At 70.4% G+C, this 50,397-nt stretch carries 46 protein-coding genes, 1 tRNA gene and 3 pseudogenes; 24 read left to right on the forward strand and 26 right to left on the reverse strand.

From position 1 onward, the window contains the following. Positions 1–574 precede the first annotated feature (574 nt). From ACWCRJ_RS33625 to ACWCRJ_RS33635, 3 genes are all read right to left on the reverse strand, one after another. Entirely contained in the window at positions 575–760 is a 186-nt protein-coding gene (locus ACWCRJ_RS33625; protein WP_450942840.1) for a hypothetical protein, read from the reverse strand. A 204-nt stretch (positions 761–964) separates the two neighbouring features. Beyond that, entirely contained in the window at positions 965–1,315 is a 351-nt protein-coding gene (locus tag ACWCRJ_RS33630) for a hypothetical protein (protein ID WP_450942841.1), read from the reverse strand. Then, positions 1,312–3,102, reverse strand: coding sequence for a recombinase family protein (locus ACWCRJ_RS33635; RefSeq protein WP_450942842.1), 1,791 nt, complete (start codon positions 3,100–3,102; stop codon positions 1,312–1,314). Before ACWCRJ_RS33635 ends, ACWCRJ_RS33630 begins: the two co-directional genes overlap by 4 nt. A gap of 139 nt (positions 3,103–3,241) precedes the next feature. Between ACWCRJ_RS33635 and ACWCRJ_RS33640 the strand changes: the two are divergent. The 4 genes and pseudogenes from ACWCRJ_RS33640 to ACWCRJ_RS33655 all read left to right on the forward strand — a co-directional run. After that, positions 3,242–4,264 (forward strand): annotated as a pseudogene (locus tag ACWCRJ_RS33640) (low temperature requirement protein A); the annotation flags it as partial. Further along, the gene (locus ACWCRJ_RS33645; RefSeq protein ID WP_450942843.1) at positions 4,254–5,285 is read left to right on the forward strand and encodes a P1 family peptidase; all 1,032 of its coding nucleotides are present in this window, start codon (positions 4,254–4,256) and stop codon (positions 5,283–5,285) included. The pseudogene ACWCRJ_RS33640 and the gene ACWCRJ_RS33645, both read left to right, overlap by 11 nt. Before the next feature lie 274 nt (positions 5,286–5,559). Beyond that, complete coding sequence (locus tag ACWCRJ_RS33650) at positions 5,560–6,777, forward strand: L,D-transpeptidase (protein ID WP_450942844.1); 1,218 nt, start codon at positions 5,560–5,562, stop codon at positions 6,775–6,777. A gap of 157 nt (positions 6,778–6,934) precedes the next feature. Next, positions 6,935–7,693, forward strand: a complete 759-nt coding sequence (locus tag ACWCRJ_RS33655; RefSeq protein ID WP_450942845.1) for a DUF6227 family protein — start codon at positions 6,935–6,937, stop codon at positions 7,691–7,693. A 104-nt stretch (positions 7,694–7,797) separates the two neighbouring features. Here the strand turns inward: ACWCRJ_RS33655 and ACWCRJ_RS33660 are convergent, their stop codons facing one another. The 5 genes from ACWCRJ_RS33660 to ACWCRJ_RS33680 all read right to left on the reverse strand — a co-directional run bounded on the left by ACWCRJ_RS33660 (position 7,798) and on the right by ACWCRJ_RS33680 (position 14,287). After that, complete coding sequence (locus tag ACWCRJ_RS33660; protein ID WP_450942846.1) at positions 7,798–8,076, reverse strand: hypothetical protein; 279 nt, start codon at positions 8,074–8,076, stop codon at positions 7,798–7,800. Positions 8,077–8,364: 288 nt separating this feature from the next. Further along, positions 8,365–10,458 (reverse strand): PTS fructose transporter subunit IIABC, encoded by a 2,094-nt coding sequence (locus ACWCRJ_RS33665; RefSeq protein WP_450942847.1) that lies wholly within the window; start codon positions 10,456–10,458, stop codon positions 8,365–8,367. Between the two features lie 301 nt (positions 10,459–10,759). Continuing rightward, positions 10,760–11,707, reverse strand: a complete 948-nt coding sequence (pfkB, locus tag ACWCRJ_RS33670; protein WP_450942848.1) for a 1-phosphofructokinase — start codon at positions 11,705–11,707, stop codon at positions 10,760–10,762. Then, positions 11,704–12,522: a DeoR/GlpR family DNA-binding transcription regulator gene (locus ACWCRJ_RS33675; protein WP_450942849.1), complete on the reverse strand. Its 819-nt coding sequence runs from the start codon at positions 12,520–12,522 to the stop codon at positions 11,704–11,706. Before ACWCRJ_RS33675 ends, pfkB begins: the two co-directional genes overlap by 4 nt. A gap of 241 nt (positions 12,523–12,763) precedes the next feature. Beyond that, a complete protein-coding gene (locus tag ACWCRJ_RS33680) occupies positions 12,764–14,287 on the reverse strand; it encodes an MFS transporter (protein WP_450942850.1) in 1,524 nt (507 codons plus the stop codon). A gap of 133 nt (positions 14,288–14,420) precedes the next feature. Between ACWCRJ_RS33680 and ACWCRJ_RS33685 the strand changes: the two genes are divergently transcribed. Then, positions 14,421–15,395 (forward strand): helix-turn-helix transcriptional regulator, encoded by a 975-nt coding sequence (locus ACWCRJ_RS33685; RefSeq protein WP_450942851.1) that lies wholly within the window; start codon positions 14,421–14,423, stop codon positions 15,393–15,395. 579 nt (positions 15,396–15,974) lie between these two features. On the opposite strand, the gene ACWCRJ_RS33690 is transcribed toward ACWCRJ_RS33685, so the two are convergent. Further along, positions 15,975–16,973, reverse strand: coding sequence for a sigma-70 family RNA polymerase sigma factor (locus tag ACWCRJ_RS33690; protein WP_319367286.1), 999 nt, complete (start codon positions 16,971–16,973; stop codon positions 15,975–15,977). Positions 16,974–17,164: 191 nt separating this feature from the next. Between ACWCRJ_RS33690 and ACWCRJ_RS33695 the strand changes: the two genes are divergently transcribed. After that, positions 17,165–17,722, forward strand: a complete 558-nt coding sequence (locus tag ACWCRJ_RS33695) for an N-acetyltransferase family protein (RefSeq protein WP_450942852.1) — start codon at positions 17,165–17,167, stop codon at positions 17,720–17,722. 125 nt (positions 17,723–17,847) lie between these two features. Here the strand turns inward: ACWCRJ_RS33695 and ACWCRJ_RS33700 are convergent. Both ACWCRJ_RS33700 and ACWCRJ_RS33705 read right to left on the reverse strand, forming a co-directional pair. Continuing rightward, positions 17,848–18,189 (reverse strand): annotated as a pseudogene (locus ACWCRJ_RS33700) (DUF1330 domain-containing protein); the annotation flags it as partial. Positions 18,190–18,381: 192 nt separating this feature from the next. Continuing rightward, positions 18,382–19,167, reverse strand: coding sequence for a dioxygenase family protein (locus ACWCRJ_RS33705; protein ID WP_450942853.1), 786 nt, complete (start codon positions 19,165–19,167; stop codon positions 18,382–18,384). A 207-nt stretch (positions 19,168–19,374) separates the two neighbouring features. On the opposite strand from ACWCRJ_RS33705, the gene ACWCRJ_RS33710 reads away from it, so the two are divergent. Further along, positions 19,375–19,881: a MarR family winged helix-turn-helix transcriptional regulator gene (locus tag ACWCRJ_RS33710; RefSeq protein ID WP_450942854.1), complete on the forward strand. Its 507-nt coding sequence runs from the start codon at positions 19,375–19,377 to the stop codon at positions 19,879–19,881. A gap of 413 nt (positions 19,882–20,294) precedes the next feature. On the opposite strand, the gene ACWCRJ_RS33715 is transcribed toward ACWCRJ_RS33710, so the two are convergent. Next, positions 20,295–21,854, reverse strand: a complete 1,560-nt coding sequence (locus ACWCRJ_RS33715) for an MFS transporter (protein ID WP_450942855.1) — start codon at positions 21,852–21,854, stop codon at positions 20,295–20,297. A 117-nt stretch (positions 21,855–21,971) separates the two neighbouring features. Continuing rightward, entirely contained in the window at positions 21,972–22,631 is a 660-nt protein-coding gene (locus tag ACWCRJ_RS33720) for a TetR/AcrR family transcriptional regulator (protein ID WP_450942856.1), read from the reverse strand. A gap of 335 nt (positions 22,632–22,966) precedes the next feature. Between ACWCRJ_RS33720 and ACWCRJ_RS33725 the strand changes: the two genes are divergently transcribed. Beyond that, a complete protein-coding gene (locus tag ACWCRJ_RS33725; protein WP_450942857.1) occupies positions 22,967–24,268 on the forward strand; it encodes a M6 family metalloprotease domain-containing protein in 1,302 nt (433 codons plus the stop codon). A gap of 319 nt (positions 24,269–24,587) precedes the next feature. Next, complete coding sequence (locus tag ACWCRJ_RS33730; RefSeq protein WP_450942858.1) at positions 24,588–26,318, forward strand: IclR family transcriptional regulator domain-containing protein; 1,731 nt, start codon at positions 24,588–24,590, stop codon at positions 26,316–26,318. 130 nt (positions 26,319–26,448) lie between these two features. Here the strand turns inward: ACWCRJ_RS33730 and ACWCRJ_RS33735 are convergent, their stop codons facing one another. From ACWCRJ_RS33735 to ACWCRJ_RS33745, 3 genes are read right to left on the reverse strand one after another with little or no spacing between them, the layout of a single operon-like run. Next, positions 26,449–27,375, reverse strand: a complete 927-nt coding sequence (locus tag ACWCRJ_RS33735; protein WP_450942859.1) for an ABC transporter permease — start codon at positions 27,373–27,375, stop codon at positions 26,449–26,451. A gap of 2 nt (positions 27,376–27,377) precedes the next feature. Next, the gene (locus ACWCRJ_RS33740; protein ID WP_450942860.1) at positions 27,378–28,190 is read right to left on the reverse strand and encodes an ABC transporter permease; all 813 of its coding nucleotides are present in this window, start codon (positions 28,188–28,190) and stop codon (positions 27,378–27,380) included. A gap of 3 nt (positions 28,191–28,193) precedes the next feature. Further along, entirely contained in the window at positions 28,194–29,345 is a 1,152-nt protein-coding gene (locus ACWCRJ_RS33745; protein ID WP_450942861.1) for an ABC transporter ATP-binding protein, read from the reverse strand. A 311-nt stretch (positions 29,346–29,656) separates the two neighbouring features. On the opposite strand from ACWCRJ_RS33745, the gene ACWCRJ_RS33750 reads away from it, so the two are divergent. Continuing rightward, entirely contained in the window at positions 29,657–30,763 is a 1,107-nt protein-coding gene (locus tag ACWCRJ_RS33750; protein WP_450942862.1) for an ABC transporter permease, read from the forward strand. 192 nt (positions 30,764–30,955) lie between these two features. Further along, positions 30,956–31,031: transfer RNA gene (locus tag ACWCRJ_RS33755), tRNA-Arg, on the forward strand. 55 nt (positions 31,032–31,086) lie between these two features. Here ACWCRJ_RS33755 and ACWCRJ_RS33760 read toward each other — a convergent pair. Further along, positions 31,087–31,210, reverse strand: a pseudogene (locus ACWCRJ_RS33760) (tyrosine-type recombinase/integrase); the annotation flags it as partial. A 225-nt stretch (positions 31,211–31,435) separates the two neighbouring features. Beyond that, a complete protein-coding gene (locus ACWCRJ_RS33765) occupies positions 31,436–32,407 on the reverse strand; it encodes an aldo/keto reductase (RefSeq protein ID WP_450942863.1) in 972 nt (323 codons plus the stop codon). A 148-nt stretch (positions 32,408–32,555) separates the two neighbouring features. Here ACWCRJ_RS33765 and ACWCRJ_RS33770 point away from each other — a divergent pair, with 148 nt between their 5' ends. Together ACWCRJ_RS33770 and ACWCRJ_RS33775 are read left to right on the forward strand one after the other, a co-directional pair. Then, positions 32,556–33,161, forward strand: coding sequence for a TetR/AcrR family transcriptional regulator (locus tag ACWCRJ_RS33770; protein ID WP_450942864.1), 606 nt, complete (start codon positions 32,556–32,558; stop codon positions 33,159–33,161). A 201-nt stretch (positions 33,162–33,362) separates the two neighbouring features. Further along, the gene (locus ACWCRJ_RS33775) at positions 33,363–33,755 is read left to right on the forward strand and encodes an ester cyclase (protein WP_450942865.1); all 393 of its coding nucleotides are present in this window, start codon (positions 33,363–33,365) and stop codon (positions 33,753–33,755) included. 595 nt (positions 33,756–34,350) lie between these two features. On the opposite strand, the gene ACWCRJ_RS33780 is transcribed toward ACWCRJ_RS33775, so the two are convergent. The 6 genes from ACWCRJ_RS33780 to ACWCRJ_RS33805 all read right to left on the reverse strand — a co-directional run bounded on the left by ACWCRJ_RS33780 (position 34,351) and on the right by ACWCRJ_RS33805 (position 37,318). Beyond that, complete coding sequence (locus ACWCRJ_RS33780) at positions 34,351–34,521, reverse strand: hypothetical protein (protein ID WP_450942866.1); 171 nt, start codon at positions 34,519–34,521, stop codon at positions 34,351–34,353. Positions 34,522–34,884: 363 nt separating this feature from the next. After that, complete coding sequence (amaP, locus tag ACWCRJ_RS33785; protein WP_450942867.1) at positions 34,885–35,478, reverse strand: alkaline shock response membrane anchor protein AmaP; 594 nt, start codon at positions 35,476–35,478, stop codon at positions 34,885–34,887. Positions 35,479–35,487: 9 nt separating this feature from the next. After that, complete coding sequence (locus ACWCRJ_RS33790) at positions 35,488–36,183, reverse strand: DUF6286 domain-containing protein (RefSeq protein ID WP_450942868.1); 696 nt, start codon at positions 36,181–36,183, stop codon at positions 35,488–35,490. Next, a complete protein-coding gene (locus ACWCRJ_RS33795) occupies positions 36,180–36,626 on the reverse strand; it encodes an Asp23/Gls24 family envelope stress response protein (protein WP_450942869.1) in 447 nt (148 codons plus the stop codon). The genes ACWCRJ_RS33790 and ACWCRJ_RS33795 overlap by 4 nt, the downstream gene beginning before the upstream one ends. After that, the gene (locus tag ACWCRJ_RS33800; protein ID WP_450942870.1) at positions 36,623–36,850 is read right to left on the reverse strand and encodes a hypothetical protein; all 228 of its coding nucleotides are present in this window, start codon (positions 36,848–36,850) and stop codon (positions 36,623–36,625) included. The genes ACWCRJ_RS33795 and ACWCRJ_RS33800 overlap by 4 nt, the downstream gene beginning before the upstream one ends. Before the next feature lie 36 nt (positions 36,851–36,886). Beyond that, on the reverse strand, positions 36,887–37,318 hold the full coding sequence (locus ACWCRJ_RS33805; protein WP_450942871.1) for an Asp23/Gls24 family envelope stress response protein: 432 nt from the start codon (positions 37,316–37,318) through the stop codon (positions 36,887–36,889). Positions 37,319–37,518: 200 nt separating this feature from the next. Between ACWCRJ_RS33805 and ACWCRJ_RS33810 the strand changes: the two genes are divergently transcribed. The 7 genes from ACWCRJ_RS33810 to ACWCRJ_RS33840 all read left to right on the forward strand — a co-directional run bounded on the left by ACWCRJ_RS33810 (position 37,519) and on the right by ACWCRJ_RS33840 (position 43,028). Next, positions 37,519–38,307 carry a hypothetical protein gene (locus ACWCRJ_RS33810; protein ID WP_450942872.1) on the forward strand — a complete coding sequence of 263 codons (789 nt, stop codon included), beginning with the start codon at positions 37,519–37,521 and terminating at the stop codon, positions 38,305–38,307. A gap of 268 nt (positions 38,308–38,575) precedes the next feature. Then, positions 38,576–39,619 (forward strand): fatty acid desaturase family protein, encoded by a 1,044-nt coding sequence (locus tag ACWCRJ_RS33815; RefSeq protein WP_450942873.1) that lies wholly within the window; start codon positions 38,576–38,578, stop codon positions 39,617–39,619. A 659-nt stretch (positions 39,620–40,278) separates the two neighbouring features. Further along, entirely contained in the window at positions 40,279–40,845 is a 567-nt protein-coding gene (locus ACWCRJ_RS33820; protein WP_450942874.1) for a Uma2 family endonuclease, read from the forward strand. Between the two features lie 79 nt (positions 40,846–40,924). Next, entirely contained in the window at positions 40,925–41,299 is a 375-nt protein-coding gene (locus tag ACWCRJ_RS33825) for a hypothetical protein (RefSeq protein WP_450942875.1), read from the forward strand. A 185-nt stretch (positions 41,300–41,484) separates the two neighbouring features. Next, positions 41,485–41,955 (forward strand): DUF6083 domain-containing protein, encoded by a 471-nt coding sequence (locus ACWCRJ_RS33830; RefSeq protein ID WP_450942876.1) that lies wholly within the window; start codon positions 41,485–41,487, stop codon positions 41,953–41,955. A gap of 45 nt (positions 41,956–42,000) precedes the next feature. Further along, entirely contained in the window at positions 42,001–42,492 is a 492-nt protein-coding gene (locus ACWCRJ_RS33835; protein WP_450942877.1) for an HNH endonuclease, read from the forward strand. Between the two features lie 230 nt (positions 42,493–42,722). After that, entirely contained in the window at positions 42,723–43,028 is a 306-nt protein-coding gene (locus ACWCRJ_RS33840; RefSeq protein ID WP_450942878.1) for a zinc-ribbon domain-containing protein, read from the forward strand. 237 nt (positions 43,029–43,265) lie between these two features. On the opposite strand, the gene ACWCRJ_RS33845 is transcribed toward ACWCRJ_RS33840, so the two are convergent. Then, positions 43,266–44,459: an MFS transporter gene (locus ACWCRJ_RS33845; RefSeq protein WP_450942879.1), complete on the reverse strand. Its 1,194-nt coding sequence runs from the start codon at positions 44,457–44,459 to the stop codon at positions 43,266–43,268. Between the two features lie 122 nt (positions 44,460–44,581). On the opposite strand from ACWCRJ_RS33845, the gene ACWCRJ_RS33850 reads away from it, so the two are divergent. The 4 genes from ACWCRJ_RS33850 (at position 44,582) to ACWCRJ_RS33865 (ending at position 49,172) form a co-directional block, all read left to right on the forward strand. Further along, entirely contained in the window at positions 44,582–45,652 is a 1,071-nt protein-coding gene (locus tag ACWCRJ_RS33850; protein ID WP_450942880.1) for a helix-turn-helix domain-containing protein, read from the forward strand. Then, on the forward strand, positions 45,649–46,155 hold the full coding sequence (locus ACWCRJ_RS33855) for a glutathione peroxidase (RefSeq protein WP_450942881.1): 507 nt from the start codon (positions 45,649–45,651) through the stop codon (positions 46,153–46,155). The genes ACWCRJ_RS33850 and ACWCRJ_RS33855 overlap by 4 nt, the downstream gene beginning before the upstream one ends. A gap of 99 nt (positions 46,156–46,254) precedes the next feature. Then, positions 46,255–47,127 (forward strand): MerR family transcriptional regulator, encoded by an 873-nt coding sequence (locus tag ACWCRJ_RS33860; RefSeq protein ID WP_450942882.1) that lies wholly within the window; start codon positions 46,255–46,257, stop codon positions 47,125–47,127. A 371-nt stretch (positions 47,128–47,498) separates the two neighbouring features. After that, positions 47,499–49,172 (forward strand): hypothetical protein, encoded by a 1,674-nt coding sequence (locus ACWCRJ_RS33865; RefSeq protein ID WP_450942888.1) that lies wholly within the window; start codon positions 47,499–47,501, stop codon positions 49,170–49,172. A 104-nt stretch (positions 49,173–49,276) separates the two neighbouring features. On the opposite strand, the gene ACWCRJ_RS33870 is transcribed toward ACWCRJ_RS33865, so the two are convergent. Then, complete coding sequence (locus tag ACWCRJ_RS33870) at positions 49,277–50,200, reverse strand: hypothetical protein (RefSeq protein WP_450942883.1); 924 nt, start codon at positions 50,198–50,200, stop codon at positions 49,277–49,279. Positions 50,201–50,397 lie beyond the last annotated feature (197 nt).

The following is a 50,397-nucleotide window of genomic DNA, read 5'->3' on the forward strand; positions in this document are numbered from 1 at the left end:
CTAAGCTCTATGGGTTTCCTATAGACCTTGATGCCTACTGTGTTTTCTACACTTAGAAGCATCACACCTAAGAAAAGATAGAAAAACAGAGAACTAGCTCAGCCCTCCCGCTGTACCCGATTGGCTCGGTACGTGCGCTTCTTGCAAGCCTCGCCGCAGTACTTGCGCGGGCGGCCGGTAGAGGACTGCGTCAGCGCATTACCGCAGCTCACGCACACGCCATCGGGGGTTTCCGCTGCCTCGGCGCGTAGGGCTAGAGCAATCCTTTGGTGTGTCTCCTCAGCCCCGTTTACTCCCTTTCCGACGGCTCCCCACAGCGCTGACTCAGCATCGCGGAGCAGAGAAATTAGTTCCTTCTTGGTCATGGTGTTTAGTTCCTTTCATGGACAGGGGGTGTGTCCCTAAAGCTGATTACGGGGACAATCGGGCATTCTTAAGCGCGGTTTCGGGGACAAGGGGAGTTCCCTAAAGGGTGTTGCGGGACATAGCCCGTCCCCGAAAGTCCCTAAACTCTGGGATGAAAAACCCCCGTCAGCGAAAGACGGGGGTTTCTTCGGAAGGGAGGGGGGAACGTCTACGCGGCCTTTTCGGCGTAACCGATCAGCAGCGCGAGGCGGGCCGCCTGTAGGTCCGGGGAATTGCCGTGGTTCTTCCGGAACATCCGAACGAGTCGGCCACGCGTCGACGTATCCGGCTCGCTGGCCCAGGCGTCCATACGAGCGCTGAGCGTTTCCAGGTCGAGCGTGTTCGTGATGGGCACCGCGCTACCTCCCTGCTGTCTCTCCATGGCGGTTTCAACCCCCAGAGAGGCAGCCTGTAAAGCGATGCAAGACTCTGTTTCTGACGGTGCGTCAGATACGCCAGCCGGCCGTTTCTGCCCGGGTCCCCGTGAGCCCGTCTGCGGGCATGGGAAAGCCCCGGCGGGGAAGTCCTCGCCGGGGCTCTCAACGGCTCTCAGTCGGCCCTACAGGGGCTTGCTGGCCTCCCTCTGCCTCTCCCTCTCCACAGCGGCTCTCATGCGCGCCGCCCGCTCCTCCTTGACCTGCCTTACGCGGTCGGCCTCGGCCTGCCTCGCTGCCTGCCTGTCGGCCCGCTGACGCTGCCTCTCGGCCTCTCGCTCCTCGCGCTGGCGCTCCCGCTCCTCAATGAGTGCGTCCCGCTCCCTCTCGGCCTTCCTGCGGGCGGCTGCTGCCTTCCGGCTCCCGCTGGCCGATTGCTCCTGCCGCTCCCGCTCAGCGAGTCGGGCCGGGGTGTTCCGGGCCACGGTCGCCATGAGTTCGGCGGCTATCTCCTCGGGGGTCGGGCGGTGTGTCATGCGGGGATCTCCAACTGTGCTGCGTGGCTCTCTGACGGGACGTTACGGGTCGGCGCTGACATTCCCTCATCCGGTCCCTGTGCGGCCCTCTCAGCGGCCTTACGGCGCTGTCGGGTCACCTCTACGAACTCCACCCCGGCGGCGATGGCGTTACCGGCGGCCAGGTCCTTTGCGTCCCGCCACTCGACTACCAACCGGTCATGAATCGGGGTCCGGTCTCCCCGGCACTTGGCCGGTGTGATCGTGACCGACTTGACGGCCGCTGCGAGGAGGGCGCGCCGCCCCTCGATTCCCTCGCTGTTCCAAATCGACGTCAGCGCCTTGGAGTCCATAAGCACAGACAGGTCCGCTTCCTTGCTGAGTTCGGCCAACTCCGCTTTAAGTTCGGCGATTTGCGCGGCCAACTGTTCCCGCAAGCTCTCGAATCGTTCTTCGCTCATCTTCTGGAGAACAAAGAATTCTTTTTCGAGCTTCATTTCTCGGCCAACGGCGCTTTCGAGCATTGCGGACACGTGGCGCTTACGGTCCTCCTTCGCCGGGTCCTGGTAGCTGAGCCAGCGGCGGGCAATGTTCTGAATGGTTTCCGAGTCGGGGGCGAGCCTCAGAATGTGCCCCTGCCAGAGTTCAGCCATTGCGTCGTCTACGCGCTGCCTCTGAGTGGCTGCACCCGGACAAACTGCCTCACCCATGGTGGCCCGGTTACGGCAGTTGTAATTCCTCCCACCGTTCCCCATGGGGCCCTTGCAGTGCGGGCACTTGAACAGGTCAGTCATGATCGTGACCGGCTGACGTATTCCCCGTCGCTTGTCTCCGATCGCAGAACCCGACGCAGCGCGAGACCGGCCAGAGATCAAGGCGTTGATTTTCAGGAACTCGTCATATGTGACGACACCATCGCCGCAGGAAATCGGAACCCCTTTTGCATCCCTCAGCGGATCGATGCTGCGGAAATACTTGTCGATCGGGTTTCCGTACTCATCCGTCGCGCGCTCGCGGTTCGGAATGAGACCGGCCCAGCTAACCGACTTGGCAAGGTGAATGATGGTCTGCGCCCGCCACATTGCCCCCTTCCGCGTCCGCTTCCCCTCGCTGTTCAGCATGTCCGCGATCTTCGCCGGGACCATCGCAGCGAGCAGGCATTCAGCGATCCGGCGCGCTGTCGGGTACTCGCTGGTGAGGTGCCGCAGCTTTCCCGTCCCTTTGGGACATTCGAGGCCGTACGGGGCTAGACCACCCGGCCAGCGCCCCTCAGCCTTGTGGGCGTCGATTCCAATTTTGGTGAACTCGGCAATGTCCTTTGCCTGATCGCGAGCCTGCTCCGAGACCCAGGCAAACATCCCTCGCGCCTTGCGCGAATCCATGTGCTCCGCAACTACGTAGATGCGCGCCCGCCGTTCCTCAAAGGTGTCGAGCAAGAGGCCGACCTGACCCATTCCCCTGCGGGAAAGTCGGCTCGTCTTGAACACATACAGCGTCTTTGAGAGACCGGCCACGATTGCCGCTGTGGAGCTCTCGAATTCCTCGCGCCGGATGTACGCCTTACTCGCTGACTTCTGTTCAAACCAGACGTGGCGGATCTTGGTTTCGTCCCGGTCGGCCTGCGCGCACATCTGACGCACCTGCGCCCGCAGCGCTGCCAACGTGTCCTTCTTCTTGGACCGCCGGACGTACATCTCTGCCAGCGTCTCCGGGTCGCCGGTCGCCGGTTCCCAGAGACCGAGCGCCCTCAGCTCGTCGTCGTTGTTGAACCCGAGGGCACGCAGCGCGGGGAGGTCTTCCCGTTCCATCTGTCATCCGTTCGCCGAAGTCGTACCGCCCTCGGCTTGGGGTGCTTACTCGCTGCCCGCCGTGCGGCCCTACGGGCTACACAGGGGGAGTTTGTAAAGAACCCCAGGTCAGAGCGGTGTTGCTCCGTTGGCTCACGGGTGGGCCTGGATGAACTTCACCTGGTTCGCCTCGGCGTACGACAACGACGACGTGCCGTACCGACTGGTGACCCTCGTGCAGATCGCCGGCGTGCTGGTGCTCGCCGCCGGGGTCACCCGGGCCTTCGAGGACCACGACTGGCTGCTGGTCGTGCTCGGGTACGTGATCATGCGGCTGGCGATGACCGCGCAGTGGCTGCGCGCCGCGCGGACCGCGACGGGGCCCGAGCGGGGCACGGCACTGCGGTACGCGGCTGGTGTGGCGCTCTGCCAGGTCGGCTGGCTGGGGCTGCTGGTCCTCCCGGAGCCGGCCCGGCCGTGGCTGTTCCTGGTGATGGCGATCGCCGAACTGTCCGTCCCGGTGTTCGCGGAGAGAGGCTTCCAGACGTCCTGGCATCCGCATCACATCGCCGAGCGGTACGGCCTGTTCACCATCATCGTGCTCGGCGAGACGATCCTGGCGGCGACGGTCGCCGTCAAGTCCGCGGTGGACGACGAGGACGCGCTGGGCGAGCTGTTGCCGATCGCGTCGGGCGGGCTGCTGATCGTGTTCTCGGCGTGGTGGGTCTACTTCACCGTCCCCATCCACGGCCATCTGCGCTCCACCAGGGAGAGCTTCCTGTGGGGCTACGGCCACTACCTGATCTTCGCCTCGGCGGCCGCGATCGGCGCCGGGCTGGAGGTCGCGGTCGAGCAGGCGGTGGGCAAGGCGCACATCTCCACACTGGCCGCGTCCGCCGCGGTGACCCTGCCGACGGCGCTGTATCTCCTCTCCGTATGGGCTCTGCACGCCCGCCACTACAAGGTGGGCACGGCCCGCCAGGCCGTACTGCCGCTCTCCGCGCTGGCCGTGGTCGTGTGCACGTTCCTGGGCCACTGGGCGGTCCTGACCGCGGGCGTCGTGGCCGCCGTGACGGTCGCGGCCGGGGTCGCGCTCAGCGCCCGCGACCACCGTGCCGAGGAGACCTACAGGGACCTCGGGACGAGCCCGGCCCACGACACCCGTGACGCCCATGGCAGTTGACGCGCTCACCGACGTCGCCGGCCTGCGGGTCGGTCACGCCACCCGGGTCGGCGGGGGCTGGCTCACCGGGACCACGGTCGTGCTGGCCCCGGCGGGCGGCGCGGTCGCGGCCGTGGACGTGCGCGGGGGCGGCCCTGGCACCAAGGAGACGGACGCGCTCGACCCGCGCAACCTCGTGCAGAAGGTCGAGGCGGTGGTCCTGACCGGCGGCAGCGCGTACGGGCTGGACTCGGCGTCGGGTGTGATGGCCTGGCTGGAGGAGCGGGGGCGGGGCGTGCGGGTCGGCCGCGACCCGGCGCACGTGGTGCCCGTGGTGCCGGCGGCCTGTGTCTTCGACCTGGGCCGGGGCGGGGACTTCAGGGCCAGACCCGATGCGGCCCTCGGCCGGGCCGCGGTCGAGGCGGCCGACGCGAGCGGGCCTGGTGCCCCGGTGGCGGAAGGCTGCGTGGGTGCCGGGACGGGGGCGACGGTCGGGCTCCTCAAGGGTGGCATCGGCACCGCGAGCACCGTGCTGGAGTCGGGCATCACGGTGGCCGCGCTGGTGGTGGCCAACGCGGCGGGCTCGGTGACGGATCCGGAGACGGGGGTGCTGTACGGGGAGCTGTTCCAGGGGCGTAGGGCGTATCCGGCGCCGGAGGTCCATGAGAGCGCGCGGCGCCGGATCGCCGAGGCCGCCGCGGAGAGCCCGCCTCCCCCGATGAACACCACGCTGGCCGTGGTCGCCACCGACGCCGACCTGACCCGCGCCCAGGCCCAGAAGCTGGCCGGGACGGCGCACGACGGCATCGCCCGCGCCGTGCGTCCCGTGCATCTGCTCAACGACGGGGACACGGTGTTCACCCTGGCGACGGGCGCCCGGCCGCTGCCGCCACAGGCCGGCCCCCTCGCGCTGAACGAACTCCTCGCGGCGGGGGCGGACCTCGTGACGCGGGCGATCGTGCGGGCGGTGCGGGCCGCCGAGTCGGTGGACGGGCCGGGTGGTGTGTGGCCGTCGTACGGGGAGTTGTACGGAGAAGCATGAGGAGTGAGGGGCGCGAGGGGGGTCATGGGAGTGGTGGGGGTCATGGGAGTGGTGGGGGTCATGGGAGTGGTGGGGGTCAACGGGATCTGAGAAGTCGGTAGTTCCAGCGTTCTTCGGATGCCGCCGGGGGCGATTGTCCCGGTTCTGTCACGTGATGCCGTCAGGCGGGAGTCAGGGGGAACCCTCTCGGCCGCCGCTCGCTCTCTCTCCTCGTACCGGAGCGGAGCACGTAGATCACGCGGATCACGCGGACGCGAAGAAGCTGGAGCAGATCGTGACAAGGCCGAAGATTGCTGTACGGCAGGCACTGGGGACCTGTGCCGTGCTGGTGGTCGGTGCGCTGACCCTCACCGGCTGTGGCGGAGACGCCCAGGCTGACAACAAGAGTGGTGGCAAGGGGACTTCGGCCGAGGACGCGGTGGCGCGGATCACGATCTCGGCGAAGGACGGATCGACGGGCGCGTCCATCAACGCGACCGGGGTGAAGGTCAGCGGCGGCAAGCTGACCGAGGTGAAGATGACCGCCGTCGAGGGGGGCACGGCCGTGGCGGGCGAGATAGCCGCGGACGGGCGGTCCTGGAAGCCGAAGGAGCAGTTGGAGCGCGGTACGAAGTACCGGATCTCCGCGACCGCGAAGAGCACGGCCGGGAAGACGGCGGCGGCGAACTCCATCTTCACGACCGTGTCGACGGCCAACAGCTTCATCGGGACGTACACCCCGGACAACGGCACCACGGTCGGGGTCGGGATGCCGGTGTCGTTCACCTTCGACAAGGCCATCACGGACAAGAAGGCCGTGCAGTCGCACATCAAGGTGACGTCGAGCAGTGGGCAGGAGGTGGTCGGGCACTGGTTCGGGGCGCAGCGTCTGGACTTCCGGCCCGAGGAGTACTGGAAGGCCGGGTCCAAGGTCACGATGAAGCTGGACCTGGACGGCGTGGAGGGCGCGAACGGCCTCTACGGCGTGCAGGACAAGACGGTCACCTTCACGGTCGGGCGCGCGCAGGTCTCCACGGTCGACGTGAACACGCAGACCATGACGGTCGAGCGGGACGGGAAGACGCTCAAGACCGTGCCGATCTCGGCGGGCGCCGCCGCGAACCCGACGTACAACGGCCAGATGGTGATCTCCGAGAAGTTCCGGCAGACGCGGATGAACGGCTCGACGGTGGGCTTCGGCGGTGAGTACGACATCGCGGACGTGCCGAACGCGATGCGGCTGACCACGTCGGGCACCTTCGTTCACGGCAACTACTGGTACAACCGGGGCAACCCGCCGTTCGGGCGTGAGGGCACGAGCCACGGCTGCATCGGCCTCGCGGACGCCCAGGGGGCGAACGGCGACACGCTCGGCAAGTGGTTCTTCGACAACTCCCTCGTCGGCGACGTGGTGATCGTCAAGAACTCCCCCGACAAGACGGTCGCGCCGGACAACGGCCTCAACGGCTGGAACATGCCGTGGAGCGAGTGGACAGCAGGGGACGGCATCTGACCACCCTGTTCTGCGAGTTCGTGGGGCCGCGCGGGAACAGACCGCGCGGCTCCCTCGTTTTACGGGCGTACGTTTTCTCGGTTCCCGGACATGATGTCCGACCGAGGGGCTACGGTATGCACCCACAAGGTGACATGCAGCAACGCCGGGAGAAACCTTGAGCGTTCCGTACGAGACGGCAGCGTACGAACCACCCGAGTCGCCCGAGTCTCCTGAGGAGCACCTCGCGCGGCTCCTCGGCCGTGCCCTGAACTCCTTCGAGCTGCCCGACGAGACGATTCGACGGCTCGACTGCGCCCTCGCGCACGACAGCTCGCTGCACTCCGCGCACTACAGTTCGGGGTTGCACCGGGCGACGTACCGGCACACGTGGCTGCTGGCCGACGGTTCCGCCGTCACCCTGTGGGAGCTGGTGCACAACACGGCGCTCGGCAGCGAGATCCAGCACGAGGTGTACACGGACGACGAGGAGCTGCGGGCCGCCACCGCGCGCCTGCCGCTGCCGCCGGACGCCACCGACTTCGAACTGCCCGCCGTGGTGGAGCTGGCGGCGTTCCCCGAGCCGCGCCACGAGTACGTGCCGGACGACTCGGCGGACCACGCCCGTCGACTGCTGCGGCGCGCGGAGAACCCGGACCCTCCCGGGGACGAACTCGCCACACTGCTGCTGCGCACCGCGTTCGCGCACGAGATCACCCAGGCCTTCGGACGCCCGCACCGTCCCGCGCGCCACGGCCGGCCCGGCTGGAGTTTCTCGCTCTACGAGCACGCGTTCCTGCTCACGGACGGGCAGGAGATCTCCCTGTGGGAGGTCGAGCACACGGCCACACCGGACGGACGCCACATGTGCGAGGTGTACGCGACGGAGGACGCGGCCCGGGACGCGATGGAGCGGCGGGCGGGGACGCTCGGCTAGGCGCTTCGGCTGGGCGTTGCGACTGGGCGTTGCGACTGGGCGTTGCGACTGGACGCCGCGGCCGGACCGGCTGGACGCCCCGGCCGGACCGGCCGGTGACGGGCTCAGGCGAGGCGGTCGTCGCTGAACTGGCGCGCCAGGAACGCGAAGGCGTCCTGCTCCGCCGGGGTCAGCTCCACGTGCTCCACATGGGGGCCCTTGCGGCGCTGGTGCGGCAGGCCCCGCAGGCGCTGCCCGCGTCGGCCGGTCAGGCCGGCGAAGCGGCCGCGGTGGACCTCGTGGTCCCGGCTCAGTACGCGGACCAGCACGGCGACCCAGATGACCGACGCGAGGGCGAGGGCTGCCAGGCCCAGAGGCTGGAGGATCGACACGTGCTCAGGCATGCCGTCCAGTAGACACCACCGGATGGGACTTTGAGCCCGGACCGTGACGTATCTCGCAGGTACGGCGCACACGTCACACGGGAGGCAAAGCCGCCCAAAGGGACGCACGGCACGGACGGGGCGCAAGGGACGGATTGGGTGCATGGGGCGGACTTGGCACATGGGGCGGGTTTGGCACATGGGGTGGACCGGGCGCACGGGGTGGACCGGGCGCCCACGGGGCGAAGGCGCGCGTCAGGCCGCGATCCCCTGCCGAGCGGGGGCCGCGGCCTGCGTACGGTCACGGGTTCAGGCCGCGACCGGCTCCTTCGTCTCCGCCGCGACCGCCGCGGGCGCGGACTCGGGCGCCGTGCCCGCCGGGGCCCCGCGCACGCCCTTCAGGAGGATGACCAAGCCGGCCGTGACCGCGGTACCGATCGCGATGGCCAGCAGGTAGAGGAGCGGCTTCCCGATCAGCGGGGTGACCCAGATGCCGCCGTGCGGGGCGCGCAGGGTCGAGCCGAAGGCCATGGCCAGCGCGCCGGTGACGGCGCCGCCCGCCATGGACGCCGGGATCACGCGCAGCGGGTCGGCCGCCGCGAAGGGGATCGCGCCCTCGGAGATGAACGAGGCGCCGAGCACCCAGGCCGCCTTGCCGTTCTCGCGCTCGGCGGTGGTGAACAGCTTCTTGCGGATCGTGGTGGCGAGCGCCATGCCCAGCGGCGGGACCATACCGGCCGCCATGACGGCCGCCATGATCTTCATCGCGGCGGGGCTGGGGTCCTGCACGGCGATACCGGCGGTGGCGAAGGCGTACGCGACCTTATTGACCGGGCCGCCGAGGTCGAAGCACATCATCAGGCCGAGGAGGACGCCGAGCATGACGGCATTGCTGCCGGAGAGGCCGCTCAGCCAGTCCGTCATGCCCTTCTGGGCCTCGGCGATGGGTTTGCCGATCACCACCAGCATCAGGAAGCCGACGACGAGCGACGAGACCAGCGGGATCACGACCACCGGCATGATCCCGCGCATCACCGGCGGGATCTTGATCCGCTGGATACCGAGGACGACCGCGCCCGCGAGCAGACCGGCGACCAGACCGCCGAGGAAGCCGGCGTTGATGTTGGCGGCGATCATGCCGCCGACGAAGCCGGGGACCAGACCCGGCCGGTCCGCCATGCCGTACGCGATGTATCCGGCGAGGACCGGGATCAGGAATCCGAAGGCGACGGCGCCGATCTGGAACAGCAGGGCCGCCCAGCTGTCGGCCTGGAGCCAGACGAAGTGCTCGGTGACCGGCTTGGCCTTGTTGATCTCCCAGCCACCGATCGCGAAGCCCAGGGCGATCAGCAGACCGCCCGCCGCGACGAACGGGACCATGTAACTCACGCCGGACATCAGCCACTTGCGCAGCTTGGTGCCGTAGCCGTCGCCGGACTCGCCCGCCCGGTCGACGGGGGTGCCGGGCCGGGGGGCGGCCGTGACCTCGCCGCGCTCGGCCTTCTGACGGACCTCGGCGATGAGTGCGCCGGGGCGACTGATGCCCGCCTTCACGCCGACGTCGACGGTGGGCTTCCCGGCGAACCGGTCCTTCTCCCGTACGGGCACGTCGTGGGCGAAGATCACGCCGTCGGCGGCGGCGATGACGGCCGGGTCGAGGCGGGAGAAACCGGCCGAGCCCTGCGTCTCGACGACGATCTCCACGTCACCGGCGTCCCGGCCCGCGTTCTCCAGCGACTCGGCGGCCATATAGGTGTGCGCGATGCCGGTGGGGCAGGAGGTGACGGCGACGATACGGAACGGGCGGGCCTCGGCGATCTCCTGCGGGGCCGCCTCCCGCGGGGCGGCCTCCTCGGCAGTCGGCGCCGGGGTCGTACTGGCCGGGGTCGTACTGACCGCGGCGGCGTCGAGGGAGGCCGTTCCGCCCGACGCCGCCGCGGAGTCTTCGGTGCCCTCGGTCGCGTCGTCGCCCCGGACGAGCGCGGCGGCACGGGCCGCGTCGTCCACCGCGCGCAGGGCGTCCGTGAACTCGGTGTTCATCAGTTGACGGGCGAGGGAGGAGAGGATCGTGAGGTGGGCGTCGTCCGCGCCCGCCGGGGCGGCGATGAGGAAGATCAGGTCGGCGGGGCCGTCGGGCGCGCCGAAATCGACACCGGCCGCGCTGCGGCCGAAGGCGAGGGTCGGCTCGGTGACGTGCTCGCTGCGGCAGTGCGGGATGCCGATGCCGCCGTCGAGGCCGGTCGGCATCTGCGCCTCACGGGCGGCCACGTCGGCGAGGAAACCGTCCAGGTCGGTGACCCGGCCCTTCGCCACCATGCGCTCGGCGAGGGCACGCGCCGCCGCTTCCTTCGTATCGGCGGACAGGTCGAGGTCGACCAGATCCGCGGTGATCATCTCGCTCATCGCGGGCTCCTTCGCACGCGTATCGCCCGGGGGATGTGGTGGGCGGGGGTGGGGAGGGAAGGGTGGGGGGCCCGGGCCTGCAGGGACGGCCGGGGGTGGTGCCGGTGTGTGGTGGTGGGTAACGCAAAACGAAGGTTCGTTCGCGGGACGCCGGGCGGGACGGCGGGGCGGGGCGCAGGCTCGTTCGCACGGCAGCCGCCAAAACGAACGTTCGTTCGCGAGCGCCCGGGGGCGGCGGGGCACGGCGCAGGCCCGTTCACACAAGAGCAAACAAAACGAACGTTCGCCCCCGATCCCCCCATCACGACACCCCCTCCCTCAGCACCCGGTCCGCCGGCACCTCCGCCGTCACCGTCACCGCCGCCGGGTCCAGGTCGCGCGGGGTCGGCATGACGCTGCCCGGGAGCTGGACGGCGGCGGCGCCGTGGGCGACGGCGGAGGCGAGGGCTTCGGGACCATGGCCGCCGGCGATGAGGAAACCGGCGAGGGAGGAGTCGCCGGCGCCGACGTTGCTGCGGACGGCGTCGACGCGGGCCGTGCCGAACCAGGCGCCCGAGGCGTCGACGAGGAGCTGGCCGTCGGCGCCGAGACTGGCCAGCACCGCGTCGGCGCCCATCTCACGGAGTTCCTCCGCGGCCTTCACGGCGTCGCCGATCGTGGCGAGGGGCCGGCCCACGGCTTCGGCGAGCTCCTCGGCGTTGGGCTTGACGACGTCCGGGCGTTCGCGGAGTGCGGCGAGGAGGGCCGGGCCGGAGGTGTCCAGAGCGATGCGGGCGCCGGCCGCGTGGGCCCGGGCGACGAGTTCGGCGTACCAGGACGGGGCGAGGCCTCGCGGGAGGCTGCCGCAGCAGGCGATCCAGGAGGCGTCGGCGGACTGGGCGCGGACGGTCTCCAGGAGCAGCTCGCGCTCGGGGGCGGACAGTTCGGGGCCGGGCGCGTTGATCTTCGTCAGGACGCCGTCGGCCTCCGCGAGGGCGATGTTGGAGCGGGTGGCCCCGGCCACGGGCACTCGGGCGACCTCGATGCCCTGTGCGTCGAGCAGGTCGGCGACCAGCGCGCCCGGTGCTCCGCCGAGGGGCAGTACGGCCACGGTGCGCCGGCCGGCGGCGGCGACCGCCCGGGAGACGTTGACGCCCTTGCCGCCCGGGTCCATGCGCTCGCCGGTGGCCCGGATGACCTCACCGCGGTCGAGGGAGGGGACCTCGTAGGTGCGGTCCAGGGACGGGTTCGGGGTGACGGTGAGGATCATGAGCGGTCTTTCCGGCCCGCGGTCGCGGTGGAACGGCCGGCGGGTGCGGCGCCCGGGACGCGCAGCACCTCGGTGCCCTTGCGTTCGATGGTGAGGGCGTCCTCGGGGTTCAGTCCGCTGTCGGTGATGAGCAGGTCCACGTCGCTCAGGTCGCCGAAGCGGGCGAAGTGCTCCTGGCCGTGCTTGGAGGAGTCGGCGAGCAGCACCACGCGCCGGGCGGCGGCCACCGCCGCGCGCTTGACGGCGGCCTCGGCGAGGTCGGGCGTGGTCAGGCCGTGGTCGACGGAGAAGCCGTTGGCGGCCACGAAAAGGACGTCGGCGCGGATCTCGCCGTAGGCCCGCAGCGCCCAGGCGTCCACGGCGGCGCGGGTGCGGGTGCGGACACGGCCGCCGACCAGATGGAGCTGGATGCCCGGGTGGTCGGCTAGACGGGCCGCGATCGGCAGGCTGTGCGTGACCGCGGTGAGGGCGGCCTCCAGCGGGATGGCGGCGGCGAGGCGCGCGATCGTCGTACCGGCGTCGAGGAGGATCGTGCCGTCGCTCGGCAGTTCGGCGAGTGCGGCCTGCGCGATGCGGTCCTTCTCGTCGGCGGCGGTGCCCTCGCGTTCGGCGAGGTCGGGCTCGAAGTCCAGACGGCCGGCGGGAATCGCGCCGCCGTGCACCCGCTGGACGAGGCCGGCGCGGTCGAGGGCCTTCAGATCCCGGCGGATCGTCTCGGCCGTGACCTGGAACTGCTCGGCCAGCGACACCACGTCCACCCGGCCGCCGTCGCGCGCGAGCCGGAGGATCTCCTGCTGCCGCTCGGGTGCGTACATGTCCGTTCGCCTCCGACTGGTGCCCGATTCTGTGGTTTCGCTCGGAGACTACGCCGGGATGTCCGGAAAGTAAACAGGTTCGGGGCGGTTCGGGGCACCAAGGCAGACATGAATGGGCATGAGCGGGCATGAGCGGGCACGACCGAGACGTACGACGGGAGCGGGGCCCGGCCCCCCGAGGGTGCCCGGCCCCGCTCCCGTCCGCCGTCCGCCTTTCGGCGGCGAGCAGGCCCTCCACCGGTCAGCGCACCGGCTCATCGCCTCGCGCGGACGCCCGGTCACCGCCTTCTACGGGCGCCGACGCTCCCGTCTCCGCCGCGGCCCGTCCCGGCAGGGCGAACATCAGCAGGAAGATCGCGAGCAGGACCGCTGCCACCCAGCCGAGCGCGTACTCGAAGGCGTCGACGAAGGCGGGGCCGATGTCGGTCGGCGCGAGGTGGTCGTCCATGACACCGAAGAAGACGACGGCGACGAGGCCGAGTCCCAGCGCGTTGCCCATCTGCTGGACCGTGCTGATCAGTCCGGACGCGGACCCGGCGTGCTCACGCGGCACTCCGGAGAGGATCGCGTCGGTCAGCGGGGCGACGATGAGACCCATGCCCGCGCCCATCACAACCAGCGGGAACGCCATCTGCCAAGGGGTGATGGCGAGGCCGTACCGTACGGACTCGGCCAGGTACAGCAGCACTCCGGCCGCCATCAGCAGCGCGCCCGCCTGGAGGACCTTGCGGCCGAAGCGCGGGACGAGCTTCTGGACCGAGACGCCGGCCGCCACCGACACGGCCAGGGAGAACGGGACACCGGTGAGGCCGGACCGCAGGACGCTCCAGCCGAGGCCGGTCTGGAGGTAGAGCGTCCAGACGAGGAAGAAGACACCGAGGGCGATACCGAAGACGGTCTGCACGGCGATGCCCGCCGCGAAGCTCTTCACCCTGAACAGCGACAGCTCGATGAGCGGGGACCCGTCGCGCGCGGTCTTGCGGCGCTCGTACGCCACCAGCGCCGCGAACACGGCCAGCGAGCCGGCCATCGAGACGTATCCCCACAGCGGCCAGCCCAGTTCCCGCCCCCGGGTGAGGGGGTAGAGCAGCATCAGCAGGCCGGCCGTGACCAGGGCGACGCCCACGAGGTCCAGCTTCAGGGCGTGCGGGGCCTTGGACTCGGTGATGAAACGACGGCCCAGGATCAGGCCCGCGATGCCGACCGGAAGGTTGATCAGGAAGATCGCCCGCCATTCGAGGCCGAGCGGGTTCCACTCGATGAGCAGGGCGCCGAGCAGCGGGCCGGAGACCGCGCCGAGGCCGACGATCGCGCCGAACAGCCCGAAGACCTTGCCGCGTTCGTGTGCCGGGAAGGTCGCGTGCACGATCGACAGCACCTGCGGCACCATCAGCGCGGCGGTCGCGCCCTGCGCGATCCTCGCCGCCACCAGCATCTCCGGGTTCGCGGCGAGGCCGCACAGCGCGGAGGCGACCGTGAATCCGCCGATGCCGAGGAGGAAGATCCGCCGGCGGCCGTGGATGTCGCCGAGCCTGCCGCCGGTGACGAGGCCCGCGGCGAAGGCGAGGGCGTAGCCGGCGGTGATCCACTGGATCTGGCTGAACGAGGCGTGTTCGCTTCGCTGGATGGAGGGGATGGCGATGTTGACGATGGTGACGTCGACGAGGTCCATGAAGGCGGCCGTCATGACGATGGCGAGGGCGATCCACCGCCGTCGGTCGGCGTCGGGGGGTGCGGGGAGCGCCGTTTCGGTGACTGTGGTCATGTCACTGGCGGTAGATCGGGGCTGGTGTCGCAGTTCCCCGCGCCCCTTCAGGGCGCTCGTTGTCGAGGTCATGCCTTGAAGGTAGAGGTCCAGTAGGTCAGATCATGTCCTACTTCTGCGGCATCCTCGATCCATGACTACGGACACCCCGGCGCGGCTCCTTCAGCTCCTCTCCCTCCTCCAGACGCCCCGCGAGTGGCCCGGCGGTGAACTCGCCGATCGGCTCCGGGTCTCACGGCGGACCGTTCGCCGGGACGTCGACCGGCTGCGCGAGCTGGGCTATCCGGTGCAGGCGACCATGGGGGCCGAGGGCGGGTACCGGCTGGTGGCGGGGAAGGCGATGCCCCCACTCGTGCTGGACGACGAGGAGGCCGTCGCCATCGCGGTGGGGCTGCGGGCCGGGGCCGGGCACGCGGTGGAGGGCGTGGAGGAGGCGTCGGTACGGGCGCTCGCCAAGCTCGAACAGGTGCTGCCGTCGCGGTTGCGCCACCGGGTCTCCACGCTGCAGGCCGCCACCACCCCCCTGACCAGCGGCGACGGGGCGACAGTCGCACCCGAGACGCTGACCGTGATGGCCTCGGCGGTGGCGGGCCAGGAGCGGCTGCGCTTCGCCTACCGTTCCGGTGACGGCACCGACTCGCGGCGCCACTGCGAGCCGTACCGGCTCGTCTCGACCGGGCGCCGCTGGTATCTCGTCGCGTACGACCTCGACCGCGCCGACTGGCGCACCTTCCGGGTCGACCGGGTCGAGGAGCCCTTCGCCACGGGCGCCCGGTTCACGCCGCGCGAGCTGCCGACGGGGAGCGTGGAGGAGTATCTACGGCAGTCGATGTACCGGCGGCAGGAGACGTTCGCGGTCGACGTCACCTTCGCCGCGCCGGCCGAGGTCATCGCGGCCCGGGTGCCCCACTGGCTGGGTACGCCCGAACCCGTCGACGAGCACAGCTGTCGTCTGCGGGCCTCGGTCGGCGACTCCGTGGAGTGGCTGGCCATGCGGCTGGCCGTGGTCGACTGCGCGTTCACCGTGCACGGACCGCCGGAACTGGTGGGGTATGTACGGGAGTTGGGCGCGCGGCTGACCCGGGCGGCCGACGGGGCCGAGGAGTGAGGCCCGCGATGCCGGTTCCGCGAGCGCCCTGACGTGCGGGTTCCGCGAGCGCCCTGACGTGCCGGTTCCGCGAGCGCCCTGACGTGCGGGTTCCGTGAGGCGCTCTGACGTGCGGGTTCGGCCATCGTCACCCCCCTCACCGTCGCCCTTGCCCAGCCCAGCCCGGCCCGGCCCGCCACGGAAAGAAGCCGGGCCTCGGCGCCAGGGGGGGGAGGCGCCGAAGCCCGGCTCTCGGAGAGTCCCGGCGCTGGGGGGAGAGCGTCGGGACTTGGCTTCGGATGGTCTCGGTGCGGTCGGGGGTCCTGCGGTGGAGTCCGGGGGGCGTCGAACTCCGGGTCCCGGGCCTGGCGGCTCCGGGCCGGTGAAGTCGTGGGCCCGGAAGTCTTGTGCCCCGGGAACGGGGAGTTGAAGCGGCGTAGTACGGCCAACTGGCGGCACAGAAACGGCCAAGTCGTGGCCGGCGTACGTCGGTACACCGGGCCAAGCCCCGTGGCGGCCCCAGGGGTTGGGCCGTACGGGGTCTTTGGTCCGTACTCGGCGATGGTCGCCGTACTGCTCCTCGAACGAGTGGGTCGGGGGTCAGGCGACCGCGTCGAAGCCCGTGTCGCGGGCCAGCTTCTTCAGTTCGAGCAGGGCGTGCTTCTCGATCTGGCGGATCCGCTCGCGGGTGAGCCCGTGTTCCTTGCCGACCTCGGTGAGGGTGCGCTCGCGGCCGTCCTCGATGCCGTACCGCATCTTGATGATGGACGCGGTGCGCTGGTCGAGGCGCCCGATGAGGCCGTCCAGCTCCTCGCTGCGCAGCAGCGTGAGCACGGACTGCTCGGGCGAGACCGCGGAGGTGTCCTCCAGGAGGTCGCCGAACTGGGTGTCGCCGTCGTCGTCCACCGACATGTTCAGCGAGACCGGGTCGCGGGCCCAGTCGAGGACGTCGGTGACGCGGTCCGCGTTGGAACCCAGCTCCGCGGCGATCTCGGCGGGCTCGGGGTCGCGTCCGTGCTCGCGGTTGAACTCACGCTGCACACGGCGGATCCGGCCCAGCTCCTCGACCAGGTGGACGGGCAGCCGGATGGTGCGCGACTGGTCCGCGATCGACCGGGTGATGGCCTGACGGATCCACCAGGTGGCGTACGTCGAGAACTTGAAGCCCTTGCGGTAGTCGAACTTCTCCACCGCGCGGACCAGGCCCGCGTTCCCCTCCTGGATGAGGTCGAGCAGGGGCAGGCCGCTGCGCGGATAGCGCCGGGCGACGGCCACGACAAGGCGCAGGTTGGACCGTATGAAGATGTCCTTGGCCCGCTCGCTGTCGGCGACGAGGGCTTCGAGCTCTTCGCGGGTCGCGTCCGCCTTGGCCTCCTCCTCGCCGTCGAGGATCTGCTGGGCGAACACACCCGCCTCGATGACCTGGGACAGCTCGACTTCCTTGGCGGCGTCGAGCAGCGGTGTACGCGCGATCTCGTCGAGGTACATGCCGACCAGGTCGCGGTCGGCGATCTCGCCGCCAGAGGCGCGAACGCTGCGAGCCGCGTCGGTCCGGCCGGAGGCGGACGAACGACGAGCGGCGACGGCACGGGTTGCCATGCGTGCTCCCTTGCGATGGTGGGCTGGCAGGGTCGTATCTGGTCCTACGTGTCTCGATGCGGCCGCTCGGACACTCTCCCGAGTGCCCTGCTTCCGAAGGAAACAACGACTGGAATCAGGACAGAATTCCCCACCGGTCCCACTATTTTTCTGATCTTGCAGTACCCTGTGCCGCCGCAGGAGGAGGCGAGATGTCCGGAGAGTCCGCAGAGGTGCAGGTCAGACCAGGAGTCGAGACCGACCTCGCCGCCCTCACCGACCTCTACAACCACTATGTCCGTGAGACGCCCATCACATTCGATACCGCTGTCTTCGCTCCGGAAGAGCGCCGCCCTTGGCTGCTCTCCCACCCTGAAGACGGCCCGCACCGCCTGATGGTTGCCACCGCGAAGGACTCACAGCGGATTCTGGGGTACGCCACGAGCAGCGCGTTTCGCGGGAAACCGGCGTACGACACCTCGGTGGAGGTGTCGGTGTACCTCGCCCCGGACGCGGGCGGCCGGGGCGTGGGCACGCTGCTGTACACGGCCCTCTTCGAGGCACTCGCCGACGAGGACGTCCACCGCGCCTACGCCGGGATCGCCCAGCCGAACGAGGCGTCGACGCGGCTGCACGAGCGGTTCGGGTTCCGGTACGTCGGCACGTATCGGGAGGTCGGGCGGAAGTTCGGGCGGTACTGGGATGTGGCCTGGTACGAGAAGAGGCTCGACGAGACAGAACATCTGGGGCACATGGGGCCGGAGCACTGAGGCCCGGAGCACTGAGGGCCGGAGCACTGAGGCCCGTGCTGCTACTCGGCGGGCCTGGGCTCAGCGGGTAGGGACTCGGTCACCAAGGGGCGTTCGATGGACAGGGACTCGGTGGACAGGGACTCGGTGGACAGGGATTCCCGCATCGCCTTGGCCGTGGCGGTGGGGTCGTAGCCCTCGGGTACCCCTTCGACCAGGATGATGTCGCCCGTGATGTGCCGTGACCGCAAAGGGGCGATCTCCTGGTACGCGGGCGAGTCCCACCAGCTCCGCGCCTCGGCGATCCCGGGGAAGCCGATCACCACGACGGCTCCCGGCCAACTCCCCTCCTTCACCTCGTGCTGGGCGACGTGCACGAGGAAGCGGCCGCCGTACGGCTCGAAAGTGGCGGGGATGCGCTCGATGTACTCGGCGATCTCCGGGTGCGGGGCGGCGTCCCTGAGGTGGGCTATGGCATACGCGGGCATGAGGTGGGGTCCCTCCGGTCGGTCGGGCTCACACGGGCGGGGCCCGGCGGCCGGACTCACGCGGGCGGGGGCTCGAACGCCGGACTCGCCGCCCCTGACGCCGACGAGACTGCCAGGCGTAGGGGCCGGGGTCGATGACCTCCGGGGTAAGGAGCCCCGGCCCGCGCGGACAGGACAGGTCGCCCGGACCCACTACCCGAACTGCACCGACCGCTTCGCCAGGCCCATCCAGAAGCCGTCGATCACCGACCGCTGGGCGTCCAGTTCGCCGGAGGCCTCGGCCGCGCCCATCGTGACGAAGAGGGGGGCGAAGTGCTCCGTGCGGGGGTGGGCCAGCTGCCCGGCCGGGGACTTGTGGAGGAAGTCGAGGAGGGCGTCCCAGTCGCGGGATTCGAGGGCCCGGTTGCCCCAGTCGTCGAACTCCGTGGACCAGGTGGGGGTGCCGGCCTGGCGGAGGGCGGCGAGGTTGTGGGTGAAGAAACCGGACCCGATGATCAGCACGCCCTCGTCGCGGAGGGGGGCGAGCTTGCGGCCGATGTCCATCAGCTTCCGCGGGTCGAGGGTCGGCATGGAGATCTGCAGGACCGGGATGTCGGCGGCCGGGAACATCTCCACCAGGGGGACGTACGCGCCGTGGTCGAGGCCCCGGTCGGGGATGTCCTGGACGGGGATGCCGGGGGCCTGGAGCAGCTTGCGGACCGAGGCGGCCAGCTCGGGGGCGCCCGGGGCGGCGTACTGAACCTTGTAGTAGTGCTCGGGGAAGCCCCAGAAGTCGTAGACCAGGGGGATGGTCTCGGTCGCGCCGAGGGCGAGGGGGGCCTCCTCCCAGTGGGCGGAGATCATGAGCACGGCCTTGGGGCGGGGCAGGGTCGCGGACCAGGCGGCGAGTTCGCCGGGCCAGATCGGGTCGTCGGCGAGCGGCGGGGCCCCGTGGCTCAGGTACAGGGCGGGCATGCGCTCGGCGGTGGCGGCGGACATAGGGGTGACTCCCTCAACACGCGCGACGCACCACGACACGCGCGCCTCGGCGGGCCCGGTGGTCGCTTCTGTCTCCTTGGATTCGCCTGGCGCACCAGGCGCTTGAGACTCCTTCCAACTCCCCAGTAGTTGAAGTCTCAATATTTCTTGTTTCACCTTACATCTCTATAGTTCAAATTTCAAGAAGGGGCCTCGTACAGTGGGAGCATGAAGACCGCATCCACTGAGGAAGAACCCCGCTGGCTCACCGACGAGGAGCAGCGCACCTGGCTCGCCTACGTGCACGCCACGACCCTGCTCGAAGACCATCTCGACCGCCAGTTGCAGCGCGACGCGGGCATGCCCCACCTGTACTACCACCTGCTCGTCGTGCTGTCCGAGGCACCGCAACGCCGGCTGCGGATGACCGAGCTGGCGATGCAGACGAAGATCACGCGGTCGCGGCTGTCGCACGCCGTGGCCCGGCTGGAGAAGAACGGGTGGGTACGGCGCGAGGACTGCCCGTCGGACAAGCGGGGCCAGTTCACGGTGCTGACGGACGGGGGCCGGGAGATGCTCGCGAAGAGCGCGCCCGGGCATGTGGGCGCGGTGCGCCAGGCTCTGTTCGACCGGCTCTCGGATGAGCAGCAGAAAGCCCTCGGCGAGATCATGGGGATCGTCGCGGAGGGGCTGCAACCGAGCGAGGCGGGGGCGGATCTGCCGTGGCTGCGGTAGCGCTCCGCCGGGGTTCTTCGCGGTGGGGTCGTCGGGGTCGCCGCGTCCGCGGGGGTGCCTAGGACTGCCGGGGGTCCATGCGGGGCCAGGTGGGCGCCGTCGGGCTGGTGGGTCGGAGGTTCGGTGGACCGGTCGATCGTGTGCGGTGTCGGGCGACTGGCTACGAGCGTCGGGCGTCTGGCGTCTGGCGTCTGGCGTCTGGCGTCTGGCGTCTGGCGTCTGGCTACGAGCGTCGGCCGCCTGGGGGCGCAGGTCCCGCCGAGCGCTCTGGGCCCGGTCGGCCGGCCGACCGGCCGTGCTTGTTGCGTGTTGTGCTTCTTGTGCGGAGTTCGCGTGCGTGATGACGGGAGGGGTGGGGCAGGGGACTCGGTCCCCTGCCCCACCCCTCCCCTTCCGTCAGTCCGGATCCGCTGTCAGTGGGCGATCACCGGGACCTTGAGCTCGTCCGTCGCGTCCGCGTCCGATCCCGCCGTCGCCGTCATGTCGGGCTTGCCCGTCGTGACGAAGGTGAAGGCGATGGTGGCGGCGGCCACCAGGATGCCCACGGCGAACCAGATGGCGGTGGTGTAACCGTTGACCATGCCCTGGAGCTGGACCAGCTGGGCGGCCGGCTTCGAGGTGGCCGAACCGATGTGGTCCGCGACGTAGGAGGTGGTCGCGGAGGCGGCGACCGTGTTCAGCAGCGCCGTACCGATGGCGCCGCCGACCTGCTGCGAGGTGTTGACCATGGCGGAGGCCACGCCCGCGTCACGCGGTTCGACCCCGTACGTCGCCAGGGACATCGCCGGCATGAACGCCGTACCCATACCGAGGCCGAGCAGCAGCTGGGCCGGCAGGAGCAGACCGGCGTACGAGGAGTCGACCTCCATCTGCGTCAGCAGAAGCATGCCGAGGCCGGCGACCAGGAAGCCGGGGGCCATCAGCAGGCGCGGCGCGACCCGGGTCATGAGGCGGGTGCCGATCTGGGTCGAGCCGGTGATCATGCCCACGATCATGGGCAGGAAGGCGAAGCCCGTCTTGACCGGCGAGTACCCCTTCACGATCTGCAGGTAGTAGGTCAGGAAGAGGAACAGGCCGAACATCGCGATGATCGCGAGGCCGAGGGAGAGGTAGACACCGCCACGGTTGCGCTCGGTGATCACGCGCAGCGGCAGCAGCGGGGCCTTGACCTTGGACTCGACGACCACGAAGGCCGCGAGGAGCACCGCCGAGGCGACGAACAGGGTGATCGTCATCGAGTCGCCCCAGCCGTGGGACTCTGCCCGCGTGAAGCCGTAGACCAGGGAGACCAGGCCCAGGGTGGACAGCACCACGCCGGGGATGTCGAGCGGGGAGCGGTTGCGGCCGCCCGCCGGCTCAATGATGACGAAGTACGCGCCGACCGCCGCGATGATCGCGAACGGGATGTTGACGAAGAACGTCCAGCGCCAGTCCAGGTACTCGGTGAGGAAGCCGCCGAGGATCAGGCCCACGGCACCGCCGCCGCCGGCGATCGCACCGTAGATGCCGAACGCCTTGGCGCGCTCCTTGGCGTCGGTGAACATCACGGCCAGGAGGGAGAGCGCGGCGGGCGCGAGCAGCGCGCCGAAGGCGCCCTGGAGTGCGCGGGCGCCCAGCATCATCGCCTCACCGGTGGCCGCGCCGCCCAGCGCGGAGGCACCGGCGAAGCCGATCAGACCGGTGACGAAGGTGCGCTTGCGGCCCCACAGGTCGGAGATACGGCCGCCGAAGAGGAGCAGACCGCCGAAGGCCAGCGCGTAGGCGGTGATGACCCACTGACGGTTGCCGTCCGATATCCCCAGATCCTGCTGGGCGGACGGAAGGGCGATGTTCACGATGGTCGCGTCGAGCACGACCATCAGCTGGGCGAGGGCGATGAAGACGAGCGCTTTCCAGCGGGTGGCGTGCGCGTCGTTTCGCTGATCGGCCGCCGATCCGGGTGCTCCGGAGGCGCTGCGGACTGTTTCGGACATGGAGGTACCCACTTCGGGACTTCGTGACGGAAAGATCGGTATCGGGTGCGGAAACGAGGGCGTCGCGAGCGAACGGCGTGTCGTCGTCGACAGCCTCGGGTTCAGCGGTTCAGCGGTTCAGGACGGGCGCGGCCTCCGTAGGTCCTCCACGGTCACCGGGGCACCGGGCAGTTCGGAGGGGGCCGGGGCGCGCAGGCCGTCCAGGAACAGTTGGAGATGGCGGTGGAGGAAGCGGTCGGCGCCTCCGCACTGGGTGCCGGCCGGGGGCCTGCTGAGCTGGCTGACGGCGATCATCAGGTCGCCGACGCCCACGTCGGAGCGGAGCTGCCCGGCGTCCCGGGCGCGCTTCATGATCCCCTCGACCTGATCCTCCAGGCGCTCGCGCGCCGCCTCCAGGTCGGGGTGGTGCGCGTCGAACGTGCTCTGGATCATCGGGCAGAGGGCACTGATCCGCTCGTCGGCCGAGGTGTGCACGAAGCGCGAGAGCGCCTCGAACGCGTCACCGGTCTCGGTGAGCGCGACCTCGGCGGCGAGGGCCGTACGGTCCATGACCGAGCACACGACCTCACGGACCAGCGCTTCGCGGTCCGGGAAGTTGCGGTACAGCGTGGCGTTGCCGACGCCGGCCCGGCGGGCGACCTCGTCGAGCGGCACATCGGGGCCGAACTCCACGAACATCTCCCGGGCGGCACCGACGATCCGCTCCCGATTGCGCAGGGCGTCGGCCCGGGGGCGGGACACCTTGCGACGTACGGCGGTGGCGGTGGCGGTCTCCACGGCGTACTCCTCTGCGACTTCTGCTGACTGATCCGGTGGTGTGGGGGCGCCCGGTGACGATCCGGGGATGGAGTCCCCGTTTCGCTCGGACACATGGCTAAACGGGGAAACGATCCCCGGTTATTTCCCCTCGCCGAGACTTTCCATGTGACCTGGATCACACCTGGACCTCATCTCGGCCACGCCTCGATCGCGGGCGGATCAGCCGCCGCGCGGCCGGGCGCCGATGCCCACGTTCGGCCCTTCCAGCGCGCGCCCGCGCACCCCTCGAACCAGGGTGATCGAAGGAGGACAGCCTCGTCACGGACGGCTGCCGTGGAGCGAAGGGCGCGTGGATGCAGCAGCCGTGCCGCCGAAACGGGATACCCGCGCGCCGGATACGTCCGCGCCGCGTCGTCGCGCTCGCCTCCGTCACCGCCCTCACCCTCGCGGTGAGCACCTCCGCCGGCACGGGGCACCTGGTGGCGAAGGAAACCACGACGGCCGCCGGGGCCACGGCCCTGGTCCGGGGTTCGGCGCTCAACCCCTGCATGATCCGCGGCCCGCTCGGCACCCAGATGTCCGAGGGCATCCCGACCCCGCCCGGCTACGCCCGCTCCACCGGCACGGTCCGCGCCCTCAACCTGATGATCGACTTCTCCGACGCGCCCGGCGAGGGCAGCGCGATGGACCGCTTCGCGGAGTTCGCCCCGCAGACCCAGAAGTGGTTCAGGACCAGCAGTTACGGCCGTATCGACTACCGCCCCGAGGCCCCGCTCACCGAGTGGCTGCGGATGCCGAAGTCCTTCCGCTCGTACGGCATAGAGCGCGGCGCCCCCTTCGACCCCGGCTACCGCCGGCTGGTCCAGGACATGGTGCGGGCCGCCGATCCGCTCGTGGACTTCCGGGCGTACGACCTCATCAACGTCCTCGTCACCCCGAACGCGGGGCCCTCCGCCCTCGACACCGTCCTGTCGGTGACCTTCGCCGGCAACCGGGAGGCTCCGATCGCGGACGGCGTGCCGGTCGCCAACGCGTCGTTCGTCTACAGCCGCCAGGACGACGGCTCGGGCTCGTACGCGGACACCGGGTACCGGGTCCTCCCCCACGAGAACGGTCATGTCTTCGGGCTGCCCGACCTCTACACCCACGAGGGCGGGGGCGCCGTCGGGCACTGGGACATCATGAGCGAGGACTGGGGCGTCGAGAACGATCTGCTGGGCTGGCACAAGTGGAAGCTCGGGTGGCTCGACGAGACACAGGTCGGCTGCGTGGCGACGGCCGGCGCGGTCGAGTACGCGCTGACCCCGCTCGCCACCGCCGGGGGCGCGAAGCTGGTCGTCGTCCCGCTCAGCTCCCGGACGGCGTACGTCGCCGAGTTGCGGACGCGGGCGGGCAACGACGCGGCGGTGTGCCGGCCGGGTGTGCTCGTGTACCGGGTCGATGCGACGGTCGACACCGGGAACGGGCCCATCAAGGTGCACGACTCCCGCCGGGACAGCGGGGGGTGCACGCGCAGCCCCAACGTCCACGCGGAGCTGTCCGACGCGCCGCTCGTCGCCGGCGAGACGTTCAAGGACGCACGGGCGGAGGTGGAGATCGCCGTGGCGGGGGTGGATGCCGAGGGGAGCCATCGGGTGGTGGTTCGGCGGGGGTGACGGGTGGGGGGTGCGGGGGGTGCGGGGATGTGCGGCGTGGGGGGTGGGGGGGTGGGGGGTACGGGCGGTGGGGTCCTGGGTCGGGTGCGGGGGCAGATATGGGTCCGGGGTCGGGTGCGGGTCCTGGGTCAGATATGAGTCCGGATGAAAGACGACGGCCCTCCGGGCCCGAAAAGCACGGGGCGCAGCCCCTGCTTTTCAGGGGCGCGGGGAACTGCGCGAGAAGCCCCACCGGGCCCGCACCCGCCGACGCACCCGTACCCCCGAGCCAAGAGGCGCCCCGCGCGGCGGCGCGAGCGGGCCGCATTACCGTGAACCCATGCTCCCGAACGTCCCGAGCCCGGCCCCGGCCCCCGCCCTCGCGCCGACGTCAGCACCCGCACCCGCACCCGCGCCCGCGCCCGCCGAAGCCGTCGCCCCCCTGATGCGGGGCATCACCGTGCTGCGCCGGCTCACCGACGCGGACGGGACGCTGAGCCCGAGCGCGCTGGAGAAGGCCACCGGACTCGCGCGCTCCACGGTCGACCGGATCACGGCGACGCTGGCCCGCATGGGCTACGTACGGCTGGACGGCCGCGACGCCGTCCTCGCCCCCCGCCTGATGGAGCTGGGCAACGCCTACCTGGCCGCCCTCCGCCTCCCCCGCCTCCTCGACGCCCACGCGGACGCCCTCGCCGACGAGCTGGACGAGTCGGTGTCCCTCGCGGTCCGCGACCGGGACGGCGTCCGCTTCATCCACCAGGCGACCCGCCGCCGCGCGATGTCCCTCAGCTTCCGCATCGGCGACCTCCTGCCCGCCGAACGCACCGCACCCGGCCCGCTGTTCGCCACCGAGTGGGAGCCGGCCGACTGGGCCCGGTGGCGGACCCGCCGCACGGCCGACCCGGAGGGCCGCGGCTTCCCGGCGGTGCCTCCGCGCGCCGGCGCGTACGACGACTTCGAGGACCGTACGGCACGGGCGGGCGCCCAGGGCTGGGCACTGGACGACCAGTTGATCGAACCGGGGCTGGTCGCGGTGTCCGTACCCGTGCGGGACCCCCGTACGGGACGGATCGCGTGTGTGGCGAACGTCGTCAGCCATACGAGCCGGCACACGGCGGAGTCCCTGCGGTCGATACTGCTGCCACGGCTGCGGGTGGCCGTGGCGGCGATGGAACGGGAGTTGCGGGAGCTGAGGGACCCCCCGCCGCCGGCCACCGCCGCGCGCGGCGACACCTCGGCCCCCTCCGGCCTCGCCGCCTGGACCGGCACCTCCAAGCAGGAACTGGGCCGGGAGTTCATCGAGTCCCTCGCCCGGGGGCTGACCGTGATCACGTCGTTCGGCGAGGGGCGCGCCGAACTGACCCTCACGGAGGTCGCCAGGGCCACCGGGCTCGCCCGCGCGACGGCCCGGCGCGCGCTGATCACCCTCGAACACCTCGGGTACGTCGAGTCGTACGACCGTGTCTTCCGGCTCACGCCCCGCGTACTGGGCCTGGGCTTCCCGCCCCTGTCGATGCTCCCCCTCCCCCGCATCGCCGCGCCGCACCTGGCCGAACTCTCCGCGCGGGTCCACGACTCGGCGTCCCTCGCGGTCCTCACCGGGGGCGGGGACGAGGTGCAGTACACGGCTCGGGTCGCCACGAGCCGCATCATGAGCGTCAACATCACCCTCGGCACCCGGCTGCCCGCGTACGCGACCTCGCTCGGCCGCGTCATGCTCGCCGACCTCCTCCCGAAGGCCCCACTCCCGCCCCCGGAACGTCTCGTCCCGCTGACCCCGCACACGCTCACCGACCGGCCGGAACTGCTGACCGTCCTGGAGCGGGTACGGGCCGCCGGATACGCCCTCGTCGACGGGGAGTTGGAGGAGGGCCTGCGGTCCGTCGCGGTGCCGGTGCGGGAGCGGGGCGGGCGGGTCGTCGCCGCGGTGAACGTCGCCATGCACAGCAGTCGGCGTTCGGTCGAGGAGTGTGTGAAGGAGGTTCTGCCCGAACTGCGGGACGCGGTGGGGCGGATCGAGGAGGAGCTGGCGGTGGCGGGGATGTTCCGCCGCGTCCCGGAGGTCTGACCTGAGGGGACCCTTGCCTGGGGGGACCCTTGCCTGGGGGGACCCTTGCCTGGGGGGACCCTTGCCTGGGGGGCACCTCGGCAGCACCTCGGGAGCACTTCGGCGCCGGGCATGCGCAAGGGCTGCCCGCCTACCCGTTGACCCCCGTGTACCTGCTCAGGCTCCAGTTCCACAGCAGCCTCGACAGGACGAACGCGGTGAGACCGATGAGGGGGGAGGCCACCGCCAGCGCCTCCGGTACGCCCATCGCGTCGCCGTGGCCGGTCAGTACGCCGGCGGGGAAGTACGCGATGAAGGCGAGCGGGACGACGAAGGTGAACGCGGCGGACACGGCCCTCGGGAGAATGCTGAGGGGGTAGCTGCCGAAGGTCCCCATCAGCTCCTCCAGCCACTGGCTCCAGTAGGCGGTGGCCGGGAAGTGCAGCGCGGCGGCGGCCAGGGCGGTGAAGAGCGCGGCCTCGACCAGCATGCCGCCGAGCACACCGGCCAGCACGTACGTGATCCGGCCCGCCGTCCAGTCGAGGGAGCTGCGCTGCAGCGCGGCGACGAACAGCCCGGCCGCGACGACCAGGTCGCCGATCGCGTTGACCGGGAAGAAGGCCAGCTGGACCTGCCGGTAGACCGGCATCGGGCGGATCAGGCAGGGGTCGACGACCCCCTCCTGGACGAGGACCTGCATGTACTGGACGCGGCCGAGGAAGAGCACGTACAGCCCATGGGCCAGCATGCGCATGCTGGCGATGAGCAGCACGTCGGAGCTGGACCAGCCGCCGAGTCCGGGGAACCGCGTGAGGAGCACCGAGGCGAAGACGACGATGGAGACCTGCCAGATCGCCCCGACGGCGACGTTCATCAGGAACTCGCCCCGGTACTCCAGCCGGGCCTTGAAGTTGAGCCTGGTGATCCGCCACACGACACGCCAGGCGTGCGCCGGTCCGTGGGGAGGGGTCCGGTGGGGAGCGGTCTCGTGGGAAACCTGGTGTGGGGCGGTCCCGTCGGGAGCGACCCGGTGTGGGGCGGTCCCGTCGGGAGCGGATTCGTGTCCGGTCGTCGTCATGGTCATCCTCCCTGGGCCACGACGCGTCGGCCGGCCCGTTCCCAGAGCCGGCGGGTGAGCAGCGCGAGCAGCACGATCCAGACGGCCTGTACCGCCATCTGCCCGAAGGCGTCGCCGACGCCGATCCGCCCGACATAGATGGACAGCGGTACGCCGAGGGTCGCCTGGAACGGCAGGAACGCGCTGAGCGTGATGAACCAGTCCGGGAAGTACCAGAGCGGGGCGTACACGCCGGAGAGCAGGTTCTGCGCGAAGACGAGGATCATCAGGGCCGCCTCGTTGCGCAGGGTCCAGAAGCACAGCAGGTCGACCAGCATCATCACGTAGTAAAGGACCAGTTGGCCGAGCAGCATGCTCACCGCGAAGACACCGGCGACGGCGGCCGAAGCGGGCGGGGCGACGACCCCGACGACGAGCGACAGCACGTATCCGGCGAGCACCCAGCCGAAGCCGTACAGCTGGTCGCCGAGGGCACGCAGCGCGTAGTAGCGCTGGGGTTTCATCGGCCGCAGGTACCAGTAGACGATCGTCCCGAAGTGCAGGTGCTGGATCACCGTGTCGCGGCCCGCGCGCCGGTCGAGACCGCGGATGCGGTTCGCGAGCACGGCGAGTACGGCGTAGCCGACGGCCTGGGTCTCGTCGAGCCCGGCGCTGGAGTCGGTGTTCGCGTACAGCCCGCGCCAGAGGTAGACGACCAGGCAGACCTGGACGAGGAGCCGGATGGCGGTGGCGGTCATCCGGGGCGGGGCGAGCAGTTCGCCGCGGGGGGTGATCCAGGAGACGCGGCGGGCGCGGGAGAGGGTGGTGGGCTGCATGGCTCAACGGCCCCGGGGGGCGGCGGAGACGGCGGCGGTGGGTGGGCCGGTGTCGTCGACCGGTGTGCCGGACGGGGGCAGGTCGCTGAGGTAGGCGGCGCGCATGACGTCCTCGAGGTCGTTCTCCTCCAGCGCCAGGTCCGCGACCCGGAACCGCCCGATGATCACCTTGAGCGCCTCGTGCACGCTGGGCGCGTCCTCACCGACCGGCCCGAACACGACCCGCGGCCCGTCACGGCGCAGCACCCCGATCCCGGCGAACCCGGGCAGCGGCACCCCGGTGCCCCCCGCCCCCGCACCGCGCCCGTTCCCATCGCTCCCCTCGACCGCTCCGACCGCCCCGACCGCCCCGACCGCCTCGACGTCGGCCGGGTCGGCGAGTGTGGCCCGGACCTGCCAGGTGCCGCCGAAGCGGCGCCGGATCTCCTGGAGCGAGCCGTCGAGGACGATGCGGCCGTGGTTGATCAGCACGACGCGCTCGGCGAGCCGTTCCACCTCGGTCATGTCGTGCGTGGTGAGCAGGACGGTACGGTCGCGCTGCTCGACCTGGTGCCGCAGGAACCGCCGTACCTGCTCCTTCACCACCACGTCCATGCCGATGGTGGGCTCGTCGAGGAAGACGACGGGCGGGTCGTGCAGCAGGGAGGCGGCGAGATCGCACCGGACCCGCTGCCCCAGCGACAGGTGCCGGACGCGGGTGTCCCAGAACTCGGAGAGTTCGAGCAGCCCGTCGAACTCCTCGATCCGGTCCCGGAACTGCCCCTCGGGAACCCCGTAGATGTCCCGGAGAATCTCGAACGAATCCCGGGCGGGCAGGTCCCACCACAACTGCGTCCGCTGCCCGAACACGGCCCCGATGTTGTGGGCGTTGCGCTCCCGGTCCTGATGCGGGACGACCCCGGCGACGAGCGCCTCGCCGGAGGTGGGCGTCAGGATGCCGGTGAGCATCTTGATGGTGGTGGACTTCCCGGCCCCGTTGGGACCGAGCAGGGCGAGCAACTCCCCCTTGCCCACACTGAATTCGACGTCCTGCACGGCGACCTTGGCCACGCGCTGCGGACTGACGAGCGATCTGAGCGCCCCCGCGAGGCCGGGCCGCCGTACGGTCGTCTGAAACACCTTGGACAGCCCGCGCGCCTCGATCACCGCAGACAACGGCCACACATCCGTCCCACTCGTAGGCAGTTCGATACACCGAACGGCGTCCGGAATCGCGGCGGCAATGCTAGGCCCGGTGAGGCGGCGGGCGGTAGCGACTTTTTTGCAGGCGGCCGCCGCCCTCGGAGATCACCGACTTCATTCACCCAGGCAACCCGCCACGCCGAGGCCGGGGAGTGCGAAAGTCTTCCTGCTCCCGCTCCCTCCTGCCTGTCCCTCGCCACGCCCTCCGAGGTGCGGCGAAGGGTTACCGGCGCGTACGCGGGCCAGCGCGCTGGTGGAGAACGGCGCCTGACATCATGCGCGCCATGAACGCCGACTCCCCCACCCCGTCCGGCTCCCCCACAGGGAGTTTTCTGCTCGAACTACGGGACGCGATCAGTTTCCGGGCCTTCGGGCTCGTCTTGGGCGGCCTGCTGATACAACTCGCCTTCACCGTCTCCTATCTGGGCGCCTTCCACTCCCCCACGCCGCACCGGATGCCGGTGGCGGTGGTGGCCCCGGCGGAGGCCGCCGCGCAGATCGTCGCCCAGCTCGACGGGCTGGACGGCGACCCGGTGAACGCGACCGCCGTCGCGAGCGAGTCCGCCGCGCGGAAGCAGATCATGAACCGGACGGTGGACGCCGCCTTCCTGTTCGACGCGACCGGCACGAAGGACACGCTGCTGGTCGCCTCTGCCGGCGGACCCTCGGTGTCTCAGACCGCCACGCAACTCGCCCAGAGGATAGAGACCTCGCAGAAGCGGCAGGTCGCGGTCATCGACATCCAGGCCCCGAACACCGGCGACGGACGCGGCATGGCCTCCTTCTACCTGGTGCTCGGCTGGGTGGTCGGCGGCTATTTGACGGCGACGATCCTGAACATGTCGAGCGGTTCGAAGCCGGCCAACCGGCACCGCATCGTGATCAGACTGGGCGCGCTGGGTCTGTACGCGATCGCGTCCGGGGTCGCCGGAGCGGTGATCGTGGGCCCGGTGTTCGACGCGCTGAGTGGTCACTTCTGGGCGCTGGCGGGGATCGGCACGCTGGTGGTGTTCGCATCGGCCGCGACCTCGCTCGCGCTCCAGACCCTGCTGGGCATGATGGGCACCGGCCTGACCATCCTGCTCTTCGTGGTGCTGGGCAACCCGAGCGCGGGTGGCGTCTACCCGTCGGTCCTGCTGCCGGGCTTCTGGAGCGCGATCGGCCAGGCCCTGCCTCCGGGCGCGGGCACCACGCTGGTCCGCAACACCGTGTACTTCGACGCCCACGCCACGACGGCCGCCTGGTGGGTACTGGGCGCGTACGCGGTGGTCGGCGCGGCGCTGGCCCCGTTCGCGGCGTGGTGGAGGGAGCGACGGGGGACGGTGACGTCCGACAGCTCGGTGGATCCGGACGACATCACCCTCGGCACGGCAGGTGAGCCGAGCAGGTAACCCACTGCCCAGCCGACGGCCGGCAGCCGCCTCGCCGGCGCCGGGCGGGGTAACCCCCTCGCCCGCTCACCCCCACCCGCTACACTGACGGCGGCGTGCCAGTCCGCTGGCACACCGCCGGATCAGTGGATCGATGTGTCCGGGATCAGTGGCATCAGCCTCTATATTCCTGCACGTTTCCGACAGATCCCTGCCTTCGTAGCTCAGGGGATAGAGCACCGCTCTCCTAAAGCGGGTGTCGCAGGTTCGAATCCTGCCGGGGGCACCAGCCAAAAGGCCCCGGACCGATCATGGTCCGGGGCCTTTGACATCTACTTTTGACATCAACGCGGGCGGCCACTCGCAACCGGCCGCCTCTTGAGCAGCCGATCCATGGTGGCTGATGGCCTCGCGCTGGGTGTCCTGCACGACGTGCGTGTACACGTCCATCGTGATGCTGATCTGGCTGAGCACTGTGCATCGTGAAGTTGCTGGTCATGGGTCTGGTGTGCGCCGGGTTCGGGATGCTCGTGGGTGGATGACTTCGGTGAAGATCGTCGGCCACCGGGACACTTCGTGGTTCGTGAGGACGAGCAGGGCCCTGACCAGGGCGGTCGCCCAGGTCAGGTCGGTGCGGACTTCGCCGAGCACGCACCAGTTTTTGAGGTGGGCGAAGCGGTGGTAAGTCTTCGATCAGCGGTCGATGGCGGCCATGTTGTCCGCGTCGTAGCGCTCGCCGGAGGCCTGGGGCAGATCGTTCAGGCGGGCGACGTGGCTGGCGGTGAGCTCGATGTGGTCGGCGGCGGCGTTCTCCTCCAGCCGGGCGACTCGCTTGGTGCCGGGGATGGGCGCGATGTCGTCACCCTGGGCTAGCAGCCAGGCCAAGGAGACCTGCGCGGGCGTGATGTCGATCTCGGCGGCTACGGCCCGGACTTCGTCGACGATTCGCAGGTTGCGTTCCAGGTTGCCGTCGGCGAAGCGGTGGTTGGTGCGGCGCCAGTCGTCGGTGTCAAGATCGTTCAGGGAGCGGATGTTGCCGGTCAGGAAGCCGCGGCCAAGCGGGGAGTACGGCACGAAGCCGATACCCAGTTCGCGCAGGACGGGCAGGATCCCGGCCTCCGGGTCGCGGGTCCACAGGGAGTATTCGGACTGGACCGCGGTGACCGGATGCACGGCGTGAGCGCGGCGGATCGTGGCGGGGCCGGCCTCCGACAGGCCGATGTGGCGGATCTTGCCTTCGGCCACCAGTTCGGCCAGCGCGCCAACGGTCTCTTCGATGGGCGTGCCGGGGTCCACCCGGTGCTGGTAGTAGAGGTCGATGTAGTCGGTGCCCAGGCGCTTCAGTGATCCCTCCACGGCCAGGCGGATGTTGGCCGGGGTGCTGTCCGGAGCCGAGCCACCGATGTGGGAGATCAGTCCGAACTTGGTCGCCAGCACGACCTCGTCTCGGTGCCCCTGCACGGCTCGGCCGACCAGCCCCTCGTTGATGAAGGGGCCGTACCCCTCAGCGGTGTCGATATGGGTGACCCCGAGGTCCAGAGCGCGGTGGATCGTGCGGATCGACTCGTCGTCGAACTGGCCGGCGCCGGTGTAGAACGCCGACATTCCCATGGCTCCGAGACCGATGCGCGAGACCTTGAGGCTGCCGAGCGAAACGGTTTTCATGGCGCGGACTTCCCTTCCCCTTAATTAAGTACCGATCGGTGCAGAACCTTAGCACATCAAGACCGACCGGTACTGAACTGCGTTCGCCACTCGGGCGGGATGAAACTGCTGGTCAGCGCAGATCTGTACCGAGAGGTACGCTTGCGGGATGGGTAACTCCCGTAGGGCCGTCATGGGTCGGCCTCGTGGATTCGACATCGACCAGGCGCTGGAACGCGCGATGCGGGTGTTCTGGGCGCGAGGGTACGAAGGCGCAAGCCTCGCCGAACTGACCGGCGCCATGGGGATCACCAAGACGAGCATGTATGCGGCCTTCGGCAACAAGGAGCAGTTGTTCCGCAAGGCCCTCCAGCGCTACGGCGCGGGGCCGGCCGCCTACGCCACGCGCGCCTTGGAGGAGCCCACCGCGCGGGCTGTGGCCTTGGCGTTCCTCCGCGGAGCGGTCTGCACCACGACCCCTCCCGGCGGCCCCTCCGGGTGCCTGACCGTGCAGGGTGCGCTGGCGTCGAGCGACGAGAGCCGGGCCGTCCACGACCTGCTTGTCGACTGGCGCAACGACGCGGGGGTCCGCCTTGAGGAGCGCTTCCGGCGCGCCGTCGACGAGGGTGATCTTCCGCGCGACGCAGACCCTCGGCGTCTTGCCCGGTTCGTCATGACGATGGGTTTCGGCATCGCGGTGCAAGCCGCCAACGGCCTCGGTCCTGCCGAGCTCGATGAGATCGTCGACACGGCGCTGCTCGGCTGGCCCGCATAGCGGCTGCACCCCTTCGCTCGCCCCGGTGAGACATTCTCCGCGCATGAGCGCCGTGACGATGCGGCAAAACTTCTGTACCGTCCGGGACAGAAGTTTCGGGCAGTGGTTCCTCCCCTGCCGACGATCACCGTGACGAAACCGTCAAGAGCCGTCGCGAAACACCGAGCATGACCTCCGCTCCGGGGGCCGAAGAAGGGGATCATGTCCGACACCGACCTGCGCGAGTTCTACCTGCGCTACATCGGGGCGCTCAACGCCCACGAGATCTACCGCATGGACGAGTTCATCAACGACGAGACCACCCTGAACGGCGAGCCGGGCACTCGGGACCAGGTCATCGCTGTGCTGAACGGCGACATCGACGCGGTCCCGGACTTCCACTGGGAGCCCCGGGAGATCGCGGTCGATGGTGATCGCCTGGCCGCCCGACTGACCAACACGGGCACGCCCGCCAAGGAGTGGCTCGGCGTGGCTCCCACCGGCGCCTCGTTCGAGATCGTCGAGTACGCCACCTACCAGGTTCGTGACGGGCGCTTCGTGCACATGACGGCCCTGCACGACGCCGAGACCCTGAGGCGGCAGCTCGGTGCCTGACCCCCGTACGCCGATCGGCGTCGGCATCGTCGGCCTGAGCGCCACGGGAGGCTGGGCGGCCGGGGATGGTCATGCTGACACACCAGGGGATCCGGCTCATGGAAAGCGGGGAGGAGGAACTCGGCTGACGCAGGGCGAAAGCCCTGCCCGGACCGCGCGGAACCGAATGGGCACGAGAACCGCGAGACACCGGATGCCTGAAATGTGCACCAGGAATAGCATGAAAGCGGGTCGGCACACTCTCACGTGCGACCGGCCCGGAAGGGCGACCCCGGTGTGTATACGCCGGGGTCGTTGGCACACGGCGGACGCGGCCGCCGGGGCCAGGATCCGTTCCGCCGATGTCCGGTAGTGGCGCGACCCACGACGTCGTGGACCCGAAGGGGCGCAGGATCGGCACTCCGGAAGCGGTCAACACGAACACCACTACCGACCAACCGGCCATGGCCACCGCCTGCCCCTTCGATCAAGACCAGACCCTCACCCTGGCCCGCTCACCGGCCGACGTGCCCATGTCCCCCTCGAACCAAGCCCCTTGTGGTGACTGGCGTTGGGGGGCGACGTGCCGGCCATGACGTGATCGGCGGGGAGCCAGTCAACGGGCCGGGCGCCGGGTGGAACGCCAGATGGAACGGGCCGCCAGGTGGAGCAGGTCGACGATGAGAAGCAGTACGCCGATGGACATCAGGTAGGGCACGCCGTCGACGGCCGCGCCGATGGCCACCAGAGCGATTCCGGCGATGAGCAGGATCAGGAAGAGAACCATGACGGGATGCCTCCTGGAAGGAACCGTGCGAGATCTGCGTGTTCTCTCGACTACGGCAGGACAGGGGGCCGGGCCTGTGCTCGATGTCGCGTCGGCCCCCCAGCACCCTGGTGACGGCCTGGTGCGCCGGGGCCGTCATCAGGGTGCCGGCGGCCTCCGCCGACGGCGTGCCCCACCGACCTCAGGGTTCTCAGGGCGATGCCGACGACAACCAAGGCCGGTGTCTTCGCGCACGCCGTCAGCGACGCGAGTGCGCCAGGCAGCGTGCTGTTCGTTTGCTCCTCCGCGTGCCAAAACGCTCGGGTTCCAGGAATCCTGGACGCCTCGCGGCCGGTACCCCCATGAGGCTTGGCCCAGGGGTTCTCAGGCGGTGCGTTTGGCGCGGTGGCGGGCTTCGCGGAGTCGGACCTTCGAGGGGAGGCGGTCCAGACCGGCCGAGTCCCGTGCGTGTGCGAGTGTTTCGCGGCTCAGTTGCCCAAGAGCCCGTGCTGGATCGGCGTGAGGCTCCAGCAGCAGCCGTACGCGTGCGGTGGGAGCGGTACGGCGGCCCGTCAACCGGACATCAGCCCGTGAGACCCCGTCCAGGGCTTGTGCCTCGTCCTCGATGACCCTCTCCAGCGTGCGGCCGTTGAGCCGGGCCGGCGCGCCGTCTTCGCTGTCGACGAGGACCCGGTCCAGGCGGTGTCTGCGTTGCGCGAGGAGCCACCACAGCAGCAAGGCCAGCAGCACGGCGAGGACCGCGATGACGGTCGGCCACCACCAGCCTTCGTCCCGCCACCGGGTGCGTCCCTCGGTGCCCAGCACCACGTCGTCCGGCCCACGGAAGGGCCACCAGTCCGGCACGTCGAAATCCCAGTGGCGCTGCAGGTCCAGTGCGCCCAGCAGCACGCCGCCGCCCAGGGCGAACAGTCCGAGGCCGAGCAGTGCGAGCAGCACCCGGTTCGCCGTCTTGAGCATCGGATCACCTCAGCCCTTCTTGGGGCGCCGGACGCGCACGGCCAGTGTGGGTTGCCGGGCCAGGCCCAAGGACGTCACGGCTTCGCCCAGCTCGGCGTCCAGGTCCGAGCGGACCTCCTCAAGATCGCGGAAATGTGCCCGTGCCCGGGCTTTGACCTTCCGGCGGCCGACAGCGACCCGTGCCTCCTGGACACCGGACACCTGCATGGCCCGGTCGCGCAGTACCAGGGCGGCCGCGCGGCGGTCGAGCCCGGCTCGGACGTCCTCTGTCCCGGGGATACCTGTGGGCCGCCGCATGGGCAGCAGCCTGCGCAGTCCCGGCGTCACCGCCAGCAGGAAAAGCCACAGGCCGAGGGCCATCGCCACCGCGGCCCCGACGATCATCCAGACGTCGTCCAGGGGCCGTGTGGCCAGTTCCTCGGCGAGCCGCCGCCGCCAGCGCATCGCATTCCGGCCTGCCCGCACCGCGACCACGTCGTACAGGAGAAATCCGACGGCCGCGGCGGACAGCAGGGCTGCCAAGGCCGCGGGAATCCGCCGCGACGACCAGAAACGGTGCGCCGAGGGGCCTGATCCGTCGCTCACCTTCGTATTCGTAGCGCCCTCGGTTGCCCCCGGGGTGCCGTCGGCGGACGGAGCCGCCTGTCCCGGACCGGAGGAGAGGTCGCTGTCACCGGTCGGCTGCCGCGAGGTGTTCGCGCTCATCGCACCCTCTCCCGGTCCGTGTGCCGCGTATGCGCCGAGTGCAGTTGCTCGACCGATACCGCGAGGTCGGACACCTCCATGCCGGCCCATGCCCTGATCCGCTCGGTGACCTCCCGGCGCACCGCGGCGCACTGCGCCCCGATGTCGGACGGATAGCCGATCTCGACGGTGATGTGCAGCCGTGCCTCGCCGAGCACCGCCTGCCGTCCGGCGGCGGAGTCGGCGTCCCGTCCCGCGTCGGTCCGTTCCGGCGCCCGCCGTACGGATGTGCTCACGTGTGGCGTCCGGCGGCCGGGAGGTACGTGGCCGGCCGACTCGGTGAACCGGCTCAGCGCCTCGCGCGCCACCCGGGCAGCGATCTTCGCGACGACCCGCTCGGTGACGATGGTCGCCCCGCGCTCCCCGCGGGGGACGCCCGGGCGCTCATCGGCTTCCCCGCTCACCGCCGCCAGTCTCCCCGAGCCTGTCGCCGGTCGTCTCGGATCCGATCCTGCCGGTCCCGGCGGCGGACGAAGTCGCCCGGTTCGAGATCACCTTCAGTGAGCCGCCCGATGACGAGACCGACGAGGCCCAGCACCAGCACCAGCAGGAAAGCCCAGAAGTCACCGAAATACGCGGCGAAACCCAGCGCCATTCCGGCCATCAAGCCCACCACGGCCCTGCTCATTTCGCGCTCCTTCATTCAAGCGGGCTGCCGCCCCGGCTACCGGATCCGCTGCCGCTCCTCCCCTTCGTCCTCCTCGTCGGGCAGCTTCACGTCGCTGACCATGAGGTTGACTTCCACGACTTCCCGACCCGCCATCCGCTCCACCGCGGAGATCACGTTCTCCCGCACCGCGGCGGCCACGTCCGTGATCGAGACGCCGTAGTCGACGACGATCTCCAGATCGATGGCCGCCTGCAGTTCTCCGACCTCGACACTGACCCCGCGGGTGGCGGACTTGCCACTGCCGGCGCCGGGCATCCGCTCTCGCATGGATCCCATCGAGCGGGCGAATCCGCTGCCCAGGGCGTAGACGCCCATCACGTCCCGTGCCGCCATTCCGGCGATCTTCTCCACCACCACATCGGCGATGGTCGTCCGGCCGCGAGACCCGGGCGCGGCGTCGAGCTTGACGCCGATGTTCTCAGTCATCGGGATATTCCTCCCTCGCGAGGCCACAGAGCACCCATTACTCAGATTATAGTCTTTTTAGTACCTTTTACCCGGATATGTAGCGTGGCGGGGTGGTTCGACGAGTGACCTGAGGCCCCTGCCCCGCGCTCTCGCGGACACTCCGGGCAGAGCGCCGCGGGAAGAGAACCGCGGCCATGGAGAAGGAGGGTGAGAGGCCAGTGACCGAGGCGTGGACGCAGGCAGTACGAAACCAGCTCGACCTGGGCCGCCTCCTCCCGCTCGGCGGGCCCCACGACGGGACGTGGATCACCGAGCAAGCGGCCGTCCAGGCTCTCGGGCGCACTACCGCCGAGGTTTCCGGTGTCCGACTGGAGTCCCTGCGCATCGGGGCGGCGCCGCTCCAACCCGTGTCCGAGCCGGCCGTCCGTCCGCCGGCCAGCGCGCTACCGCCTGGCCCGCTCACCATCGAGGCCGCCTTCACCGCGTCCCTCGTGCGGCCGCTGCCGGAGACCGCCGACGAACTGAGGAGCACACTGCTGGGCGCGGCCGCTGAACAGCTCGGGCTGGCCACGGTGACGGCTGACATGCGCGTAACGGATCTCCGTGAGGTCCCGGAGACAGGCGTGACGTCTCGGACCGCGGCGACGGCCATGAGGCCCACGCCGGAAGCTGCGGCCGCGCGGAGGTCGCCCCCGGTGACCGGCACAGGGTCCATGCGGGGACTCGCCGGGGAGCTGGCGGACGTAGCAGCGGGTGTGCCGGGCGTCGCCCGCCTCACCGCCGTGCTGGGCAGCCGCCCGGTCAGGGTGGAGGACCATGATGATCCACCCGGCCGTCACGTCGAGGTTCACCTCGCGGTCGGCCCGGGACACCATCCATTGCACGTGGCCCGCGCCGTCAGGGAGGCCGTAGCCGAGGCAGCCACCGCCGACACCCCGGGCCCGGCCACCGTCGCCGTCCTCATCACGGAAACCGCGGCCGGCGACGGACCTCGCCGGTCACCGTGACGAGTGCCCCCCAGTGATCAGCCGCCCCCCTTCCCCGGCCTTCCCGGTTCTTCCCTGAAAGCGCGCGGCCGTCGCTCCGCCGGCCCTGTCCCGCCACGGTGTGAGACCTGCCTGGCAGGGAACCCGCGTGCGGAGAGGGATGTCGTCCCTCTCCGCGCGCGATGTGTATCCGCACCGGCGAAAGCGCATCCCTGCCTGTGGCCCGGTCTCTGCAACTCCCGAGGCGGCGCCTGATCGATCTGCCTCCTTCGGAGAGAGTTTCAGCAACATGACCACCAACACCACGGTCCGCCCCCCGCCCTCGGAGACGTCCGGCAGTGACTTCGCCCGATTGTCGAGAAAGATCGCTGATGCCGGCCTGCTCAGACGCCGCCCCGGCTACTACGCCCTGCGGATCACAGTGGTGACCGCGCTCTACGTCAGCGGGTGGGCCGCCGTCGCGCTGATCGGCGACAGTTGGTGGACGCTGACGGTCGCCGGCTTCCTGGCCGTCGTCTTCGGCCAGGTCGCCCTGATCGCCCATGACGCGGCCCACCGCCAGGTGTTCCGCCGACGCCGGGCCAGCGAAGCATCCGGCCGGATCGCCGGCACCGGCGTCGGGATGGGCTACGGATGGTGGCAGGACAAGCACACCCGCCACCACGCCAACCCCAACCACGAGGAACTCGACCCCGACCTCGACCCCGACCTGCTGGTCTGGTCCCAGGACCAGGCTCGGGCAGCCAGGGGGCTCCCCCGCCTCATCGGCCGCTGGCAGGCGTTCCTCTTCTTCCCGCTCCTCACCCTGGAGGGCTTCAACCTGCACGTGTCGAGTGTGAAGGCGCTGGCCAACCGCTCGCTCAAGCACCGAACGCTCGACGGCACCCTGCTGTTCGCGCACTTCGCGGTCTACCTGACCGTCCTGCTCTGGCTGCTGCCGCCCGGCATGGCGATCGTCTTCATCGCCGTCCACCAGGGCCTGTTCGGCGTCTACCTCGGCTCCCTCTTCGCACCCAACCACAAGGGCATGCCGATCCTGACGGGCGATGACCACCCGGACTTCCTCCGCCGCCAGGTGCTCACCTCACGCAACGTGCGCGGCGGCCGGTTCACCGACATCGCACTGGGCGGGCTGAACCACCAGATCGAGCACCACCTGTTCCCCAGCATGCCGAGCCCCAACCTGCGCAAGGCCCGAACCATCGTCCGCCGCTACTGCGAGGAACTGGGCGTGGACTACGTCGAGACCGGGCTGATCACCTCCTACCGGCAGGCTCTCACCAGCCTCCATCGGGCCGGAGCACCGCTCAGGCACCCCCTCGCCCCGGCCTAGAGACCGGGAATCTTCGTGAACACGTGGAGTGGAGGGGAATCCCCGGGCCAGACACCGCATGTGGGCGTTTCCGCAGCTCACAGCCCTACTCAGGAAAACTCCTGAAGCGGGTGTCGCAGGTTCGAATCCTGCCGGGGGGCACCAGCGCAAAGGCCCCAGATCAATCATGGTCCGGGGCCTTGACTTCGGTTTCTGGCATCAACGGGGGCGGTCAGGAGTCAGGCCGCCCATGGCGCTCACGGCAAGAATCAGTCGGAGATGTCAGCACACCAGCACGTCTCACGATCAGGGACCGCCAGGCCGGGCGGCACGTCGGCATCAAGACGCCAACCATGCGCCAAGAATTGGTCTCGCAGGAGAGCGTCGGCTGCGGTCAGGGCAGCCCTTGCCGTCGTGGCTCTCCGTCGCACGCTCGTCGGTGCCATCGGTGACCGTGTGTCGGGACTCGCCGGGGTGGGCCACTGAACCAGCGGTGCCGCCGGCCCGTTCCGATGCCCGGGGGCAAGCCACCGTGCGCTTCCTTGCTTGTCGTGGGGGCGCTGGTCGGCTGCCGGGCGATGGAAGGGGGCGTGGGTGAGATCAGCGTGCTGGACGGGTGGCAGACAGTAGGCTGCATCCAGCGGGATCGGGCCCGCAGCACAGTGTCCGGGAGGTGCTTCATGTCGGCCGAGATGGTGGCCCCGGCGTGGATGCATGAACAGATCACGGTGGAGGACTACGAGTCCTGGTCCGAGGAGCAGTGCTCCGGCATCGAGATCGTGGACGGGATGGTCGTCGTGAGTCCGAGCGCGTCCAAGCGCCACAATCGGCTGGCCCGGATTCTGGCGAACTCCTTGGATGCCGCTGCGGGCCAGGAGTGGAACGCCGACACGGACTTCGACGTCCGGCTTCAGGACGTCCCCCTCACCAATCGCCGCCCGGACGTCGTCGTGTACCGCGCGGACACCATCGATGTCACCCCCACCCGCCCTGAGCACGTGCTGCTGGTTGCGGAGGTGGTGTCGCCAGGCTCGGAGACCACCGACCGGATCGTGAAGGTCGACCAGTACGCCAAGGCAGGCATCGCCTTCTACTGGCGCATCGAGCAGGCCGCGACAGGCGTTCCTCTCGTCTACACCTACGTTCTCGACCCCGCGACGCGGACCTACCGGGACGGTGACGTCTTCACCGGCGTCCTGAAGGCAGTGGCCCCCTTCCCTGTGGAGATCGACCTCGGCCGGCTCTGAGACCACGCGCCGCGATATGCGAGCGACGCATGACATGCAGCGGCTTATGCCCGCAAGGGCACACGATGACGGTCGGCTCATGGAAGGGCTAGCTGTGCGTAAACAATCTCTCGCGGTCGTCACTTTGGTGACCCTGGCTTGTACTGCATGTTCGGGGGAGCCCACGGACCCATACGCGGCGGATACCGAGCCGTTCAAGGCCATTCCGAAGACGATCGAGTTCCGCAAGTGGCTCGACGAACAGGGTGAGCCGTGGAAGGGGATAACGAAAGTATCCAGTTCCGCACCCGACGCGGCGACCATTCGTGTCAATGAGCCTTACGACAACGAGGAGGGAGCCGAACGCTTGATCCGCCTGTGGGGTGAGTACTCCGGCACCAACCCGTCGGACCTGAACGTCGGCATATTCGACAACGACACCGGCCTCATCTACGCCAACAGCGTCGCCGACTGATGCACTGAGGCTGCACCGACCGACAGACCACGCCCGGTGGATGTGGCAGTCCGTACCCGAACCCAAACGGCAGGCGTTGCAGCAGTTGCGGATGTGAGTCGATCAAGGTGTTTTGGTGCGGCTTTTTTGAATAAGGCCTGAACGCGCCCTTTTTGCAGGGTGTATGGGGCACTCACACTCAGGGAATGGCGGTGGTTCTCAACGGTGTCAGTCGGCCGGAGTGTCTGTTGTGTTCCTCCAACGGGCCCGATGTTCGTGAGCGTGGACGGATCATTCCCCTGTCGGCCGAACTCTGTGACAGGTGCTGGCACGAGGTCGCCAACGAGCTTGCCCTGTGCGAGGGGGCCACAGCCGCGCCGGAGGCCGAGGTGGATCCGGACGATGTGGGATGGGTGGAGCCGCCTACCTGTCGGCGTTGCGATGCGCTCGTACGCCGGTACCCGACCAACTACGACCGCTGGGTGGAGCTGGCCACGTTCGAGCTGCCGGCGAAGAAGGTCCCTCCGCATTACCGTTGGCGTCTGATGCGGCCGAGGGCCGCGAACACCCCAATCGTGGTGGCTACAGTGGCCGTCAGGATCGGCGCCGTCGACCCCACGCCCGGGGAGCCCGTCATTCCCTCCCACGAGTTTGTCTGTCTGCGGCGTGACGCCTGACGCCTGACACTGATTCCAGTGGCGAGAGTGGAGAAAGAGGCACCGGTGAGTGACGCCGAACCGTCCGCGCCCCGGCGCGCCGAAGCCAAGCGTGTGCAGGATCGGCGGCGGCGGGAGCGTATGCGGGCCAATGGGGGCGTCGAGCGTTACACCGTCGAGGAGATCGGGGCGCGGGACGGGTGGGTCTGTGGTCTGTGTCTGGATCCGGTGGACCGGGTCCGGGAGCACCCTGATCCTCGGTCCCCGAGTATCGACCACGTCCGCACCATCTCGTCCGGCGGCACCGACACACGGGACAACGTGCGCCTCACACACTGGGGTTGCAACCATGCGCGCAACGACGGCACTCCGCTGAGGTCCGTCCAGGAGGCCGAGGCCCAGCGCGCGGTGCTCAGTCGGCTGCCCGGCCTCCGGGACCTCGCGGAGAGCCTGAACGCGGAGGACATGGTGCGGCGGTCCCAGGCATCCCACTCGCCCGAGCGGTACCGGGCCAAGCTGGCCCGCCGGGTGGAGCGCTACGAGCGCGAAGGGCGCTGAGAGTACTGAGGGCGCTGACGGCGTCCGGAGGCCCGGCCGTGCCCGCACAGCAACAGCAACAGCAACAGCAACAGCAACAGCACGTTACCGCGCCATCACGGGGCGCCCTTCTCACCTCCTTCCACAGCACGCCGACGTGAAGAAGTGAGGGCCAGGCACACTGGAAGGCAGAGCGTGCGGTGCGTGCGGGGCGTGTGGTGCGTCTCAACGGCACCCCCGGGAAGGATCACATGTTCGTCATCTTCGGCACCAAGGGATACCTGTACCAGCTCGCGATACTGACGCTGGTGTGCGGGCAGTGCGGGAACCCCGCCGCGCACACGCTCAGGAAGCGGGTCACGAAGTTCACGCTGTTCTTCGTGCCGCTGTTCCCGATCTCGACGAAGTACCAGACGCAGTGCACGTTCTGCGGCGCGGAGCAGAAGGTGACCGCCGAGCAGGCGGAGCAGCTCCAGGCGCAGAGTTCGGGCGGCGGTCCCGGCGGCTCGGGCGGCCCGTCCCACGGTCAGCCCCAGCAGCAGCGGTACCAGTCCTAGGAGGCGGCTGTCCGTCTTCCGGGGGCACCGGGGCCTTGTTTGCGAGGGTCCGGCGGGCCGTTGACCTCCCCAAAGAACCGGGGAGGAAAGAACTACCTGCTGCGCCGCCGGCTGAGCGGTGGCCGGCTGAGCAGTGGCCGGCTGAGCGGTGGACGGCTGAGCGGTGGACGGCTGAGCGGTGGACGATGGCCGACCTGAGCGGAGCCGTCGGCAGGTCGCGTCACGGCGCAGACATCGTCACCGCGCAGCCATCGTCGCGGCGCGCCGCCCCGCCCGCTCGGACCGGCCAGCCGACCACAGCACCGACGTCACCAGCACCGAAGCCGCCGCCATCATCGTCATCGCCGTCGCCGGTGAGGTCAGTTGGGCCAGGCCGCCCGCCAGGGCCGCGCTCAGTCCCTGGAGCGTGAGCATGCCGGACGAGTGCAGGCCCAGGGCGTGGCCGGTGAGTTCGGGCGGGGTGAGGGTCAGCAGGTGTTGTTGCTGGATCAGGCTCGCGCCGAAGCCGACGGAGGCGAGGGTCGCGCAGGCCGCCGCGGCGGGGGTCGGGGGGTGGAGGGCGAAGAGGAGGTAGGGGGTGGCCAGGAGCAGCAGGAGCGGGGTGGCCAGGCGGTCGCGGGTCCGGGGTGGGAGGAGGCGGCCCACCGTCACGTCGCCCGCCAGCATGCCGAGCGCCGCGCAGGCGAAGAGGAGGCCCGCCCGGTCGGGGGCGTAGGCGACGAAGAGGGACTCGCAGCCGACGACCAGGCCGTTGGGGATCCACAGGCCCAGATAGAGGCGGCGGCGTGGGGCGGACGACCAGAGCAGGGCGTTCGTGCGCCAGGTCTCGGCGACGGACGGGCGGCCGGAGGCGCGTGGGGCGCGGCGGGTCAGGCCGAGGGCGGTGCACAGGGCCGCCGCCGCGTACAGGGCCGCCGCGACCAGCAGGGTGACCGCCGGGGACAGCAGGGCCACGAGGGCGCCGCCGGTCGCGTAACCGGCGATCTGGGTGATGCCGTGCAGCATGTTGAACACCGAGCGGCCGAGGAGATAGCCGTCCTTCGGGAGGATCTCGTTCAGCAGACCCCAGCGGACTCCGCCGCCGAGGGAGGCGAACAGGCCCTGGGCCGCGATCACCGCGAAGACCGTCCACAGGGGCAGGCCGGGCAGCGCCAGCGACGCCGTGCTCACCGCGAGGAAGGCGGCGAGGCCCGCCGTCGTCGCGCGCGGTGGCAGGCGGTCCGCCGCCGAGAGCAGGGTCGTCGCGCCGACCACCTGGGCGAGGGACGGGCCGAACATGCTGAGGGCGGACAGGAGCGGGGAGCCGGTCGCCGCGTAGACGGAGGTGGCCAGGGCGAGACCGCCGATCGTGGAGGCGGCGACCTGGAGTGCGGAGGAGACGAAGAGAGGGGTGAACTCCGCGGTGCGGAAGATGTGTTGATAGCTGCGCATGGGACACGACCCTCGTCGACCCCATCCGTCCGCCGTAATGTTCCGCGCACACGCGAAAGCTCTTGCCGGGGCTCCGCCGAAGTCGTCGGGCGGACTCGCGTCGTACTTTCGGAGGTGACCGCGTGGGCTGGTGGCAGGTCAACGCCGACACCCTCGCCGGGAGCCGGTTCGTCGTCTCGCCGCTCGCGGAGACGTTCGCGAGTCTGAAGTTGCTCCACGCGGGGGCCGGCACGCACCCCGGGGAACGGGCCTGGTTGCAGGCTCATCTGCCGTCGTACCGCAGCGAGTTGGACCGTGACCCCGTCACCGCCCTGCTGATCCGCTCGGGGCTCGGCAGGGAGTGGATCGCCGACTTCCTGACGCCCACACCCCGCGAGAACGAGTCCTTCGCGGAGGAGATCGCCCGCGTCCGGGGCGCCGACCCCGCCGCCGCACGCGCCCACCTCGCCCTCTCCCTGCGCGGCCCCCTGCCCTCCGCCCTGCACCGGGACGACCTGCCCGACCGTGCGGCCGGCCTGCTGACGTACGTGTGGGAGGAGACCGTACGGCCGTACTGGGAGCGGCGCCGGCGGGTGCTGGAGGCCGATGTGCTCGCGCGGACCGCGCTGCTGGGGCAGGGCGGCTGGACGGCGGTGCTGGACGCGCTGCGGCCGGGAATGAGGTGGCTCGGCGAGAACCGGCTGCAGGTCAATCTGCACGAGTACCCGCCGCGTGAGATCTCCGGGGCGCGGCTGGTCTTCGTACCGGTCACGCCGCAGCGGACGGGGTGGGTGGCGTGGGAGGAGCGGGAGCGGTACGCCGTCGTGTACCCGTGCTCGGGGGTCCTCGCCGACGGCGGAGGCGGAAGTGGGGACGGAAGTGGGGACGGTGAGGGTGGTGGTGGGGACGGTGGGGGTGGTGGGGGTGGGGCCGTCGTGCCCGCCGCGCTCGGGGCGCTTCTCGGCGGCGCCCGCGCCCGGGTCCTCGTCCTCCTCGACTCCCCCATGAGCACGACCCAGCTGTGCGCGGTGACCGGGCAGACCCTCGGCTCCGTCGGCCGTCATCTGCGGGTGCTGCTGGACGCCGGGCTGATCCGGCGCGGGCGGGCGGGACGGTCGGTGCTGTACGCGCGTACGGCGCAGGGAGAGGTGCTGATGCGCGCGCCACACCCTCGCGGGGGCGAACATCCTTCCGGAGATAGCATCCGTTCATGACTACAGACAACGCCACCCCCTCCGTCCTCGACGTGCAGATCGACGCTCTGAAGGGCGGCTCCGCGGACCTCGCGCAGTACGCCGGACAGGCCGTCCTCGTCGTGAACGTCGCCTCGAAGTGCGGTCTCACCCCCCAGTACACGGGCCTGGAGGCGCTGCAGGCGCGTTATGCCGCGCAGGGCTTCACCGTGCTCGGTGTGCCGTGCAACCAGTTCCTCGGGCAGGAGCCGGGGTCGGCGGAGGAGATCGCGGAGTTCTGCTCGGCGACGTACGGCGTGACGTTCCCGCTGACCGAGAAGGTCGAGGTCAACGGTGAGAACCGGCACGAGCTGTACGAGCGGCTCGTGGACCACGCGGACGCCGAGGGTCACACCGGCGACATCCGCTGGAACTTCGAGAAGTTCCTGATCGGCCGCGACGGCTCGGTCGTCGCCCGCTTCTCGCCGCAGACCGAGCCCGAGTCCGCGGAGCTGGTCGCCGCCGTGGAGAAGGCCATCGGCTGACCGCCGGAGGCCCCTTCGTTGACCTTGTCCCTGGGGCAAGGGGCAGCGTCCCTCTCGCCGGGCGGAAGGCGCCCGGCGACGGAGGAGCGACCAGTGCGCATGAACGATGACGACGTGGACGACCTGCTCACCATCGGTGCCTTCGCCGCCCGCGCGCGGCTGTCGGCGAAGGCGCTGCGGCTGTACGACCGGCTGGGGCTGCTTCCGCCGGCGTACGTCGACGAGGTGAACGGCTACCGGTACTACCGGGCCGACCAGGTCGAACGTGCCCGTCTGGTGGCGCTGCTGCGTCAGCTCGACATGCCTCTGGCGCGGATCGCCGAGATCGTGGAGGCCGTCGAGCCGGACGGCGCGCGGGCCGCCGAGCGGCTCGCCGCGTACTGGGCCGGGGCCGAGGAGCGGTTCGCGGCACAGCGGACCCTGGTCGCCTACCTCCGTGGACGGCTGTCGGGAAGGGAAACCGGTATGTACGGGAAGTTCACGGTCGAAACGGTCGACACCGCTCCCCAGGTGCTGCTGACCCAGTCGCGCCACACGCTCGCGGACGAGTTGCCGGCGTGGATCGGGGCGTCGCTGGGGCGGCTGGAGGAGGGCGCGGCGGCGTGCGGCGGAAGCACGGGCGCGCCGTTCGTCGTCTACCACTCCGAGGTGTCGATGGAGAGCGACGGGCCCGCCGAGGCGTGCGTTCCGGTGGCGGACGAGAGCGCCGCGCGGGCGTGGGCGGCCGAGTACGGGCGGTCCCGGGAGACGAAGGTGCGGGTGGAGCCGGCGGGACGGCTCGTGTACACCCGGATCAGCAAGGCCCAGGTGGCGCATCCGCAGATCCTGGCGGCGTTCGAGGCGGTCGAGCGGTGGATCGCCGGTCAGGGGCTGGAGATCAGCGGTCCGTGCCGCGAGGTCTACTTCGCCGACTGGGAGGCGGCGGGTCCGGAGGACCCGGTGTGCGACGTGGCGTTCCCGGTCGCATCCTGAGTCTGCCGGCCGGTCGCATCCTGACTCCGGCGGTGCCGGTCGCGTCCTGACTCCGGCGATGCGGCCGGTGCCGCCGGTGCCGGTGCCGCCGTGGCCGGGATACCGATGCGGTCTGATACCGATGCGGTCGTAGGGGTTTCCCTACGGCCGTACCGGATCGCATACGTCCTGTCGGCCAACTGTCGGCGAGTGGTTAGCGTCTACCTCAACACACGGAGAACGTCAGGGACGACGTCTGTGAAGACCGCACCCGCCCGCACGAGCCGAAACGGAACGGAAGAGCCGCAGTGGCCTTTGCCGAGCTGACCCCACGACGACCCGTCTCGCGCGCCGACAAACCGTCGCGCGAGCCGTGGCGGGAACGCCACCGGGTGCCCCTCACGGCCGCCCTGTGCGCCCTGCCGCTGTATTTCGTGTGGTGGGCGGTCTTCGCGACCGGCGGCGGCGACCTCGCGGCCCAGGTGGCGTGGGCGGAGTTCGCCAAGATGTACCCGGACTCCGCGGTCAACCTGTTCTGGTACGGGGGGCTGCACGCGGCGAACTACAGCGTGCTCTCGCCGTACCTGATGGCGGCGTGCGGGGTGGTCCCCGTGACGCTGGTGTCGGGGCTCTCGGCCTCCTGGCTGGCCGGTGCGGTCGTCACTCGTACGGGTGTACGCGCGCCGGTGCCGGTCGCGCTGGCGGCGACGTTCTCGCTGTGGTGCCAGGTGGTGTCGGGGCGCTCCACGTTCATGCTGGGCACGGCCTTCGCGATGGGGGCCCTGCTGGCGGTGCTGAGCGGGCGCGGCGGGCGGCAGCTCGCGGCGGCGGCGGTGTGCGCGACGCTGTCCACGCTGGGGAGTCCCGTCTCCGGGCTGTTCCTCCTCGTGGTCGGCGCCGCGTATCTGCTGTGCCGTGAGTGGGGCCGGGCGGGGGCGCTGATCCTGCCGCCGGTGACCGTCGTGGCCGTGACCACGCTGTTGTTCCCCTTCGAGGGCGAGCAGCCCATGGCCTTCAGCCGGATATGGCCGCCGGTCGTGCTGTGCGCGGTGGTCGTGCTGGTCGCGCCGAGCGCCTGGCGGGTGCTGCGCCTGAGCGCCGCGATCTACGCGCTCGGCGTGGTCCTGTGCTACCTGATCCCCACGCCCATCGGCACGAACGTCGAGCGGCTCCTGGAGCTGGCGGGACCGGCGGCCGCCCTGGCGATCTGCCTGTACCGGGGCGAGGCGCGCGCGGACGGCTCCCGGCTCCCCCTGCCCTGGTTCACGCCGCAGCGGCGGACGGTGGCCGGGGCGGTGGCCCTGGTGCTGTCCGTGACCTGGCTGACCGGCAAGACGACCGCCGACATCGTCACCAACACGAAGGTGCCGGAGTGGGCGGTGAAGACCGACGGGGTGGTGAAGGAGCTGAAGCGGCTCGGCGCCTGGAAGACCCGCGTCGAGGTGGTACCGGCCCGCGACCACCGTGAGGCCGCCATCCTCGCCCCGTACATCAACATGGCCCGCGGCTGGAACCGGCAGGCCGACGTGGAGCGCGGCCGGCTGTTCTACGAGGGTCACGGCGGGACCGAGGTGCCCGAGGGGGCGTTCACGCCGGCCGCGTACAAGGCGTGGCTCTCGCAGTGGGCCGTCGGGTTCGTGGTCCTCGTCAACGGCGAGCCGGACGGGCCCGCCGAGCTGGAACACGCGCTGGTGACCAGTGGGCCGGACTATCTGCAGCCCGTCTGGCAGGACGCCAACTGGAAGATCTACCGGGTGAAGAACGCGACGCCGCTGGTCGACAGGCCGGCCACCGTCGTCAGCGCGGACGGTGCCAACCTCGTCGTCCACATGCCGAGGGCCGGCGAGGTCACCGTCCGCGTCGCCTACTCCCCCTGGCTCTGGGCCGACAACGGCTGCCTCACCGCCGACCGCGAGTCCGACGGCGACCTCACCGAGTTCACCCGCCTCACGGTCCACGAACCCGGCAATGTCCGCATCAGCTCCCAGTACGGCGGACCGTCCCGCAAGACGGCCCTCGAGTGCGAGAAGGAAGCGGACGAGAAGGGGGTTGGCGGGGAGGAGTGAGGGGGCGCTCGGCACGCTCGGCGGGGGTGCGCTTGCGGGGAGGGCGCGCGGGGCGGTCAGGGCGTGGGGTGATCAAGGCGCGGGCTGCTCAAGGCGTGGGGTGATCAAGGCGTGGGGTGCAGCGCTCGGCGGGCCGCGGCGAGGTGTGCCTGGCGGGTGGCTTTCAGGGCCTCGAAGCTGGTCGGGTCCGCGGTGATCGTGGTCCGCTGGATGCGGGTCTCGGCGGCGCGCCAGACGGCGACCACATCGGTCTCCTCCTTGCAGCGGACGTCGGCGCGGGCCGTCTCGATCTCGCGGGCGGAGGGGGCCGACGAGGCGGACCAGCGCGGGTCGTTCACGACGGCCGGCGGATCGGCGTACCGGAAGCCGTCCTTCGCCATGCAGGCGCTCCACTTCCGGAACACCGCACGCACCCGGGGGTCGCGCCGCGACTCCGCGAAGGCCCGCATGGCGTGGCGGTTGAGGATGTCGTAGTCGGACTCGGGCACACCCCGCAGCAGCCGGTCGTGCGCCTGCCGCCAGCAGCCCCCGGTGCCGTCGTCGCCGTACGCGGCACGCCGTTCCCCGGCGGAGAGGGACTCGGCGCGTCGCTCCCGCGCGGAGGTGAAGCGCACCTCCGCGACCGGGTCCGGCGGCGCGTGGAACCCGAACCGCCGAGCCACGGCGTCCTCGATGACCCCGTACCGGCGCCGGTTCGGCGGATCCGTCTCGGCGGCCTTCACCGGCGGACGGGGCGTCCAGTCCATCCCCTTCGCCTTGAGGCAGTCCCGCATCAGCACGTCCTCGGCCGCCGCGACGAGGTAGTCGTCCGCCTTGGACATCTTGTACGCGTCGAAGGGCAGCAACAGGTCCCGGGCCTGCGCGCTCGGCGCGGGGGCGGCCTCGGCGGCGGTACTCGTCCGGGCCACCGGCCGGCGGGTGGTGGTCGTGTCGGCCGCACAGCCCGCCGTGACGACCACGAGGCCGAGGACGGCGACACCTCGCAGCGGGCGGCGGGCGAGGCGTCCGACGGACACGGGGAAGGACATGGAACGGGCTCCTCTGCGTGTACGTGACTGCGTGTGCGGGACTGCGTGTGCGGGACTGGCGCGTACGGGTCTGGCCTGTGCGGGACCGGCCTGTACGGGATGGGCCTACGGGTCTGGCGTGCTGATACGTGCGAGGGGGCGCCGCGGGCGGGCGCGGGGCCCCCCCCATGCGCGAGCGCGTAGGGGAACCCCGGGCC

The organism is Streptomyces sp. NPDC002324 (assembly GCF_053593335.1).

What these genes read in the sequence shown, in the direction of transcription:
- ACWCRJ_RS33765 (WP_450942863.1), bottom strand. Translation starts at nt 32,407, where the DNA reads ATGAAAACCGTTTCGCTCGGCAGCCTCAAGGTCTCGCGCATCGGTCTC.
- ACWCRJ_RS33690 (WP_319367286.1), bottom strand. Translation starts at nt 16,973, where the DNA reads ATGGCAACCCGTGCCGTCGCCGCTCGTCGTTCGTCCGCCTCCGGCCGG.
- ACWCRJ_RS33805 (WP_450942871.1), bottom strand. Translation starts at nt 37,318, where the DNA reads ATGACTGAGAACATCGGCGTCAAGCTCGACGCCGCGCCCGGGTCTCGC.
- ACWCRJ_RS33695 (WP_450942852.1), top strand. Translation starts at nt 17,165, where the DNA reads ATGTCCGGAGAGTCCGCAGAGGTGCAGGTCAGACCAGGAGTCGAGACC.
- ACWCRJ_RS33660 (WP_450942846.1), bottom strand. Translation starts at nt 8,076, where the DNA reads ATGCCTGAGCACGTGTCGATCCTCCAGCCTCTGGGCCTGGCAGCCCTC.
- ACWCRJ_RS33840 (WP_450942878.1), top strand. Translation starts at nt 42,723, where the DNA reads ATGTTCGTCATCTTCGGCACCAAGGGATACCTGTACCAGCTCGCGATA.
- ACWCRJ_RS33675 (WP_450942849.1), bottom strand. Translation starts at nt 12,522, where the DNA reads ATGTACGCACCCGAGCGGCAGCAGGAGATCCTCCGGCTCGCGCGCGAC.
- ACWCRJ_RS33705 (WP_450942853.1), bottom strand. Translation starts at nt 19,167, where the DNA reads ATGTCCGCCGCCACCGCCGAGCGCATGCCCGCCCTGTACCTGAGCCAC.
- ACWCRJ_RS33680 (WP_450942850.1), bottom strand. Translation starts at nt 14,287, where the DNA reads ATGACCACAGTCACCGAAACGGCGCTCCCCGCACCCCCCGACGCCGAC.
- ACWCRJ_RS33630 (WP_450942841.1), bottom strand. Translation starts at nt 1,315, where the DNA reads ATGACACACCGCCCGACCCCCGAGGAGATAGCCGCCGAACTCATGGCG.
- ACWCRJ_RS33635 (WP_450942842.1), bottom strand. Translation starts at nt 3,102, where the DNA reads ATGGAACGGGAAGACCTCCCCGCGCTGCGTGCCCTCGGGTTCAACAAC.
- ACWCRJ_RS33800 (WP_450942870.1), bottom strand. Translation starts at nt 36,850, where the DNA reads ATGAGCAGGGCCGTGGTGGGCTTGATGGCCGGAATGGCGCTGGGTTTC.
- ACWCRJ_RS33750 (WP_450942862.1), top strand. Translation starts at nt 29,657, where the DNA reads ATGAACGCCGACTCCCCCACCCCGTCCGGCTCCCCCACAGGGAGTTTT.
- ACWCRJ_RS33855 (WP_450942881.1), top strand. Translation starts at nt 45,649, where the DNA reads ATGACTACAGACAACGCCACCCCCTCCGTCCTCGACGTGCAGATCGAC.
- ACWCRJ_RS33830 (WP_450942876.1), top strand. Translation starts at nt 41,485, where the DNA reads ATGGCGGTGGTTCTCAACGGTGTCAGTCGGCCGGAGTGTCTGTTGTGT.
- ACWCRJ_RS33740 (WP_450942860.1), bottom strand. Translation starts at nt 28,190, where the DNA reads ATGCAGCCCACCACCCTCTCCCGCGCCCGCCGCGTCTCCTGGATCACC.
- ACWCRJ_RS33815 (WP_450942873.1), top strand. Translation starts at nt 38,576, where the DNA reads ATGACCACCAACACCACGGTCCGCCCCCCGCCCTCGGAGACGTCCGGC.
- ACWCRJ_RS33780 (WP_450942866.1), bottom strand. Translation starts at nt 34,521, where the DNA reads ATGGTTCTCTTCCTGATCCTGCTCATCGCCGGAATCGCTCTGGTGGCC.
- ACWCRJ_RS33735 (WP_450942859.1), bottom strand. Translation starts at nt 27,375, where the DNA reads ATGACGACGACCGGACACGAATCCGCTCCCGACGGGACCGCCCCACAC.
- ACWCRJ_RS33820 (WP_450942874.1), top strand. Translation starts at nt 40,279, where the DNA reads ATGTCGGCCGAGATGGTGGCCCCGGCGTGGATGCATGAACAGATCACG.
- ACWCRJ_RS33790 (WP_450942868.1), bottom strand. Translation starts at nt 36,183, where the DNA reads ATGAGCGCGAACACCTCGCGGCAGCCGACCGGTGACAGCGACCTCTCC.
- ACWCRJ_RS33710 (WP_450942854.1), top strand. Translation starts at nt 19,375, where the DNA reads ATGAAGACCGCATCCACTGAGGAAGAACCCCGCTGGCTCACCGACGAG.
- amaP (WP_450942867.1), bottom strand. Translation starts at nt 35,478, where the DNA reads ATGCTCAAGACGGCGAACCGGGTGCTGCTCGCACTGCTCGGCCTCGGA.
- ACWCRJ_RS33860 (WP_450942882.1), top strand. Translation starts at nt 46,255, where the DNA reads ATGAACGATGACGACGTGGACGACCTGCTCACCATCGGTGCCTTCGCC.
- ACWCRJ_RS33775 (WP_450942865.1), top strand. Translation starts at nt 33,363, where the DNA reads ATGTCCGACACCGACCTGCGCGAGTTCTACCTGCGCTACATCGGGGCG.
- ACWCRJ_RS33825 (WP_450942875.1), top strand. Translation starts at nt 40,925, where the DNA reads ATGGAAGGGCTAGCTGTGCGTAAACAATCTCTCGCGGTCGTCACTTTG.
- ACWCRJ_RS33725 (WP_450942857.1), top strand. Translation starts at nt 22,967, where the DNA reads ATGCAGCAGCCGTGCCGCCGAAACGGGATACCCGCGCGCCGGATACGT.
- ACWCRJ_RS33870 (WP_450942883.1), bottom strand. Translation starts at nt 50,200, where the DNA reads ATGTCCTTCCCCGTGTCCGTCGGACGCCTCGCCCGCCGCCCGCTGCGA.
- ACWCRJ_RS33845 (WP_450942879.1), bottom strand. Translation starts at nt 44,459, where the DNA reads ATGCGCAGCTATCAACACATCTTCCGCACCGCGGAGTTCACCCCTCTC.
- ACWCRJ_RS33645 (WP_450942843.1), top strand. Translation starts at nt 4,254, where the DNA reads ATGGCAGTTGACGCGCTCACCGACGTCGCCGGCCTGCGGGTCGGTCAC.
- ACWCRJ_RS33665 (WP_450942847.1), bottom strand. Translation starts at nt 10,458, where the DNA reads ATGAGCGAGATGATCACCGCGGATCTGGTCGACCTCGACCTGTCCGCC.
- ACWCRJ_RS33730 (WP_450942858.1), top strand. Translation starts at nt 24,588, where the DNA reads ATGCTCCCGAACGTCCCGAGCCCGGCCCCGGCCCCCGCCCTCGCGCCG.
- pfkB (WP_450942848.1), bottom strand. Translation starts at nt 11,707, where the DNA reads ATGATCCTCACCGTCACCCCGAACCCGTCCCTGGACCGCACCTACGAG.
- ACWCRJ_RS33685 (WP_450942851.1), top strand. Translation starts at nt 14,421, where the DNA reads ATGACTACGGACACCCCGGCGCGGCTCCTTCAGCTCCTCTCCCTCCTC.
- ACWCRJ_RS33770 (WP_450942864.1), top strand. Translation starts at nt 32,556, where the DNA reads ATGGGTAACTCCCGTAGGGCCGTCATGGGTCGGCCTCGTGGATTCGAC.
- ACWCRJ_RS33715 (WP_450942855.1), bottom strand. Translation starts at nt 21,854, where the DNA reads ATGTCCGAAACAGTCCGCAGCGCCTCCGGAGCACCCGGATCGGCGGCC.